The organism is Streptomyces corchorusii (assembly GCF_001514055.1).
GTDB classification, from domain to species: domain Bacteria; phylum Actinomycetota; class Actinomycetes; order Streptomycetales; family Streptomycetaceae; genus Streptomyces; species Streptomyces olivaceoviridis.
Genome location: NZ_KQ948375.1, coordinates 1 through 57,310, shown reverse-complemented (window position 1 = coordinate 57,310; position 57,310 = coordinate 1). Strand labels below are relative to the sequence as shown.

Here is a 57,310-nt window from a genome sequence, read left to right as displayed (position 1 = left end):
CGACGAACCGGCGAAGTTCGCGGCCATCGAACTGCTGCCCGACACCGGCTCCCACGTCCCCGAGACCCTGGGCGGCGTCCTGGTCGACGGCGAGGTGCGCTACGGCATCAAGATCCCCGACATGGCGTCCCTGCTGGCCGGCTTCAAGCCCTCGACCACCATCAAGGGACTGGAGGCCGTCCCGGCCGGCGTCCGGCCGACCGACGCGCAGGCGAACATCGTCCACTGGGCGTTCGACATCATGGTCGGCACCTCCTTCCTCATGCTCGCCGTCGCCCTGTGGTTCGCCTGGCTGTGGTGGCGCCGCCGGCACACGCTGGCGACCGACCGCTGGTTCCTGCGGTCCGCCGCCGTGTGCGGGATCGTGGCGATCCTCTGCCTGGAGAGCGGCTGGGTGGTCACCGAGGTCGGCCGCCAGCCCTGGATCGTCGTCGGCCACCTGCTGACCCGGGACGCGGTGGCCACCCGGGGCGACCTGTGGCCCTTCTTCGGCGCCGTCCTCCTGCTCTACCTGGCCGTCGGCGCCGCCGCCCTGTGGGTGCTGCGGTCCATGACCCGGCGCTGGCGACAGCAGGGCGACGAGGCCGTGTCCGTGCCCTACGGTCCCGAACGCCCCGCCGGGACCACCACGGGAAAGGCGTCCTGACATGGCGGACCTGGTCGCGGTGTTCCTCTTCATCGGGGTGATCGCCTACTGCGTCCTGGGCGGCGCCGACTTCGGCGCGGGGTTCTGGGACCTGATCGCGGGCGGGGCCGGGCGCGGCCGGGAACCCCGCCATCTGATCGACGACTCCCTCGCCCCCGTCTGGGAGGCGAACCACACCTGGCTGATCTACTGCCTGGTCATGCTGTGGAGCGGCTTCCCCCCGGCGTTCGCCGCGCTGACCTCGACGCTGTACCTCCCGCTGGGGATCGCCGCGCTCGGCATCGTGCTGCGCGGAGCGGGCTTCGCCTTCCGCAAGGCCTCGATCCGCACACCCGAACAACGCGTGTACGGCGCCGCGTTCGCGTTCTCCTCGGTGCTGACGCCCTACTGCTTCGGCTCCATCGCGGGCGCCCTGGCGTCCGGGCGGGTGCCCGCCCGAGGCGACGGGGACCCCGTCACCAGCTGGCTGAACCCGACCAGCGCCCTCGGCGGTGTGCTCGCCGTGCTGGCCTGCGCCTACCTGGCGGCCACCTACCTGACGGTGGCGGCCGGCCGGCACGGGGACCCGCACCTGTTCCGGTACTTCCGCGACCGCGCCCTCGCGGCGGGCGTCGCCACCGGTGCCGTCAGCATCGCGGGGATCTTCGTCCTGCGGGCGGACGCCCCCCGCCTGTTCCACCAGCTCAGCCACCGCGCGCTGCCGCTCGCCCTGCTCGCGGCGCTCTGCGGCCTACTCGGCCTGGCCCTGCTGCGCGCCGAGCGGACCCGCGGCCTGCGCACGACCGCGGCGGCGGCCGTCGCCCTCATCGTCAGCGGCTGGGGCGTCTCCCAGTACCCCTACCTCCTCGGCACCCACCTGCCGGTCCAGGACGCGGCGGCACCGCACGCCACCCTCGCCGTCCTCGTCGGCGTCGCCTGCGCCGCGGGCATCCTCATCCTGCCGTCCCTGGTCCTGCTGTTCCGGGTCATGGGCCGGGCCGACGTCGCCGCCCCGGCCCCGCATGACTAGGACCGCCGCGTCCGGGAGGTCACGTGTGTCACTCGGTGGGCAGCAGCGCGAGCAGCTCGCGCGCGTACGCCAGGGACTCCGCCACCGTGTCCACCTCGTACATGGTGTCCACCATGACGTGCTCGATGCCCGTCCGGTCGTGCACGGTGCGGATCGCCTCCGCCACCGCCCGCACGCCCGTGCCCGTGGAGACGTTGACCCGCAGTACGGTGTCGATGTCCTCCGGCTCCCGCCCGGCGGCACGCGCCCACGTGTCGAGCTGCGCCCGCTGGGCGGTCAGGCCGTCGGTGTCCACGTATTCCGGCACCACGCACAGCGGCAGCCACCCGTCCGCGCGCCGCGCGACCCGGAGCAGCGCCCGCTCGGAGAGCGCGCCCAGATACACCGGGGGACGCGGCAGCCGCGCGGGCTTGAGCGGGGCGTGGTGCCGGGGCACCGACAACAGGGCCCCGGAGTACTCGGCGGGGTCCTCGGTCCACACGGCTTGGAGCGCGTCGAGGAGTTCGTCCAGCAGGGCGCCGCGCCGGCCGAAGTCCCGCCCCGCGGCCTCGTACTCCTCCGGCGACCAGCCGATGCCGAATCCGGCCAGCAGCCGGCCGCCGCTGATCAGGTCGATGGTGGTCAGCGCCCGCGCCAGCTGCACGGGCGGATACAGGGGTGCGATGAGCACATGCGAACCGAGCAGCACGTGTTCGGTCGCGGCGGCGGCCACCCCGAGGAGCACGAAGGGGTCGGCGGCCGGGTTGAGCTCCGGCGGAATGGTGGTGCCCCGCCCGCCGTAGCCGACGCTGGGCCGCACCGCCGCCAGGTTGCGGTCGCCGACCCAGAGGCTCGCGGCACCGGCCCGCTCCACCTCCCGCGCGAATTCCGCGACCCGGGCGACCTCGAACGCCTGACGGTGGAACTGGGGGAGTGCGAATCCGATGCGCATGGCTGCCTTCGCGGAGGTGGGGTGACGGGGGCGCCCAGCCTACACATGCCCGTTGCGTCATGTGCCGGAACACACGTATGTCACCGGCCGCACGAGGTGTCCGCCCATGTCAGTGCCATCTGTCGCGCGCGGGCCACGGCTTCGCCCTAGAGTGTGGCTGGTCCACGCATTCGTCCACCGCCGACTCGGCTGGGAAGGGTATGACACGCATGACCCAAGACGTCCCCGAACCGGTGCCCCAACTGGTCCTGTCCCCGCTGACCAGCGCGGCGATCTTCCTGGTGGTCACCATCGACAGCGGCGGCGAGACCACGGTCCGTGACCTGCTGTCCGACGTCGGCTCACTGGAACGCGCCGTGGGGTTCCGCGCCCAGCCCGAGGGCCGGCTCAGCTGTGTCACCAGTATCGGCTCGCACGCCTGGGACCGCCTGTTCACCGGGCCCCGCCCGGCCGGGCTGCACCCCTTCCGGGAACTGCGGGGACCCGTGCACCGGGCCGTGGCCACCCCCGGCGACCTGCTCTTCCACATCCGGGCCGCGCGGCTCGACCTGTGCTTCGCGCTCGCCACGGAGATCATGAGCCGGCTGCGCGGCGCGGTCACGGTCCAGGACGAGGTGCAGGGCTTCAAGTACTTCGACGAACGCGACCTGCTCGGCTTCGTGGACGGCACGGAGAACCCGACGGGCGCCGCGGCGCGCGCGGCCGTCCTCGTCGGCGACGAGGACCCGCCGTTCGCGGGCGGCAGTTACGTCGTCGTGCAGAAGTACCTGCACGACATGGAGGCCTGGGAGGCCCTGCCGGTCGAGGCGCAGGAACACGTGATCGGCCGGCGCAAGCTGTCCGACGTGGAACTCGCCGACGACGTCAAACCGGCCGACTCGCACGTCGCCCTCACCACCGTCATCGACCCCGACGGCACCGAACGCGAGATCCTGCGCGACAACATGCCCTTCGGCGCGGCGGGCCGCGGGGAGTTCGGCACCTACTTCATCGGCTACGCCCGCACCCCCGAGGTGACGGAGACGATGCTGGAGCGGATGTTCCTGGGCACGGAGTCGGCACCGCACGACCGGATCCTGGACTTCTCCACCGCGGTCACCGGCACCCTGTTCTTCACACCCACCGCGGACTTCCTCGAAGACCTCCCCGAGCCGCCGGCCGCCGGGGCCGTCGCCGCCGTCACACCGACCGACAGCCAGGTCCGATCCTCCGGGTCCTCCCTCGGGATCGGCAGCATGAAGCGGAGCATGTCCCGATGAACAATCTGCACCGTGAACTCGCGCCCGTCTCCGATGCCGCGTGGGCCGACCTGGAGGAGGAGGCCCGCCGCACCTTCAAGCGCCATGTCGCGGCCCGCCGTATCGTCGACGTGCCCGAACCGGGCGGCGTCGCGCTCGCCGGCGTGGGCACCGGCCACCTGGACGCCGTCGACACCCCCGCGGACGGGGTCATCGCGCACACCCGCCGCTTCCAGCCGCTGGTCGAACTGCGCGTGCCGTTCACCGTGGACCGCCGGCAGGTGGACGACGTCGCCCGGGGTGCCAAGGACGCCGACTGGCAGCCGGTGAAGGACGCGGCCCGGCGGCTGGCGTTCGCCGAGGACCGGGCCGTGTTCGAGGGCTACCCGGCGGCCGGGATCACCGGACTGCGGGCGAGTTCCTCCAATCCGGAGCTGACGCTCCCCGCCGACGTGCGCGACTACCCGGACGTCATCAGCCAGGCGGTGACGGCCCTGCGCCTGGCCGGTGTGGACGGCGCCTACACGCTGGCGCTGAGCGCCGAGGCGTACACGGCCGTCAGCGAGACGTCCGATCACGGCTACCCGGTCATCAAGCACCTCGCCCGGCTGCTCGACGGCGACATCGTCTGGGCGCCCGCGATCGACGGCGCCTTCCTGCTCTCCACCCGCGGCGGCGACTTCGAACTGCGCCTCGGCCAGGACGTGTCGATCGGCTACCTGTCGCACGACGCGACGAGCGTCACCCTGTACTTCCAGGAGACCCTGACCTTCCTGGCGTACACCAGCGAGGCCGTGGTGGCCCTGTCACCGGCCCCGGCCGGCGCCTGACGCGCGAAGCGGCACCGGGTGGACGTGGCCACCCGGTGCCGTGCTGTCTCCGGCGGGAGCGGGGAGCCCGCTCGGGAGCGGGAGCTCAGGTGCCGTGCGGCCTTTGGGGCCGGTCCAGGTCGACCCGGTGCAGCAGGGCGAGCAGCACGAGGGTGACCGCCGCACTGGCCCCCGCGGCCAGCACGTGCCCGCCCGCGTACGCCAGGCGCGGCACCGCCGGGTCGCCGGGCGGCAGGCGGAACATCGAGTCCACCAGCAGCACCGTGCCGCAGCCGAGCCCGGCCAGCGCCACACCGCACAGCGGGGCGATCACGAACAGCGCGCGCAACGGACGAGCGTGGTCCGCGACGGGACGCACCCGCCCGCTGCGCGCCAGGAGCGCGGTGAGCGCGCAGGCGACGGCCAGCACGAGCAGGTCGGCCCCGATGGTGTCACTGGGCCGGTGCCAGCCCGCCGCCACCGTGTAGGCGCCGATGAAGGTCGCCCACAGTGCGCAGACGCCGACGGCGACGCCCCGCCACCGGTAGGGAACCACCAGGGTGAGCCCGAACAGCACGCTCATCGCGATGGTGGTGTGCCCGCTGGGGAAGCTGTTGCCCAGCAGCCGTTCCGGGGCGTTCACGAGATCCGGACGGGGCAGCGCGTACCGCTTGAGCATCTCGGCGAGCAGCAGGGAGACGCCCACCGTGCCGACGGCGACCACCGTCAGGGCGAAGCGGCGCCGCGCCAGCCCGATCAGGAGCAGCACCGCCACCGCCGCGCCGAGCGAGGACAGGGTGATGTGGTCCAGCAGGCGGTTCGCGGCCCGGGCGGCGGCCAGGGTCTCGTCCTCGCGCCGCCCCGCCAGCACCGCGTTCTCCCAGCGCTGCCCGGTCGCCGTCCGCACGAACGCGCCGTAGACACCGGCCAGCAGCAGCGCCGCGCCCGCGGCGGCGGCCTCCAGCCGCCCGCGCACACGCGTACCGAAGGGTCTGTCGTCTTTCCCATGAGGACACACACACCGATGCTAGGTCGGCGTCCTCGTGTCTTCCTCACCTGAACATGTGAGGTGCCGCGACATCTTCGTGCCGTCCACCGGCCGGGCATCATGCGTCCCACGCATGAGGAATGTGCACGGCGTGCTAGGTTCGGCCTTATGAGTATGGGCCTTGCCGAGCGAGTACGGTCCGCGGTGGCCGCGTTGCTGCACGCGACCGGCGAGTCGCAGACCGCTCTCGCCGCCGCGCTCGGGGTGAGCCAGGCCCAGGTGAGCCGCCGTCAGTCCGGCAGCGCGGCCTGGAGCCTCGCCGACTGCGACGCGGTCGCCGCACACTACGGCGTGGACGTCCTCGACCTCCTCGCCGGACCCACCCGCGCCGTCGAGGCGCTGCCCGCGGCACGCCGGCGCCTCCCCGGCGGCCACACCACCACCACCGCCCGCCCCGCGGCCGTACCGGACGGGGGAACCCGATGACGGACTTCGACGCGATCGACGCCCTGCTGGCCGGCGCCAGGCAGGAGGTCCCGCTGCCGCCCGCCGGGGAACGGCGTGCCCTGCGCGAGGGACTGAACCTCTCCCGCACCCAGCTCGCGCGGGCCCTGGAGGTCAGCCCGTCCACGGTCGCGGGGTGGGAGTCCGGACGCGACCCGAGCGGCGAAGTCCGGGAGAAGTACGCGTACTTCCTCAAGGGAGCGCGGACGAAACTGGCCGCGGCGGCCCCGGCCGAGCAGCCGGAGCAGACCGAACCGGAGCAGACCGAACCGGCGGAGGCCGGGACCGACCAGCCCCCCGCCCACGGCAGCGGCGACGACGGCGACGAAGACGTGGTGGCCCTGTCCGCTCCCCAGCCCTGCGTCCTGTGCGGACAGCCCGCCCGCCACCAGGTGGCCGGATTCCCCCAGCACCTGGACCCCGCGCACTGCGGCACACCCGAGCACACGCGTACGGCCCACCAGGCGCCGCCGACCGCGCCCCCGCCTGCCCCCGCCCGCCGCAGCCCGCGGACGGGCGGCGGTGTCAAGGTCGTCCCCGCCGGCCGCAGGCTCAAGACCGCCGACGACCCCGACCTGATCGCCGCCGCCGTGTCGGCCGCCCTCGACCAGCACGGCGGTGACGTCGAGGCGGCGACCGCCGCGCTGGTCAGGCGGGCCATCCCGGACGCGATGGCGTTGCTCGACCAGACCCGCAAGGGCGGCCGGTACGACATCGTCGCGCACCCCTGGCTGCCCGACGTCCTGCGCAAGCAGACCTCCCGCGGCCCGGACCAGATCTGGGAGGCCCGCCCCAAGTGGACGCGCGCCGAACTGCCGCCCGGCGAGTACGAGGTCACGGCGCTCGACGTCAACGGCGCCTACCTGTCCGCGCTCAAGACGCACCTGCCGCTCGGCCAGCTCGAACACTCCACCGGCGACCGGCACGACCGCCGCCGCGCGGGCGTCCACCTGATCACCCCGCCCGCCTGGGAGCACGACGCCTACCTGCCCAACCCCATCGGCAGCCGCGACGAGCCGGGCCCGCTCTGGGTGACCGAGCCGACGCTGCGCCTGCTGCTGCGCCTGTCGGGACCGAAGTACGGCCTGTGCGACCCCCCGGAGATCCACGAGTCCTGGACCTCCGGCGCCACCGAGGGCCTGCTGGAGAAGTTCCGCGTGACCCTGAAGGACGCCCGGGACCGCGCGATCGCCGAGAACGACGACGTGACGCTGGAGTACGTCAAGGCCATGTACTCCAAGTTCGTCTCCACGATGGGGGAGTCGAACTACAACCGGGAGCTGTACCGCACCGACTGGATGCACCTGATCCGCTCCCAGGCCTTCGCGAACCTGTGGTGGAAGGCGCACCGCGCCTACGACGAGGGGCTGATGGTCGTCCGCGCGATGGGCACCGACGAACTCCACGTGATCGGCGAGTGGCGCGCGGTGTTCCCCGAGGGGCGCGGGGTCAGCGAGGTGAAGGTGAAGGACGTGTACACCGTCGGCACCCCGGTGGCGGCCGGCCAGGACGTGTAGCGTGACGCGTAGGTGAAGTCGTATCGGGTCGAGGGGCGGCAGGAGACAGGGAGATGCCGGAGAGGACGCTCAACTTCGGCGCGTACGGGGCGCGTGGCATCAAGGGGTACGAGGCCGTCGCCCGGCAGCTGGACGCGCTGGCCGGGTTCGTCGCCACCCCGGTCACGGCCAGGCGCGGCCTCCTCGCCCGCCTGCGGTACCTCACCCGCAGCGACCAGTCCCGCCAGGCGGCCCGCGCGGCCGGCCTGACCGTCACCGACCGCACGCTCCGGGCCTGGCTGCGGGGCGAACGGAACCCGTCGAAGAGGAACCTGGAGCGGATCGAGACGGCGTACCGCGCGGTCCGCCGCCAGAACGTCTCCCGCTACCTGCTGGCGCGCCTCAACCGCGAGGGCCGTGGCACCCGCGTGGAGTTCCACCCGCTCAACCAGTCCCAGGTCCTCCGCCCCCGTCAGCGGGTGGTCGCCTACCGCACGCTCAACGTCCGCCGCTGGGACCGCATCGTCGAGGCATGGGCGGCGGGCGACGCGCAGGCGCTGGACGACGCCTGGATCTACGACGCGGTGGTGGACCTCGGCTCCGAGTGGGGCCAGTACGAGTACGTCACCAACATCGGCTTCGCGGCCTGAGCCCTCCGGCGAGGTCTTCGGCTCGGAGAGGTCATCACCACGCCAACGCCAGGTCAACAGGCGTTCCCGTGCGGCAAAGATCGCGTATGTGCCAGAACCGTTCCCCTCGGGTGCACCTCATACCTCGCAGAGATACCCAAATGGGGCATCCGGAAGGGGTTTGACCATGCTCTTCGGCAAGCGCACCCGCCGCACCCGCCTCCTCGTCGCACCCGCCGCGCTCTCGGCGCTCTCCGCCGTGGCCCTGATAGGCGTCGCCGCCGGCCCCTCGCAGGCCGCGACCCGGCCTGGCTGGGCGGACACCTCCGCGCTGTCCGTCCGCGTCCACGCGCTGGACTCGGGCGCCGGGCAGCGCTACGCGACGGTGATCCTCACCAACAGGACCCACAAGACCGTCCGGACCCAGGGCTATGTGGGCCTGCAACTGCTCGACGCCCACGGCAAGGACGTCCCCACGCACGTCGTGCGCGACCGCGGCCGGGCCGAGCCGATCACCCTCAAGCCGGGCCAGAGCGCCTACACCCGGCTGCACTGGGGGGTCGTGGCGGGCGTCGGCGAGCCGACGAAGGCGGAGAAGGACCCGACGCGGCTGGAGGTCACCCCGCCCGACTCCCGCAGCCACCTGAACACCGCCTGGAAGCTGGGCGAGGTCCTCCAGAAGGGCCGCATCGACATCACCCCGCTCGCCAAGGGCACCGGCCCGAGGTTCTGACCGGCACACCGCCATCCGACCGGGGCCCTGCGGCGGCGGGGCCCCGGCCGGATTTCCCGGCACCTGCCACCGTCCCCGGCGGGGCGACTGCCACACACGTGTGTCGCTGACTCCCGTACCGCCTTCGACGTCTGCACCGAGCTGGGCCGGGGCTGCGGATCCCGCGGCCGGCCCGCCCTGGTTCGTGGGGTGCGGACGCCGGGGCGGGGGGATGGGGGAGGGCTCGTGGTGTCCGGTGTCGGGCGTCCACCGCGGTGAGTGGGGGGTGGCGGCGGTGGCTGATGTGGACGGGGGCCCTCGGCTGCCCTACGCTAGGTAGACCGATCTACCTAATCTGGAGTGTGATGAGCGGCACCGATGTGAGCACGACGGACGGCGCGCGACGGCGCCCGGCCCGCGAACGCCTCCTCGCGGCGGCGGCCCGCCGCTTCTACGCCGACGGCGTGGCGGCGACCGGCATCGACACGATCACCGCCGAGGCCGGCGTGGCGAAGATGAGCCTCTACAACAACTTCTCCTCCAAGGCCGACCTGGTCAGGGCCTACCTGGACGCCCGGCACGAGGAGTGGCTCGGCCTGTACCGGGCCCGGCTGGAGCACGCCCGGGGCCCGCGGGACGGCGTACTGGCGGTGTTCGACGCCTACGCCGACCACGCGGCCTTCGCCTACGAGCATGGCTTCCGCGGCTGCGGACTGCTCAACGCCGCCGCCGAGCTGCCGGCCGGCGACGCGGGCCGCGCCGTGGTGCGCGCCCACAAGGAGGAGGTCGAGCGGCTGATCGCCGGACACGTGGAGGAACTGCTGCCCGAGCGGCCCGACGAGGCCCGGGCGACGGCCGAGCACCTCGCCTTCCTCCTGGAGGGCGCGATGGCCCGCGCCGGTCTCGAAGGCGACGGCGACCGCTTGCGCCACGCCCGCGCGATGGCGGCCACCCTGCTGGACCGGCTGTGAGCCGGCCCACCGGACCCGGCCGGTCCGCCGGGACGGGAGCGCTGTGCGTGCTGGCGGCCTCCGTCCTGTGGGGTACGACGGGTACGGCCGCCACGTTCGCGCCGGAGGTCGGCCCGCTCGCCATCGGCGCCGTCGCCATGGGCCTGGGCGGACTCCTCCAGGCCCTCGTCGCCGCCCGGCCGATCGCCCGCCACGCGCCCCGCCTGCGCGAGCAGCGCGGCACGGTGCTGCTCGGCGCCGTCTCCGTCGCGGTGTACCCCCTGGCGTTCTACACCTCCATGCACCTGGCCGGAGTCGCCGTGGGCACCGTGGTGTCCCTGGGCACCGCCCCGCTCGCCTCGGCCCTGACCGAACGCGTGATGGACGGCCACCGGCTCACCCGCCGCTGGACGGCCGCCGCCGCCCTGGGCCTGCTCGGCACCGCCTTGCTGTGCGTCGCCGAGGCCGCGCACGCGGGCGACGGCACGGGCCGGGCGTCCATGGCCGCGACGCTGCTCGGCGTGGGCCTCGGCCTGGTCGCCGCCGCCACCTACGCCCTCTACTCCTGGGCCGCGCACCGGCTCATCACCCGCCGGATCCCCTCCCGCGCGGCGATGGGCGCCGTCTTCGGACTCGGCGGACTGCTCCTGCTACCCGTCCTCCTGGCCACCGGCGCCCCGCTCACCGGCTCCTGGTCCAACGCGGCGGTCGGTGCGTACATGGCCCTCATCCCCATGTTCACCGGCTACGTCCTGTTCGGCTGGGGCCTCGCGCACGTGCCCGCCAGCACCGCCACCACGCTCTCCCTGCTGGAGCCGGCCGTCGCGGCGGTACTCGCGGTCCTGGTCGTCGGCGAGCGCCTCCCCGCCGCGGGCTGGGCGGGCATAGCGCTGGTCATCGCCTGCCTCACGGTCCTCACCGCCGCTCCCCGCCGGCGGAAGCACTCCCGGAACCCGGCCGGAGCGGCCCCCGAGGAAGCGCCGCCGGTCACGGCCGGCCTCACGGAGGCCTCGCCGTCGTAGGCGCGGACGGCCACCGTCCACCTCGCCGGCGGCGGGCCGTCCCGGCACCCGCCGCCGGGGCACCCCACCCCCGCCGGGGTCACCCCGCGCCCGCGGGGACCCCGCCCTCGCGGGCGCGCGGCGGCGGCCCGGCGGGGCAGCGGCGGCGGCCGGGTGCGCGGCGGCGGTCCCGCGCGGCTACGGCGCCGGGTCCTCCTGCGTGCTGCGGACCGCCTGCTTCACGGACTGCTCCAGCTCGTACCGCGACCCGCCCTCGCGCGCCGCGTACGCGGACAGAGCGGTCTGGAACGCCTCGGCCGCCCCTCGCCACGCCCGCCACTGGGCGTCGTACTCCTCACCGCACAGGCCGGCCAGCTTCGCGCGCTCCGCTTCGCAGGAACGTTCCAGTCTGACCAATTCGTCGGGAATGTCAGTCACACAAGGATGCTATGCAGAGCATCACCGGGACGCCTGTCAGGACCCGCGGCGCGGAGGGGCCGGCAACCCTGCCTGCCCTGCGGCAACCCGAAGCATGGAATGTTTACTGACCCGGTCAGTATAGTTGACTAAGTGAGCGTCGAAATCCCGTGGACGGTTTGTGCAGACGTCCGGGATGATCGTAGGAGCACGGGACGGTGGCCGCACAGTCGGCTACAAGTGAAAAAATAGTGACGGTACGATTGCTGCGTCTGTCGGTCCGAGAAGAGCTCGCTTCGTGCATGACTCCTTCAAGACCTGACAAGTGAGGGGTCACAGGTGACGGCGAACGAGAGTTTGGGTTCACGTATTCGGCGACTGCGCAGAGCCGCCGGGCTCTCTCAGGAGGCGCTGGCGAAACCTACTCTCTCTCCCAGTTACGTCTCACTCCTGGAAGCGGGCAAGCGTTTTCCCTCCGAGGAGGTGCTCGCGCAGCTCGCCGAGCGGCTCGGCTGCGACCCCGGATACCTCACCGGCCTGATCACCGCGCCGGGCACCGACGACGTCGAGATCCAGCTGCACAGCGCGCAGCTCACCCTGCGCAACGGCGACGCGCGGGCGGCGCTGGACGGGTTCACCGCGCTGCGGTCCCAGGTCGCGGACAGCGACCGGGCCGATCTGCGCTTCGCGGTCGAACTGGGCATCGCCCAGTGCCTGGAGGAACAGGGCGATCTGGAGGAGGCCGCCCGCGCGTTCGAGTCGCTGCTGCACCGGTCGGCGGCGGAGGGCCGCGGCGTCCTGAGCCGGCTCAGTGCGGCCACGCCGCTGTGCCGGTGCTACCGCGAACTCGGCGACCTCTCGCGCGCCGTCGACGTGGCCGAGGAGATCCTCGCGGAGGCGGACACGCTCGACCTTCCGCCCACGGTGGGCCAACTGGAGCTGCTGTCCACGCTGATCGGCGTGTACAGCGAGCGCGGCGACCTGCACCGGGCGAACTTCCTCGCGGACGAGGCGATGAGCCGCGCCCAGCTCATGGCGGACCGCAAGGCCCTCGGCAGCGCCTACTGGAAGGCCAGTGTCGACCTCAACCGGCGCGGCCGGTCCGGTGACGCGCTGGTCCTGGTGAAGAAGGCCGTCGCCCTCTACACCGAGGGCGACGACGAGCGTGCCCTGGCACGGCTGCGCAACGCTCAGGCCACGGTGCTGCTCCAGTCCGAGGAGTGCGACCCCGAGGTCGCCAAGGGACTGCTCCAGCAGAGCGCCGCCGCGCTGCGGGCGCTGGGCAGCAAGCTCGACCTGGCGGACGTCGAAACCGCGCTCGCCCGTGCCGAGGTGCTGCTCGGCCGGCCCGAGAAGGCCATGGAACACGCGGAGACCGCCCTCGGCCTGCTGGGACCCGAACACCGGCTGGAGAACGCCCGCGTCCATCTCGTGGTCGCCGCGGTCTGCCTGGTCCAGGGCGATCAAGAGGGCGTCCGGGCCGCGTACGAGCGCACCGCCGCGCTGCTCGAAGGGGTCGAAGCCGGGCGGCAGGCCGCCTTCGCGTGGTCGGAGCTGGGGGAGATCCTGGAGAAGAGCGGGGAGAACGAGCGCGCCGCGTGGGCCTTCCGCCAGGGCATGCGGCTGATGGGGCACCGTGGGTCCCTCGTCGCCGATGTGCCCCGCCGGGTCCGGGCCGACTGACGCCGTCGGGGCCACCGGCTGCGCCGGGTGGTCCGCGCGGGCGTGCGCCAGGCCGCTGACGGGCGCCCGGGGGCGTGCCCGCGGACGCCTGGTGACGTCCAGGCCGGCGTGCCGCGCGGCGATCGGCCGGGCGCGTGTCCCGTGCCTCAGTCGACGGAGGCGCTGTGCTGCGGTTCCTCGTCGAGCAGTCCCTGGCGAGCGGCCAGCACCCCGGCCTGGAACCGGCTCTCGGCACCCAGCGTTTCCATGATGTCGGCGATGTGTCTCCGCGCCGTGCGCAGTGACATGCCGATGCGGCGAGCGATCGTGGCGTCCTTCATGCCCGCCGCCAGCAGCCGCAGGATCGTGCGGTCGATGTCCTTGGCGACGAGGTCCAGACCGTCGGCGGCGGCGTTGGAGAAGGGGGTGGCCTGCGACCACTCCTGTTCGAACATGTCGCACAGGTAGCTGACGGTGGAGGGCTCCCTTATGACCACGGCGCCCCAGGTGTCTCCGGCCTGGGGGATGAAGGCCAGTGCGCGGTCGAAGACGATGAGCCGGCCGAACAGCTGGTGCCTGGTGCGGTACTCGGCACCGCGGGCGGACAGCGTGGCCACGTATTCCTGGCTGGGGCCGTTGAAGCGAGCCGTGTGGTGGTAGAGGGTCCGGATGCGTACGCCGCGGGCGAGCATGGCGGTGTCGCGGGGCAGGGCCTCCTGGAGGACTTCGGGGGACCGGCTGCCCCCCGGCTGGCAGGCGAGCACCTCGTGCGCGCATTGCTGGGAAGCCATGGTCAAGGCCGCGCGCACCTCCTGGGGGCCGGGGAGGATCTCGATCCCGAGGACGGGAAGCCGGCTCACGCTCTTGCGGTAGTGGTCGCGCAGGTTCGCGAAGTGCTCCCGGATGGTGTGCAGTTCCGCCTGCTGGGTGCGGATCGCGGACTCGATGGACGTCGTGACGACGGCTGCCACCAGGTCCGGGTTGACCGGGCGGAGCATGGCGGGGTCGTCGGATTCCGGCCGCAGGAGCCCGAGGTCCGTCAGCGAGGTCACGGCCGACTCCAGCTCGGCCATGGTCAAGCCCAGTTCCCGGGCGGCCAGGGCGGCGTCCATCCTGCCGTTCTCCGCCACCCAGCGGTACAGGGCGACCTCCGTCTCGCAGGGCCGCCCGGGCGTCTCGGGCGACCGGCTCTTGTTCACTGTGAACACTACGTCCCCTGTTCCTCTGACCCGCGGGACACCTCGCTGGATACCCCGGCCCGGCCTGGTCGTCGGTGTGCGCGACGGGGGTGCGGCGCGGTGATCCGCGTACCGCTCCCACGGCCGGGCGGAGTGAACGCGCGGTGCCGGCATCGGCGTCGAAATCCGTGGAATACGGTTCGGAGACCATTTCCTGGACCACCGACCCGATTCCCTTCCGTCCGCGTTCGATTCTCGGCGCCACCTTACTCGGGCAGAGCCTATGCAGGCTGTCAAAGTCTGTCAATATCGAGTCAATAAAGTTGGCGGGTGGTCACCGTGCCCGCTTCGTCCCCCAGGCATGTTGGTGCCGTGCAGCTAGATGAGCGGGCCGGCAGCGGGCCGCCGGCCGTGCGCCGCACCAGAATCGATGGCACCGCCACCGCGCGGGCGGCCGTACTCGCGGCCCGTCCGGGATGACGGCCACGGACGTGGAGGCGGCCGGGACGCCCGCACCGGGATGCCCGGCCGGACGCTGTACGGCTGAACGGGAGGAGAACGGACGGAATGGCACTGCCCGACGGTCAGCTCGATCTGTTCCTGTCGGACGTGGAGCTGTCCCTGTCGGCGTACGGCCGCGACCAGGTGGTCGTGGTGTGGCCGCGTGGCGCGGACCTGCTCGTCTCAAGTCTGGCGCACGCCGCCGCCGGAACCCCGGTCGCCGGCAGCGGTCGCAGGCCCCCCGAACCGGCCCTGGCCACCCGGCTGGCGGAGCGGTTCGCCGTGCGGCTCGGCGCACCGGTCACGGCAGCGTGGCGCGCGCTCGCCGGGCAGCCCGGCGGCGGCCGGACTCCGGAGGTCGTGTACCGCACGGAGTGGGACACCCTGCTGCTGACCGTGCGGGGCGCCCTGCAACTGGGGGTCGGCCCGTTCGACGTCGACGTGCACATCCGCCTGCCCGCGGGCCGTGAGCGCACGGGACCGCTGAGCCTGCGTCTCCGTACCGGCGAGGCCGTCTACGCGCCCCGCGGTTTCATGTGCGAGATGTCGGCCGCCGCGGCGCCGACACTGCTCCTCGAACTGACGTTGACCGGCACGGGCTGAACCGTGGGCGACCGGTCGGTGCGCGGCCCCCACGGCGGCACATCGTGAACGGCAGTTCGTTCTCCCCTGGTCTCCGGGACGCCTGCTCGACCCGCCCGGCGGTTTGACTGCGATAATGAGTGATGTGCTGCACGGCCGGTCAGTAGCTCCAGTGCCGAGGGCGGCCCGTCCGTCATCACCGGTTCAACTGCCTTCGGGCTTGGCGAGTGAGGAGTCACAGTGACGGAGAACGAGTCCTTGGGCTCGCGGATCAGGCGTCTCCGTCGAGCAGCGGGACTCTCACAGGAGGCCCTGGCCCGCCCCGACTTGTCCCCCAGCTACATCTCACTCGTCGAGGCGGGCAAGCGCATCCCCTCGCAGGAGGTCATCGCGCAACTCGCCGAGCGGCTGGGCTGCGACGCCTCCTATCTCTTCGAACCGCTCGCCGAGCCCGACATCGCCGACCTCGGCGTGGAGGTGCGGTACGCGCAGCTGGCCCTGCGCAACGGCGACGCCGAGGCCGCCTTCACCACCCTGACGAACCTGCGCCTCAAGGTGCCGGCCACGGCCACCGATCACCGGGACGTCCTCTTCTCCATCGACCTCGGCATAGCCCAGTGCCTGGAGCACAAGGGGAATCTGGAGGAGGCCGCGGTGCGTTTCGAGGCACTGCGCCAGCGCTGTGCCGAACACGAGCGCGGGCGGGTGGAGGAGCTCAGCGTGGTCATGTCCCTGTGCCGCTGCTACCGCGAGCTGGGGAACCTGTCCCACGCGATCCAGGTGGCCGAGGAGACCCTGGCCGGTGTCGCCGAGCTGCCGCCCACCATCGAGTACCTGGAACTGTTCTCCACGTTAATCGGCATCTACTGCGAACGCGGTGACCTGCACCGTGCGGGCTTCCTCGCGTCCCAGGCGATCAGCCACGCCGAGATCATCACCGACCGCAGGGCGCTGGGCGGTGCGTACTGGAACGCCAGCGCGGTCCTGCACCGCCAGGGGCGGTCGCACGAGGCACTGGCACTCATCAAGAAGGCCGTCGCCATCTACGCCGAGGGGGATGACGAGCGAGCCCTCGCCCGGGTGCGCAACGCGCACGCCACCCTGCTGCTGCAATCGGAGGAGGCCAACCCGGAAGCGGCCAAGACGCTGCTCGAACAGAGCGCCGCCACCCTGCGGGCCCTGGGCAGCAGCATCGACGTCGCGTACGTCGAGACCGCCATGGCGCGGGCCGATGTGATGCTCGGCCGGCCGGACAGCGCGATCGAGCACGCCGAGCGGGCCCTGGACCTGCTGGGCTCGGAGCACAGGCTCGAAAGCGCGCGCGTCCACCTCGTCATCGCGACCGCGCACCTGTTGCGAGACGACCACGAGGCGGTGCAGGCCGCCTACGAGCGCGGCGCCCTGCTGCTCGAAGCCTCGGAGGCCGGGCGCCAGGCTGCCTTCGCCTGGTCCGAGTTGGCCGAGATCCTGGAGAGGAGCGGGGAGAACGAGCGCGCGGTGTGGGCGTACCGGCAGGGGATGCAGCTCCTGGGCCACCGCAGCACTCTCCTGTCCACCAGGCACCGGGACGTCAAGGGGACATGAGACGTGTCCCCGCGATGAGACGGACGGCCGGGGAACGAGAAGGCGCAGCGTCCCGGTGCACTCCGTGGGGCGCTGCGCCCGGTCTCGACGACGCCGGTGCCGTCAGGCCGACTCCCGTGACTCCGCGAGAGCGTGGATCTTGGCCTCGGTGAACTCCGTGATCAGCTCGATCGTGCCGAAGTTGCCCGGGTGCAGTTCCTGGTCCCGTACCGTGATGCCGAACGCCTTCTCCAGGTGCACCACCAAGGTGTAAACAGCGAGCGAATCGAGGAGTCCCGAACTCAGCAGCGGGTAATCGTCGGTGATTTCCTCCGCCGGTACGGTACTTGCGGCGGACGTGCTGAGCAGGAATTCGCGCACGCTTGTCTTGACGTCCATGAGCCCTTCTCGGTCGTGTGGTCGTGTGCTGTGAGCGGTGGCTCAGGAGTGGGTGACGACCGACATCCGCTCGCTGGAGTCGATGGGCAGGTGCGGTACGCCGAACGACAGGATCTCGAAGGCCTCGTCGACCTCCGGGTTCGTCTTGACGCCGTGCGCGAACTGCGCGGGGACGTAGACGGTGTCGCCCTCGGTCATCTCGTAGTCGACGCCGTCGACATGGATGAAGCCGGCGGCCCGCATGACGTAGAGGATGTGCGCGCCGGGATGGGTGTGCAGCTCGAACGCGGATCCGGGCTGCATGATGATCCGGTCGGCTCCGATCTCGATGCCGGAGTCGATTATCTCGCTGACGCCGGGCACTCCCTCGATGCCGTTCAGGGGCGTGCCGTCCGGCTCCAGCATCTTCAGCGTCGAGTTCGTGAGGATGTTCTGGATGTGACGGGTCGCGTCGAACTCGTGGTGGTGGCTCACTTGTTCTCCAGGAGAGACGGTAGGGGGGTGAGGTGAGACGCGCTCAGCTCACCTTGCGGTCGGAACACTGCATGAGCTGCTCGGCGAGTTCGCCGAGCTGCTTCCAGCTCTCGGCGTAGCTGTTCGCGAGCGTGATCACCGCGGGCAGGCAATGCGGGAGGACCGCGGAGATCAGGCTGGCCCAGGGCTGGTCGGTCACCATGGACTGCTGGTGCAGACCACGAAGGAGGGTGCGTCCGGCCTCGGTGTAACGCAAAGAGGGGTCACGCATCAGCCCGGCCAGGATCTGCTGCGGCTGCTGGTGCGCCGGAAACGCGAGCAACGTCGACGATCCCGTGGACTCGCCGGTCCGGGACGGTGCTCGACGCGGTTCGGCCGGTGCGGCCGGCCCGGCGCCGGCGTCCGGCGGGTCCGTCGCCGGCCGGGAGTCCGGTACGGCGTCGCGCGGGGCGCTGATGGCCCGCACCCTGCCGTCACGTCCCACCCGGGCGCCGAGCTGGGGCAGATCGTCGATGGACCGGCGCAGCGCGCCGACCGTCTTCCCGGACAGACCGGCCAACTCGGCGATCGCGCGGTCGGACTTGTCCGGGCACATCCGCAGCAGTCGGGCCGCCGCCTGCTTCCGGTCCCGCAGGGTCAGTGGCAGACCGTGCCGGCTGTTGGCGGTCACCGAGCGGATGAACGCCTCGTCCTCGCTGTCGTCCACCACGATGGCGTCGATGTCGTTCCGGCCCCGCAACTGCGCCGCGCGGACCCGGTGCGCCCCGTCGATGACGTGCATCGACCGTCGCACCAGTATCGGCGGCAGTTCGCCGTCGCATTCCGCCAGCAACCGGGCGTGTTCCTCGTTCAGGCCGGCCACACGGGGATACCAGGGAGCGGTCCGGAGCGCCGCGATCGGCACACGTGTCACGCGTGGGGACGGCGGGTCCGGCTGCGGGACCGAGCCCCCCGCCGGCCGGGTCGAAGACGCGCCGGACACGTCAATTCCTCGGAGAGGTGTCCGCAGCCAGGGAGGTCAGCCGGCGAGGGCGAACCGACGACCGACGCTCCGTGCGGACGCCGGAGTCGGCGGCAGGCAGGGGGAAACCTCGTTCGCGCATCACAAATCCATTTCTCCGTGCAAGGGATCGCGGATGTCGCAAGAACTAAATCAGCGGCCGGGGCGCCGGTCACCACCGGCGAGGGGCGGAAAAGCTGCCATGGCAGGTCGTTACCCCGGCGCCCTTCCGCCACGGACGCTGGTGTGAGCCCGCCGCCACGGCGAGACTTCACATGTGTCTCACACCCATGGAAGGTCCCGCGTCCCCTTCTCGGCCGGTCCGTTCGTCGTCGGGTTCGACCTCGACCAGACGCTGCTCGACACCCGACCGGCGGTGGCCGCGGCACTGGGCCGGGCCGCCGCGGAACTACGTGTGCGGGTCGACGTCGATGCCGCGGTCGCCCGTCTCGGGCCTCCTCTGCACGAGCTGCTCGCCGAGCAGTTGCCGGCGGACGAGGCGCGACGCTGTGCCGAGCGGTACCGGCGTGTCTATCCGGCGTACGGGCTCCCGCACGCCCGCTTGCTCCCCGGCGCACGGCAGGCCGTGCGGGCGGTGCACGACAGCGGCGGCCAGGCCGTCGTCATCACCGGGCAGAGCGAATCGACGGCACGGCACCACCTCCGGCACGAGGGCCTCGGCATCGGCGTCGTGGCGGGCGGGGTGTGGGGGGTGAGCAAGGCCGAGGTGCTCCGGGCCCGTTCGGCGGACGCCTACGTCGGCGACCATCCCGCAGACATCCAGGCCGCCCACAGCGCCGGCGCGCTCGGCGTCGCCGTCACCACCGGCGGGCACCGGGCCGGCGACCTCGCCGAGGCGGACGTGGTGCTGTCCACGCTGGAGATGTTCCCCGCCTGGCTGACGGACGCGATCGAGACCGCACGACGCGTCGGACGCTGAGGCCGATGGACAGCGGAACAAGCATTTGCTCTGCTGACGCCCATGCAGATCTACGGCGACAACGTGCGATTCGGTATCCACTCTGGGCAGCTGCACGGCAGTTACGACGTCTGCGTACGCCTGTGGCGGACGGCGGAACGGCTCGGCTACGACTGGGTCTCGCTCATCGACCACCTGCGACCCCACCTCTACGCACCCGACCAGCCCTGTTTCGAGGGGACGACACTGCTCGCCGCGCTGGCGGGGGTCACCAGCCGGATCCGGTGCGCCATCCTCGTCACCAGCGCCACCTGGCGTCACCCGGCCGTCACGGCCTCCATCGCCGCCACCATCGACCACATCTCGGGAGGCCGTCTCGAACTGGGAATGGGCGCCGGCGGACCCGACCGCGCCCACGCCCAGTACGGCCTTCCCTTTCCGGCGCCCCGGGAGCGGCTCGAACGGCTCGACGAGGCGTGCCGGATCCTGCGGATGCTGTGGACACAGGACACCAGCACCTTCGACGGACGGCACTTCCGGCTTTCGGACGCCTGCCTGGCCCCCAAACCGCTCCAGGCACACCTGCCCCTCGTCATCGGCGGGGACGGGCTGAAGACCCGCCGGATCGCGGCGGAACACGGCGACATCTGGAACGCGCTCGCGGACACACCGGAGGGCTACCGGGCCAAGGCCGAAGCCTTCGACGAGCAGTGCGCCGCGGTGGGCCGGGACCCCGCGGACGTGCGCCGGTCGGTCACCTTCCGTGCCGTGCTGGTGGAGCGCGAGGAGCAGTTGCCCGGCCGTGCGGCCGAGCTGCTCGACGGGGTCCACGACGAGGTCCGGGCCGAATACCTGAGCTTCGGCACCGCCGAGCAGTGCGTCGAGGACCTCAAGCCCTATGTCGACCTCGGTGTGCGCGACTTCCTGCTCGCGGTGAAGTCACCGATCGACTGGCTCACCGTCGAACTCGTGGCCACGCGCGTCGCCCCGGCCCTGAAGGAGTACGCGGCGCTCAGTCGACGGTGAAGTGGTGTGTGGTCCGACTCGTGTAGACGCCGTCCGGGTCCAGCCGGGCGGAGGGGAACTCCGGCCGGTTCGCCGCGTCCGGCCAGGCCCCGGTCTCCAGACACAGGCCGGCCCGGCTCCGCGCGTACCGGTCCGCCGAGTACAACCCGATGCCGGGCTGGTCGGTCACCACACGCATGCGGCGCCCGCTCGCCGGATCGCTCATCTCGGCCGCCCAGGCCGGATCGGAGAGGGTGAAGAAGTTGTCGATCCGCGTCCGGCCGAGCCTGCGGGCGGTGGTGAAGTCGTACGCGGTGCCGTGGACGGGGACGGGCCCCGCGACCGGCAGGAACTCGTCGTCGAACGGCAGCATGTGCGTGGCGTTCAGCCGCAGTCGGTGGTCGTCGATGACACCGCCGTCCCCGGATCCCGCGAGGTTCCAGTACGCGTGGTTGGTGAACCCGACGATCGTGCTGGCGCTCGTCGTCGCCCGGTGCTCGAAGGTCAGTCGTCCGCCGGCTTCGACGCGGTAGCTCGTCTCCGCCGCCAGGGCGCCGGGATAACCCTGGTCCCCGTCCGGGCTCAGGTAGCGCAGCCGCAGGGTGAGCGCGTCCGCGGACCGCGTCAGTTCGGCGTCCCAGACGACACGGTCGAAGCCGTACGAGCCACCGTGGATGTGGTGGCGGCGGTCGTTGAGGTCCAACTGGTAGGACCGGCCGTCCAGGGTGAACTTCCCGTAGGCGATGTTCCGGCAGAACCGGCCCACGGTCGCGCCCAGGTACGGGTTGCCGCGGCGGTTCTCGTAGTCCCGCAGACGGGCGTGGCGCAGGACGACGTTCTCCTGCCGGCCGTGGCGGTCGGGCACGCGCACCTCGACCAGCGTCGCCCCGTACGTCCAGACCACGATCGCCAGACCGTCCCCGGTGTCCAGCTCGTAGGCGTCCACCGGCCGCGGCCCCTGACCGGGGTGGCCGGCCGTGACACCGACCGATTCCTTGCGTGCGTGCACCCGATCCTCCGAGTCTCGGCTGTTCGTTCCGCCGAGCCATGCTGGTCCAGGCGCCACGGCCCGGCAAATGCGCCGGCGCGGACGTGGGAACCGCGGAATTTCCGCAGTTGCGCGCGGAGTCGACCGCGCACGCGACGGGTGGCCGGCCGTGCTGCTCGCGTCACCGGACGCCAGGTCGGCGCGTGTTCCGTGGGCCGCCGATACGGGTGGACCCGGCGGCGCGGCCGTGGCCCCGGGGCGGGGCAGCCCCGCACACGCGGCTGGACGTCATGTCACACCTCGCTCGGCTCGGCCCGGCGTCACCGGGCGCTGCCGAGGGGCGGGTAGGGCCGCGAACTGCGCGCCAGGCCCCGCACGTCACCGTGTCACGAACCCGGTCCCGCGGCCGGATCGCGGTGCGCCTGGCCTCCCGGCCAGCGACAACACGCCCGCGACGCTCCACGCGGTGGTCGGCCAGCGCGGCCGTGGCCCCGGGCTCGCCGGCATGGACCCGGGGCGGGGCAGCCGCGCACACGCGGCTGGACGTCATGTCACACCTCGCTCGGCTCGGTCCGGCGTGGCCGGGCGCTGCCGGGGGGAGCCGCGAACTGCGCGGCAGGTCCCGCACGTCACCGTGTCACGAACCAGGTCCCGCGGCCGGATCGCGGTACGCCTGACCTCCTGACCAGCGACAATGCGCCCGTGACGCGACGACCGTGACGTTCCACGCGGTGGTCGGCCCGCTCGGTCGTCTCTCGATCGCAGCGGGGGTGATGGCTACTGTTCCGGCCATGCCTCCCCACACTGAACTGACCGACCCGCGCACCGGACTGGTCCGGTCCGTCCAGCCGGTCTCCGAAGAGAACGACGTGCTCCACGCCGTGCGACGCGCCCGCGAGGCCGCCCCCCGGTGGGCGGCACTTCCGGTGTCACAGCGCAGCCGGCGTCTGTTCGCCCTGGCCCAGCTCGTCGAGGATTCCCTCGACGCGTACGCGCTGGCCGAGCAGGCGGGCACCGGCAAACCGCTGGAGCAGGCCCACGGCGAGATCGCCGCCGCCGTCGACGTCCTGCGGTTCTACGCCGGTGCCGTCCGCGCGGACACCGGGCCGTCCGCGGGCCAGTACCTGCCGGGCCGGGAGAGCTGGGTGCGCTGGGAGCCGTTGGGCGTGCTCGCCGCGATCGTGCCGTGGAACTACCCGCTCCTGATGGCCGCGTGGCGGCTCGGTCCCGCGCTGGCGGCCGGGAACACGGTCGTGCTCAAACCGGCGGAGACGACCCCGGACACCGCGCTGCTGATCGCCTCCCACGCCGAGCAGGCCCTCGGTCCGGGTGTTCTCGTCACGCTCCCCGGCGACCGGCACACCGGGCGTCTGCTGGTGGAGAGCGCGGTCGACGCCGTGGCGTTCACCGGCAGCAACGCGGGCGGAACCGATGTCGCGCAGCGCGCCGGAATCCGACGCCTGAGCCTTGAACTGGGCGGCAACTGCCCGGTCGTCGTCCTGCCGGACGCGCCGGACTACAGCTACGACGAGATCGTGGCGGCCTGCGTCTACAACGCCGGACAGAGCTGCGCCGCCCCGGCCCGGGTCATCACCCTCCAGGAGAACCACGACGAGGTGGTCGAGCGCCTGGCCGAGGCGATGGCACGGCGGCCCGCTGGCACACACTTCGGCCCGCTCAACAATCCCGACCAGGCGGCCCGGTTCGACCGCCTCGTGGAAGCCAGCGCCGCCAAGGTCCGCCATGTGGCACCGCTGGAGGTCACCGCCGCGGAACAGGGCGGCTACTGGCGTCCGGGCCAGATCCTCGCGGGCGTGGCCGAGGACGATCCGGCCGTCGTGCAGGAGGTGTTCGGACCACTGCTCACCGTGCAGGCCGCCGTCGGCGTGGACGACGCGGTCCGGCTGGCCAACGGCGTCGACCACGCGCTGTCCGCCAGCGTCTGGAGCACCGCCGGCGGTCCCGCCCTCGCCCTCGCCCAGCGGCTGGACTGCGGTGAGGTCTGGGTCAACTGCCACCTGGAACAGACACCGGAGCTGCCGCACGGCGGCCGTGGGAGTTCGGGGCAGGGCACCGACCTGAGCGTCCTGGCGCTCGCCGAGTACCAGCGGTCGAAGACCGTCACGGTACGGCTCGACTGACCGGAACCGGCGCCGTCCCGACTGCGGAATTTCCTCAGTTGACGAAGCCGGCGGGCCGGCCCGGAGGCCGGGCCGGCCGGCTCCACCGCAGAGACCTCAGGAGGACGACAAGCTGTGACAGAAGGTCATGGTCACACCTGGCAATGGGGTGTCGCCGAACCCGGTGACGCCCCGGAGGTCCACGCGTTGCTCGGCGCGTGCGACACGTATCAGGCGGAACAGTCCGGTACGCCGGTGCCCCTGCGCCGGCCCGAGCGCACCCGGGAACTCGTCGCGTCCGCCGCCGTCCATGTGCTGCGGTCCGCCGACGGCATCGCCGCGATGTTCACACTCGCCTGGGACGACTCGACACCCGACGGATACCCGCCCGCCGCCCGGCCAGCCCGGCTGAGCCGGCTGGCGGTGCGGCCCGAACTGCTCAGCACCGGCTCCATGGCCGGTGTGCAGTGCGTCCGCAGGGCGATCGAGCTGGCCACCGCACGGGGCGCCGACGTCCTGCGTGCCGAGGCGAACCCGGATCTGGCCCAGACCCGGGCCCTCCTCGGACACCTGGGGTTCCAGCAGCACGGCCCCGTCGAGTCGGACGGTGACCGGCGCTGGGTGCGGCTGCAACGGCAGCTCTAGGTCCTGTCGTCAGACGTGTGACGACAGGGCCTAGTCCGTCGTGTCACCGGTCGCCGGCGCGGGCCGCAGGCCGGCGACCGCTCGGCTGATGCTGCGCACGCTTCGGAACGTGTCCCACTGGATGAGCTCTGCCGGGAAGGTGACCGACAGCTCTTGCTCCAGATCGACCAGGAGCGCCACCACCAGCAGGGACTCCAGTCCGGCGGCGGTCAGTTCGGCGTCCGGGTCGGACAGCGCGGTCGAGGACTCGGGGGGCAGGTGCCGCCGGGCGATGTCGGCGACGCGGGTCATCAGCTCATCCATGCGGCGGAGTGTAGGGAGGGGGCCCGGCGGCGGACAGCCGCGCCGGGACCCGGTCCGGGGACGCTGGCCCGGTCTTCCGGCCCGTGCGAGACTGCGGCCATTCCTGGTGCGGGACGGGCCGACGGCACACGGCGGACCACGTCGTACCGCGCCACCCCCGCCATACCGCGTTCCAGCCGGCCGTTCCGGCCGCGGATGGCCGCTGCCCGCACGCCATCGGTGCGTACATGACGCATCGTCAGACAGGAGACGACCACCTTGATGCACGGTGAGATCGCCGAACAGCCGGACGCGCCTCATATGCGGCGGCGGCAGGAGCTTCTGTGCGGCAGTCACCGGTTTCCCGAGCCGGGGCCGGTGACCACCGCGTCCGCGGCCGGCTTCCTGCCGGCCGGCGTCCCGGGCCTGCTGGCCGACCTGGCCGAGCGGGGCTTCGCGATGCGGCAACTGGACCGTCCGCTGGACACGTGTGAGTTCCGCGCGCTCGGCGACGTCCTCGGTTCCCCGATCCCGGAGACCGACGAGCAGGTGCGGCCGTTCGTCGAGGACGGCGTCGTACTGAACCTGATCAGTCGGCACACCGAGACCGCCGACGTCGGTCTCCAGCCCTTCGCGACGAACTACCTGTCGTTGCACACCGAGGGCAGCGGACGCCCGGTGGCGCAGCAGCCGCGATACCTCGTGCTGATGTGCCGCGAACCCGGCGACGGCGACGGAACCGCCCAGACGGTGCTGACGCCGATGGCCGGTGTCGCCGCGCGGCTGGCACCGGAGCACACGCGGACGTTGGCCCGCACCTGCTACCGGCACACCGGGGGCGACCCGTGGATCGCCCGGGACCAGGACGGCCGCACGGTCTTCTCGTTCCGGGACTTCATGGGCCAGACTCTGCGCTGGACGCACGACGGTCACGCGACGGACGCACGGACCGTCGACGACGCCCTGCGCGCACTGCTCGACGCCATGTACCACCCCGACGGCATGGTGGCGGTGCGCTGGCAGCCCGGCCTGCTCGTCGTCTTCGACAACACCTTCTTCTTCCACGGCCGCACCGCACGTGTCGGTCCCCTGAAGGAACCTCGCCACCTCATGCGGCTCCGTGTGGCGACGGCGCGGCCCGCCGGAACCGAAGAGCCGATCGACCAAAGGAGAGCGGAACATGTCTGACAAGGATCTCGGACTCGACGACCTGGTGCAGCTCGTCGCCGAGGTGATCGGCGGCGCGTCGGTCACCGCCGATGACAACTTCTTCGACCTGGGCGGCGACTCGCTCCACGCGGCGCAGCTCGCGCTGCTGCTCGACGAGAGGTGGGACCAGTCGGTCGACGTCATGGTCATCATCACGGCGGACACGCTCCGTGACATGTACACGGAAATCGTGGAGGGCCGGGCGGACAGCTTCACGCCCGCCCTGACCTGACGCGCCGACACAGCACCCGTTCCGCGAACCGCCGTACCGGTCAGTCCCGTACCCACAACCATCGGAGTCGCAGTGCAACTCTTCTCGCGCATCCCCGATCCGCGGCCCGCACCGGTGCCGGCGGAGGCCGCGGCGGCCGCCCGCCGGGCGGAGGACTCACACGCGGTCCTGCTGCCCGGCGTGGACGAGCGCATGCTCGATGTGTACCGCCATGCGAAGGACCCGGGGGACCCCCTGGAACTGCGCAACCTCTGGCTCGGCCGGGTGGAGCACGAGCTGGGCCGGCACAGCGGCCGGCCGTGGCTGGCCGACCAGTGGCGCTCTGCCTCCCGTCGCCGCGATGTGACGGCCGACGAGGTGCTGCGCTCCCGGGCGACCGTGCGGTTCGTCAAGGAGCTGTTCAACTGGTACTTCCGCGACGACCTCTACGGCGAGCTGGCCTCGCCGGACCTGCTCGTCATGTCCAGCGGCGCGGTCCAGGAGGAGCTGTGGGGACTGCCCGAGACGCTCAAGGAGTGCATTCGGTACGCACTGGAGCGTGACTGGTACGGCTACTCGGACTCGCGCGGCCGTACCTCGGCCCGGGAGGCGGTCGCGGCCTACGAGAACGCCCGCATCGAAGGCGCCTCCTACACGGCCGACCGGATCGCCCTCACCATGGGCGGCACGTTCGCGGTGAGCAGTCTCGCCGACTTCATCCTGGAGAACTCCGCCGGCCGGGCCCTGTGCGGCATCCCCAACTACCCGCCGCTCGTGGAGACGATCGCCCGCCGCCGGCCGGTCCAGCTGGTACCGCTGCCGTCCGTGGACGGTGTCACGGACCTGAACCCGCTCATCGAGGCGCTGACCCCGTCCACCCCCCTCGTCATGCTGCAAACGGTCGGCAATCCCACCGGGGCGGCGGTCCGGGAAGCCGACCTGGCCCGGCTGATCGCGACCGCCAGTCCGACCACGATGATCGTCCTCGACGAGTGCCACGAGTGGCTGGGACCGGTTCACCGCGCATCGGCCCGGCGGGCCGCGCCCAACGTCGTCCGGGTGTCGAGCCTGTCCAAGGCGTGGTCCGCGCCGGGGCTGAAGGTCGGCTGGATCACCGCGGACGAGCGGTTCATCGGTGAGTACTACGAGTACGCGTCGACGTCCTTCGGCGGACCGCCGTCCTTCTTCTACACCGTGGTCGAGTTCCTGGCCTCGATGGAGCGCTGGCTCGTCGAAGGACTGGACGAGCCCGGACCGGCGGAGCTGGCCGGGTTCGAGCCGGGCTACGGACTGGACCTGGACCGGCTGGGCCGCGCCTACCGGTCGTACCGGCAGGACCGGCGCGGCCGCGAGGGGGCACTGACCGTGCTGCGCGACGCCGCGGTGGCCCGCCTGGCCGACACCAGCGCCGTGGTGCACCGGCCGCACTACTCCATCAACGCGGCGGTCGAGTTCCCCGGTTGGGACGACTCCTACCGCTGCTTCCGCGACCTGCTCCGCGAGACAGGTGTCTCGGTCTACCCCGGGATACTCAACTTCTGCCTCTCCGGAAACGTCAGCCGGATCACCACCTCGCGTGGCTGGGCAGACCTGTCCACGGCGCTGGACCGCCTGAAGGACCACCTGGAGGCGACACCGTGCCTGGTCCGCTGACGTCCGCCGCCACGGACACCCGGGACGACCACGCCAGGGCGCACACCTACCGGGGTACGCCGTTCGGCCCGCCCTGGCCGCTCCACGACGACATCATCAGCCGCCTGACGCGGCACGCGGCATCGCGTGCCGGAGCGCCCTGTCTCACCACCGTCGCGGCCGACGGGACCGAGACGACGCTGTCCTACCGCGAGGTGGACACGGCCGGCCGGCTCATGGCCGACTGGCTGCGCCGCACGGCCGGCCCGCCGCCCGGCACGGTGGTCGGCCTGATGCCCCGCAACGACGCCGCGTCGGTCGTGGCGATCCTGGGGCTGCTGCGGGCCGGGCACCCGATGCTGATGCTCAGCCCCGACGACCCGCCCGGACGGACCCGGCAGCTCCTCGACGCCATGGACGTCACACTCCTGCTGCGGTCCCCCGCGGTCCCGGCGGCGCCGGGACTCGCCTCGCTCGCCCTCCCCGGCGTGCCCGAGCTGACCGGCACACCGTCCGAGGTGACCGGGAGCGCACCGGACCCGGCCTCGGACGCCTTCTTCTTCGGCACGTCCGGCTCGACGGCCGCCGCCAAGCTGGTCGCACAGTCCCGGTACAACGCGACGGTCAACGCGACCGCGGTGACCGGGCACCACCGGCTGAAGCCCGGGGACCGCATCCTCGGCTGCCTGCCCCTGCACCACGTCAACGGCCTGCACTTCACGGTGCTCGGCACGGTGGCCGCGGGTGCCCACCTGGTCCTGGCCCACGAGTTCGACCCGTTCCGCTACCCCGGACTGCTCGCCAGGTTCCGGCCCCGTCTGGCCAGCGTCGTCCCCAGCGTGCTGGAAGGGCTCGTCCACACCTTCCGCGGCCAGGCGCTGCCCGGCGAATTCGAGTACTTCGTCTCCGCAGCCGCGCCGCTGACCACACGGACCGCCCGGGAGGTGCGGCGGAGGCTGGGCGTGCCCGTCATCCAGGGGTACGGGCTGACCGAGACCACGAACTTCTCCGCGACGATGCCGCCCGACCTGTCCGCCGAGTCCTGCCGGCGGCTGCTGTACGACGCGGAGATCCCGTCCATCGGCACGGCCGTCCACGGCAACGAGATGGCGGTGCTGCGCAGCGACGGCAGCCGCGCCGACCCCGGCGAGATCGGCGAGATCTGCATGCGCGGTCACAACGTGATGAGCCGGTACGCGGGCAACGAGGAGGCGACCGCCGCCGCCTTCCTGGGCGGCTGGTTCCACTCCCAGGACCTGGGCTACGCGGTCCGGGACGAGGACGACGGCAGGGAGTTCTACTTCATCACCGGACGCAGCAAGAACATCGCCAAGATCGGGGGCGAAAGCGTCTCGCTGGAGGAGATGGAACGGCTGCTGCGGGCCGTGCCCGGCGTACGGGACGCCGCGTGCGCCCGTCTCCCGCACCGGCTGACCGGCGAGCAGATCGCGGCGGCGGTCGTCTTCGAGGGCGAGGAGCGTCCCGATCTGCGGGCGCACCTGGCCGCCTCGTTCGCCGCCGCCGTGCTGCCGCGGCGCTTCGTCGAACTCGACGCCGTACCCCGCACGGCCACCGGGAAGATCCTCAGGCCCCAGCTGGCCGAACTGCTGTCCTGACGACGGGCACCGCACACCGCGCCACCCCGTCCTCGACACCCCACCTCACCATCCGGATCCGGAGGGATCAGTGCCATGAGTTTTCCGCTGAGTGCAGAGCAGCGTGCCCGGTTCGACGAAGACGGCTTCCTCGCCCTGCCCGGGCTGCTGACGAAGGAGGAGGTCGCGACGATCATCGACGTCGCCGACAGCGCCCACGCCCAAGGGCTCCGAGAAGGCCACGGGGGTGCCGAACGCACCGTGCACGACTACGACATCGCCGCCGTGAACCCCACGCTGTGGGAGTTCGGCGCCCACGAGCGGATCCTGGACGCGGTGGAGTCACTGATCGGCCCGGACATCCAGATCCACCACTCGAAGATGGCGTGGACGCCGGACGCGGTGGGCAAGGGCGGCGTCCGGTGGCACCAGGACTTCGCCTTCCTGCCGCACTCCAACACCTCGCTCGTGTCCGCCTTCATCTACCTTGACGACACCACCGTGGAGAACGGCGCCATGAGGGTCGTACGGGGGAGCCACAAGGAGGGCCTGCTCGACCACACCGACGGCAACGGCATCTTCCTCGCCCACTGCCAGGAGAGCCGGATGTGGGCGGACGAGAGCCGCATCGCCGCCATCGAGGTGCCGGCCGGCAGCGTCAGCATCCACCACTGCCTCGCGCTCCACTCCTCCGGGCCCAACCACGCCGGCCGGCCCAGGCGCGGCCTGATCTTCCAGTACCGCGCGGCCGACGCGGTGCAGCTCGGCGGTGTCGTCTTCCAGGACACCGGCCGGACCGTGCGCGGCTCGTTCCCCGGGCGTGCGCGCTGCGAGGCGGTCTCCTTCAACCTGCCGTTCAACGTCTGGCCCGGCGAGACCGACCGGAACTTCGGTACGTACGACCGCCTCCTCGGTGACGAGGTCAGGCGCCGCGGCCTGAACCCCGTCCCCGCCGCCGTGGCCGGCTGACCGGCCGGCCCATCGAGGAAGGACGATCCGGTGGACTTCTCATGGTCACCTGAGCAGCAGGCGCGGATCGACGACGTCGTCCGCTTCGGGTCCGAGCAACTCGCCGACGACGTCGAGCGGCGCGACGCGGAGGGCATCTTCTGGCACGAGGGCTGGCGGCGGTGCGGACGGTTCGGCCTGCTCGGGCTGCCCAGCCCGGCCGAGTACGGCGGTGCCGGCGCCGACCGGCTCACCGTCATGGCCACCCTGGAGGCGCTCGGTTACGCCTGCCGGGACAACGGGCTCCTGTTCGGGATCAACGCCCATCTGTGGGGCTGCGTGCTGCCCGTACGCGAGTTCGGCAGCGACCGACAGCGGGCGCGCTGGTTGCCGGGGCTCTCGGACGGCTCGCTCATCGGCGCACTGGCCATGACGGAGCCCGGATCCGGGTCCGACGCGTACCGGCTGTCCACCACGGCGGTCGCCAAGGAGGGCGGTTACCTGCTCAACGGCGTCAAGACCCTGGTGACGAACGCCCCGATCGCCGACCTGATCGTGGTCATCGCACAGACCGATCCGGCCGGCGGCATCGGCGGACTGTCCGCGTTCCTGGTCGACCGGCACACGGCCGGCCTCCAGGTGAGCGAACCGGTGGCGAAGATGGGCCTGCGCACCGTGCCGATGGGAGAGCTCACCCTCACCGACTGCTGGGTGCCGGCCGACGCCCTGCTCGGACACCTCGGTGCCGGCATGGCCGTGTTCAACCTGGCCATGGACTGGGAGCGGGCCTGCATCATGGCCAGTGCCGTCGGTGTCATGCGCCACCTGCTGGAGCGCAGCACCGCGTACGCCAGGGAACACGAGCGGTTCGGGCAGCCGATCGGTGGGTTCCAGGCGGTGGCGCACCGCCTGGTCGACATGAAGCTGCGGCTGGAGACCTCCCGCCTGCTGCTGTACCAGCTGGGCTGGCAGCGGGACGGCGGCCGGCAGTCGCCCGGCGAGCCCGCCCTGGTCAAACTGCACCTGAGCGAATCCCTGGTGCAGTCGAGCCTGGACGCCTTGCAGATCCACGGCGGCAACGGCTACCTGGCCGCCTCGGGCCTGGAGCGACAGGTGCGGGACGCGCTGGCCGGCCGGTTCTACTCCGGGACGTCGGACGTCCTGCGGAACATCGTGGCAAGGAGCCTCGGCCTGTGAGCGGTCTGCTGCACGAACTGCTGGCGGACGCCGCCGCACACGACCCCGACGCCGTCGCGGTGGTGGACGGCGACCGCGCCGTCAGCTACGGCGAACTCGACGCCGGCGCGAACCGGGTGGCCCGCAGCCTGGCCCGCGAGGGCATCGGCCCCGGCCACCGGGTCGGCCTGTACCTGGAGAAGTCCATCGAGGCGCTCACCGGCCTCTACGGGATCCTCAAGGCGGGCGCGGCCTACGTGCCCGTGGACCCCGACGCACCGCTCGCCAGGGTGGGCGCCATCCTCGCCGACTGCGGCGTGCGCACCCTCGTCACGTCGGGGCGGCTGCGCGACCAGTGGTCCGCCCTCCCGGCGGTCGGCGTCTCACCGGCGCTGGTGCTGGTCCTGGACGAGGAACGCCCCGACAGCCCGCCCGGAGTCAGGGCGGTCGGCGCCGAGGCGATACGGGAGCTTCCGGCACGAGCGCCGCAGGCTCCCGTGACCGAGAGCGACCTCGCCTACGTCCTCTACACCTCCGGCTCGACCGGTACGCCCAAGGGAGTCATGCTCTCGCACGGCAACGGCCGCGCCTTCGTGGACTGGGCGGCCCGGACCTTCCGGCTGGACATGACCGACCGGCTCTCCAGCCTGGCCCCCCTGCACTTCGACCTGTCCGTCCTGGACGTGTTCGCCGCGGCCAGGGCCGGCGCCGCCGTCGTCCTGGTACCGCGCCGGCTGGCCGCGTTCCCCCCGCTGCTGACGCGGCTGGTGGCCGAACAGGGCATCACCGTGTGGTACTCGGTCCCGTCCCTGCTGGTCATGCTGGCCGCGCGGGGCGGTCTGTCACCGGGTGACCTGCCGCAGCTGCGGACCGTGCTGTTCGCCGGCGAGGTGTTCCCGGCCCGGCACCTGCGCCGTCTGATGGGGCTGCTGCCGCACGCCCGCTTCGCCAACCTGTACGGCCCGACCGAGACCAACGTGTGCACCTGGCAGGAGGTGACGGACCCGCCCCGCGACGACGAGGACATCCCCATCGGCCGGCCGGTCGACGGCACCGAAGTCCTCGTGCTCGGCGACGACGGCCGGCCCGCCGGCCCCGGAGAGGTCGGCGAGCTGCTGGTGCTCGGCCCCACCGTGATGCAGGGCTACTGGGGTGACCCCGAACGCACCGCCCACGCCCTGGTCACGCCGCCGCCCGGGACGAGACACCCGGGCCCGGCCTACCGGACCGGCGACCTGGTCGTCCGGGGCGCCGACGGGGTCCTCGCGTTCCTGGGGCGGCGTGACAGCCAGGTCAAGAGCCGTGGCTACCGCATCGAGCTGCGCGAGGTCGAACGCAACCTTGAGGAGCATCCCGGGGTCGACGAGTGCGCGGTGGTGGCGGTGCCGGACGAGGTGGCCGGCTGCCTGCTCGTCGCGTTCGTGGTCAGCCGGACCGCCGCCACCCGGCAGCAGCTCGGCGCCTTCTGCGCGTCGCGGCTGCCCGCCTACATGCTGCCCGCCCACATCGAGCTCGTCCCGGCGCTGCCCCGCACCTCGACGGACAAGGTCGACCGGCAGGCCCTGACCGAGCGCTGGACGCGCCGGGACCAGAGGCCATCACGACAGGAGGTGAGCCATGAAACAGCCGGAAGGTGAACTGGCCCGGGCGCTCTTCGAAGCGATCGGTCCGCAGCGCCATCTCGGTGTCCAGCTCTACGTCTCGGTCCGCGGACGGCCGGTCTTCGACCTGGCGGCGGGCCGGCGCGACGACGGGACCGCGCTGGACCCCGACGACCTGCTCGTCTGGTTCAGCGCGGGCAAGCCCCTGGTCGCGGCGGCCGTCTGCCGGCTGTGGCAGGACGGACTGATCGACCTGGACGAGCCGGTGGCGACCTATCTGCCCGCCTTCGCGGCGGGCGGCAAGGCGGCGATCACCACCCGCCACCTGCTCACCCACTCCGGCGGGCGGATGTCGGCCCCCGGACCGCCGGGCAGCGGCATCGCCGATCCGTTCGCGGTGGACTACGAGCCGGCGATCGGCCTGGCCCTGGCCGCCGAACTGCATCCGGAGGACCGGCCGGGCGAACAGCCGTCGTACTCCGCCTCCGTCCTCACCTGGCTGGTGCTCTCCCAACTCGTCCGCCACCACACCGGCGCCCGGTTCGACGACGTCGTCGCCGAAACCATCGGCCGACCGCTCGGGATGGAGACGCACTACGGCTTCACCAAGTCCGAACTGCGCGAGCTCGGCAACCGCGTCTGCACGTTCGTCGCCCCGCGCACCGGCCTGTATCTGAACGACGCCGACGCGCGGGAGGGCGCAGCGATCCGCGAGGTGCTGGCCGGCGGCACCTTCCACCGCACCATCGACCCGGGCGCCGGACTGTGGGCCAGCGCGCGTTCGCTGGGCCGCTTCTACGAGCTGCTCTGCGCCCGCGCGGTCGGCGGCTCGTGGGCACCGGCCGACGGGATCCTCGACGAGCGGACGGTCGCGGAGATGATCAAGCCGCAGCGCCCCAGCTTCTTCGAGGAGGCGCCGCTGATCGACTTCGGTCTCGGCCTCACCCTGGAGACCCGGCGCCTCGGCCCGCAGTACGCGTATTTCGGCAGTTCCTGCTCGTTCGCCACCTTCGGGCACCAGGGGCACGGGGCGCCGATGGCGTTCGCCGACCCGCGGCACGACCTGGTCGTCTCCTTCAACGGCAACGGCCTGCCGGGCCGGGTGCTCGGCAAACGCATCTGGCAGCGGATCTCCGACGCCGTCTACGAGGAGCTGGGCCTGACCCTGCCGGACGAGCCCGCCCACGACGGCGGTCCCCGGCCGGTCCCCCGGCGCCGGCTGGACCTGCGTCCCCCGTCCGCGCGGGCGGACCACGGCGATGCGCCGACCGGCGCGGCCACCCCCAGGAGGTTCGAGTGACGACGACGGTGACCGACGCTCTGCAAGCCCGGGTGCGGGACCGGCTGGCCGCCGCGGTGAACCCGCGCGGCCGACTCGGGGTGCAGTTCTACGTGTCCCGGCACGGTGAGCCGCTGTGCGACGTGGCGGTCGGCGAGTTCCGGCCCGGTGAGACGCTCACCACCGCGCACCGGATGCGCTGGATGTGCGTGAGCAAACCGGTGCTCGTGTTCGTGCTCGCCCGGCTCCACGACCGCGGCGAACTGAGCACCGGCACACGTGTCGCCGACGTCATCCCCGAGTTCGCCGCCGGCGGCAAGCAGGAGGTGACGGTCGAGCACCTGCTCACCCACACCGCGGTCTTCGCGCAACGCGACTTCAAGGCATGGCGGATGAGCAGGGACGCCGCCGTGGAGTTCGTCTGCGGCTGGACGCTGGAGGACCCGGCAGGCACCCGGGCCTGGTACAGCGGCGTGGCCGCCTGGCTGATCCTGTCGGAGGTCGTCCGCCGGGTCAGCGGCCGGGACTACTTCGACCTGGCCCGGGAGTGGGCGCTGGATCCGCTGGGCATGACCGCCACCACGGATTTCGGCGGCGCCGACGAGGCAAGGCCCTCCGGAGCGCTCTTCCAGCGCCCCGAGAACGGCCCGCTGATGCGCATCCCCGAGCCGCCCCGGGCCACCCCGTGGCCCGGCACCGAGATCTGGGGACCCGCGCGTGAGCTGGCGCGCCTCTTCGAATGCGCGGTCTCGGGCGGCGTGGCGGACGGCCGGCGGCTGTTCTCACCGGCCGCCTTCGAGCACTTCTTCACCCCGTGCCGGACCGGACTGCGCGACGGCTACTTCAACGACCTGGAGCTGGACTGGAGCCGGGGGCTGTGCGCCGATCCCGTCCTGTTCGGCGCGCCCGCCGGCGCCCGGGTCGTCGGGCACACCGGATACGTCACCGCGCTGGCCCTCGGCGACCTGGACACCGGCCTGGTGATCTCCTACCTGTCGAACACGGCGGTCCGCGAACCGCTGCTGCACACGCTGGAGAACGAACTGGTACGCGACGTCTACCAGGCGGTGGGGCGATGAGCGCGACGCCCGTCCCGGCCGCGGCGGACACCGCCGTCCCGGTTCCGGGCAGCGAGTGGACCCTGTGGCCCCACGTCATGGTGCGCAGCGCCGGCTTCCCCCTCGACGCGGTGGACCTGCTGGCCGACACCACCGTGGCGACGGCCGCCGACCGCGTCGCTGCCGGCCTGCACGGCGATCCGGAGTCCGACCCGGCGTTCCGGCGGGCCTGGGAGGACCACCTGCGGCGGCGCCGGACCGCCCTGGCCGACGTGCTCGACGACCCGTGGTTCCAGCTCGCGGTGTCCTGGCAGAACCGGCACGTGTTCGACCTGGCACTCGCCCCGCTGCGTCACAAGATCGATCAGGAGGGGGCCCGCAACAGCAAGTGGCGGCAGCGGGAGCGGACGCTCACGCGCTACTGGCAGCGCTACTGCACGAAGAACGAGTCGATCGGCTTCTTCGGCCCCACCGGCTGGGCGCGGCTCCGGCCCGGCGGCCCCGCCCTCGACGTCACCCCCGGCCCCGGCCTGGTCGACCGCGCCGAGGTCTTCTTCGAGAGCTGGGTCGTCGACCTGCTCGGCCGGGAGCTGGAGCAGGAGGCCGACCTGCGCCCGTGGCTGGCACCCCGGCGCGCTCCGCACATCGCGCTGGCCGCGGAGCACGTGGTGCTGCCCGGCGGACGGGGACGCCACCGGGTGGACCCGCTCGCCATGGCCGCGCTGGCCGACGCGGACGGGCGTACTCCGGCGGCGGAACTGATCGCCCGCCTGGCCGCGCGCTTCGGCGTCGGCACCGACACGGTCGACGCCGCGCTGCGGGAACTCCAGCGGCGCCGCTGGCTGATCTGGAGGCTCGACCTGTCCGCGTCCGTCCGGCCCGAGGCGGAACTGGCGGCCCTGCTGGAGCGCGCCGACCCGGACAAGCGGTGGAAGACCACCGTGGTCCTCGACGGGTTGCGGACCGCCCAGCAGGAGCTGCGCGACGCCTGGGCCGACGGCGCCCGCGTGCGCGCCGCCATGGCCGCGCTGGACGAGACGTTCACCGTCGCCACCGGCCACCTGGCCGTCCGCAACGAAGGTCAGGCGTACGGCGGGCGCACCCCCACCTACCTGGAGTGCGGCCGGGACGTGGCGGTGGACCTGGGCGGGGAGCTGGTGGCCGCGCTGGCCCCGCTCGGCCCGGTCCTGCGCAGTGTCCGGTGGCTGCTCGCCCACATCCGCCGGGGCCTGCTCGGCCCGGTCCGCGAGGCCCACCGGAAGCTGGCCGCCACCTGCGGCACACCGAGCGCGACGGAGCTCTGGACGGCCTGCATGCCGTGGCTCACGGGCCGCCTCGACGCGCTGGTCGCGGACGCGGTCGCCGAACTCCAGCGGCGCTGGGCCGGCCTGCTCGACGTACCGCCGGACGCGACCCGCGTGACGTACCGCCTCGCGGACATCGAGGCCGGCGCCCGCGAGCGTTTCCCCGCCGACGAGGCGGGGTGGACCGAGGCGCGCTGGTGCAGCCCCGATGTCATGATCGCCGCCGCCGACCAGTCCGCCGTCCGCCGCGGCGACTTCCGGCTCGTGCTCGGCGAGGTGCATCCCGCGGTCAACAGCCTGGACTTCGCGTGGGCCCATGCCACCCGGTCCCGGCGCGACGAGCTCATCGCCTGCCTGGACGCGGACCACCCGGCCGGCCGGCTGCTGGTCGCGCTGCCCCGCGAGGCACGGCCGAGACTGACCGCGCGCTCCCACCCGGTCCTCGTCCGGGAGACCGACGACGTGCTGGTCCTCATGCCCAACATCCCGCTGCCCCGGCGCGGGCGCGTCCATCTGGGCGCCGACGTGCCGGTGGTCGCCGACGGCGACGGGCTGCACCTGTCGGTCGCGGGCAGGCGGTTCGACGCGCTCGACCTGTTCACCGGCCCGCTGCGCGCCGCGGTGATGCAGGCCTTCGACATGTTCCCGTCGGACCGGCCGACACCCCGGGTGACCATCGACCGGATGGTCGTCGCGCGGCGGCGCTGGACGTTCGCCCCGGACACGCTGTCGTTCGCGGACGTACCGGGCGAGGCCGGCCGGTACGTCTCGGTCCGCGCATGGCGACGCGACAACGGGCTGCCCCGGCACGTCTTCGTCAAGTCGCCGCTCGAAGTGAAGCCGTTCTACGTCGACTTCGACAGTCCGCCCTATGTGGAGCTGCTCGTGCAGACCGTGTCCGCGGCACGCCGGGACGGGACCGGCGGACACCTCGTCCTCTCCGAGATGCTTCCCGGGCCGGACGAGACCTGGCTCCGGGACGCGGCCGGCCACCGCTACGCGGCGGAGCTGCGCCTCGTCGCCCACGACACGCTCGCCACCATCCCCGCCGACGGGAGCCCCGAGACATGACCGGCAACGTCGTCGTCATCGTCGACCCCTACTCGTCCGGAGTCGCCCTGGCCGCACCCCTGCGCCGGGCCGGGGCCGTCACCCTCGCGGTGACCTCGGTGCCCGAACCGGCGCCGTACTTCCACGCGGCCTTCCGGCCGGACGACTTCGCCGCGACCTACTCCGAGCGCGTCGGAGTGCCGGCCCTCGTGGACGCGCTGTCCGCATGGCGGCCGACGGCCGTCGTGGCCGGATCGGAGAGCGGGGTCGAACTGGCCGACACCCTCGCACGCGCACTCACCCCGGACCGGGCCAACGCGGCCGGCCTCGACGGGGCACGGCGGCACAAGGGCGCGATGATGCGGGCCTTCGCCGCGGCCGGGCTCCCCGCCATCAGGTCGGTCACCGCCGGCGACGCCGGCGCGATCCGCCGCTGGATCGCCGATCAGGGCCTTGAGGGACAGGACCTGGTGATGAAGCCGGTGCTGGCCGCCGGCAGCGAGGGACTGACCCTGCTGCCCGGGGGCGCCGGTCTGGACGAGGCGCTGGCCACGTCGCTGGCGTTCACCAGCGCGCTCGGCGTCCCGACGCGAGAGGTGATCGTCCAGGAACGCCTTCACGGTCCCGAGTACGCGGTGGACACCTTCACCGCCGACGGGCGGCACACGGTCACCAACGTCTGCCGCTACCGCAAGGTGCCGAACGGCGCCCATTTCGCGGTCTACGAGAGCATGGACTTCCTGCCGTTCGACGCGCCGGACAACGCGGAGCTCATCGCCCACGTCCGCGCCGGACTGGACGCCCTCGGGGTGCGGTTCGGCTTCGCGCACACCGAGATCATGGCCACCGCGGACGGCCCGCGCATCATCGAGACCGGCGTCCGGCTGCCCGGCGGCGGGCTGCCGCGCGCCTGCGCGCTGGCCAACGGCGAGAGCGGCATCGACCGGCTGGTCGCGTACCTGTCCGGCGGCGCGCCGATCCGGGCCGACTACGAACTGCGCCGGGCCGTACGGGCCGTGTACTTCATCGCGTCCCGTGCGGGCACGGTGACCAACACCGACGCCTACCGGCGGATCGGCGCCCTGCCCAGCTGCCGCTACCTCAAGGTCGGCGTGTCCGACGGTGATCACGTCGAGCAGACGTCGCACCTGCTGTCGACGCTGACCCTCGGCTGGGCCCTGCTGGCCCACCGCGACGCCGGCCAGATCGAACGGGACCACCGGACGCTGCGCCGGTACGAGAGCGAGGTGCTGGTGGACTCCACCGCGAACCGGGGTGAATGGACATGACTCAAGCCGCCATCGAAGTGGAGGGTGTGGGCCGTACGTTCGGCGAGGGCTGGCACCTGCTCACCGCCCTGTCCGACGCCTCCTTCCGCTGTGACTTCGGCGAGACGGTGGCGCTGCTCGGCAGCAACGGCGCGGGGAAGACCACACTGATCAAGATCCTCGCCACCCTCCTGCTGCCGTCCTGCGGACACGCCCGCGTGGCCGGCCACGACGTCGCCCGGGAACCGGAGCGGGCCCGCGCCGCCGCCAGCGTGGTGTTCGGCGGGGACCGGGGGCTGTACGCACGGCTGACCGGACGTGACAACCTCCGCTTCTTCGGCATGCTCGCCGGGCTGCGCCGCCGCGACATCCGGGGCCGGGCGGACAGCGTGCTGGAGCAGGTGAACCTGACCGCCGCCGCGGACCGGAGGGTGGAGACGTACTCCAAGGGCATGCGGCAACGGCTGCACCTGGCGATCGGCCTCATGGTCCGGCCCCGGGTCCTGCTGCTCGACGAGCCCACCGTCGGGCTGGACCCGCTGGAGGCCCAGCGCCTGCGCGAGGGCATCACGTCGCTTCGCGACGAGGGCGTGGGCATCCTGCTGACCAGCCACTACCTGCTGGACGTGGAGCGGCTGGCGGACCGGGTGCTGCTGTTGTCGGGCGGCCGGATCGTGGAGGACCTCACCCCGGCCGAGCTGGTGACGAAGTCGGGGCACGCCGCGACCGTCACGGTCCGCGGGCACGGCCGCCTGCCGGCGGTCGACGACCTGCGGCTGCCCGCCTCCGTGGTCGGCACCGAGTTGCGGGGCGACGGGACCTCCTGGGAACTCGACCTGCGCCTGCGCGCCTGGAGCGCCGAGCTCTTCGGCCAACTCGGCGTCGTCTTCTCGGAATCACGCGTGGACGACGTGCTGGTCCGCGAGACCCGACTGGAAGAGGCGTTCACCGCCCTGGCCGCGCGGCTGCAAGCATGAACGGGCCGCTCGGTTCGCTCGACGTGGTCGTCGCCAGCGCTCGCCACCAGATGGCCGTGTTCGTGGCCTCGTGGCGGTGGTCCGTCCTGCTCGGCATCATCCAGCCCGCGGTGCTGCTGTCGGTCACCGTGGGGCGCACCCACCGGACCGGCGAGGCCGAGGCGACCAGCGCGGTCGTCGGCATACTCCTGGTCGGGTTCTGGTCGTTCACCGTGTGGGCCAGCGCGGGCATCCTCCAGCGCGACCGCGCCGACGGCACGCTGGCGGCGTGCCTGACCGGAGCCCGTGACTTCCGCCTGGTGCTGATCGGCCGCTCGCTCGGTGCCAGCCTCGTCTCCGGGCTGCTGATCATCGTGACCCTCGCCTGCGGGCTGGTCGTCCTGCGGCAGCCGATAGCCGTGGCCAGCCCGCTGTGGACGCTGGCCGGGCTGGCCGCGCTGTTCGTCTCCGGGCTCGTGATGGGGGCCGCGCTGGCCTGCGTGTACCTGCTGAGCCGGTCCGGCCCCCAGATCTCCAGCGCCCTGATGTATCCGGTCTTCCTGCTCAGCGGGCTGCTCACCCCCCTGACGTGGCTGCCCGTCCCGCTGCGCCCGCTGTCGGGGCTGATCAGCCTGCACTGGGCGAGGGAGTTCCTGGTCGGCGCGAGCTCCGGGACGCCCCGCCCCGGGGCGCTCGCCATGGTCCTCGTCCTGACCGCCGGATACGCGATCGCCGGCGGCTACGCCTACCGGCGCGTCGGGGACCGGGTACGAGCGAAGGGAACCCTCGACCTTGTCTAGCGAACGGGTTTGGGCGTACGCCGAGACGGCCCGAGTCGGCCTGCGGGACCACCTGGCGGCCAATCCATGGCGCCTGAGCGTCCTCACCAGCTGGCCGCGGGGAGTGCTGCAATGCCTGATGTACACGCTCCTCGGTGCCGTGGGCACCCAGGGCGGCGAGTCGTTCGCGTTCGTGGGTGCCGTGGCGCTGGCGGTCGCCCCGCCGGCCTCGGTGGGCGTGGCCACCGTCCTGCTGACGGACAGGACGATGGGGACGTACACCCGGCTGCGGCTCGGGCGGCTGCCGACCGTCGCCGTCCTGGGACTGCGTTCCCTGCCGTGGCTGGCCGAGGCGATGATCACCATGGTGCTCAGCGCCGTGTGCGTGGGCGCGGTCATCGGGCAGTTGCCGCTGGGCGTACGACTGCTGGCGCTGTGGCCGGTGTTCCTGCTGATGGTGACGACCAGCATGGCCGCCGCCCTCGCCCTCACCGTCCTGGGCGTCGGCCACGACCTGGAGATCATGCTGGGGAACTCCCTCGTCTACCTGATCATCGCCGCCGGCGGCATCGTGGGGCCGGCCGCCCGCGTGCCGTGGCTCGACGACCTCGGCGTGGTACTGCCCGTCCGCAACGGCCTGCTGGCCCTGCGCGCCCTCCTCGCCGGCCGGCCCTGGCAGGGACACCTGCTGGCCGAGGTCGCGGTCGGGGCCGCCTGGGCGGTGGCGGCGTGGCTGGCCCACCGCTGGCACGAGAAGCGCGCCCGGCACGACGGCCGCAACGCTTTCGACTGATGAGGAGAACACCGATGCCGCAGCCCTGCCCCATCGTGAGCCGCGTGGCGGCCGTCGCCGCCGCGTACCCGACCCGGTGCGCCGTCGTGGACGAGAACGGCGACCGCCTGTCCTACGACGGGTTGTGGGAACGGGTCCGGTGGTGGACCGGGCGCCTGGCGGCCCTCGGGCTGCCCCCGCACACCACGATCGCCGTGCTCACCGACGGTGCGGGGGAGACCCCGGCCGTGTTTCTCGCGGCGCGCTCCGCCGGCCTGGTCCCGGTGCTGGTCGACAGCCTGCTGCCGCAGGGCCGGGTCGCGGACGTCCTCGCCGCCGCACGCCCCGGCGCGCTCGTCGACGTGGCGCGCCGGGACATCGCACCAGGGGTGCCGGCGCCGCGGGTGCTGGCGGCGGAGGCGGGATACGTCGTGTTCTCGTCGGGCAGCCAGGGCACGCCGAAGGGCATCGTCGGCCAGGCGGCCGGTCTGGTGCACTTCGTCGACTGGGAGAGCCGGGAACTGGGCGTCGCCCCGGGCACCCGCGTCGCCATGCTGACCTCCCCCGCGTTCGACGTCGTCTTCCGCGACATGCTGCTGCCGCTGTGCACCGGCGGTGAACTGCACGCGTCGGGCCCCGCGCCCCGCTCCGCCCCCCAACGGGTGCTGCCGTTCCTGGCCGAGCGCGGTGTGGACGTCGTGCACGCCGTACCGAGCCTGGCCGCCCGCTGGGCCGAGGCCGCCGACGGGGTGGCGAGCACCGCCCTGCGCTGGACGCTGTTCGCCGGCGAGCCGCTCCACGACGTGCACGTGCACCGCTGGCGCCGGGTGGCGCCGCGCACCGCGGTGATGAACCTCTACGGGCCCTCGGAGATGACGCTGGCGAAGTTCGCGTACCGGGTCCCCGATCCCCCCACGCCGGGATTGCAGCCGGTGGGCACCGCCCTGCCCGGAACGGTCGTGCGGTTGCGCCCCGAGGGCACCGACGCCTCGGACGGCGGGCACGTGACCGGTGTGGACATCGAGTCGCCGTTCGGTTCCCTGGGCTATCTGCCGGACGCGTCCAGCGCGCAGGACCGGGCCCGGCTCCGGCGCGAGGGCGGGCGCACCGTCTTCCGGACCCAGGACCGCGGCCACCTCGATGCCGCCGGGAACCTGGTGATCGCGGGACGGCTCGACTCGCTGGTCAAGCGGCGCGGGGTGTTCGTCGACACCGCGCGCGTGGAGGCAGCCGCCGTCGAACACGGAGGGCTGCGGGCGGCGTGCTGCACCCAGGCCGGTCCGGCCGACGATCCACGCGTCGTCGTCGCGGTGGAGAGCGAGGAGGGCCGGGAGACCGGCGGACTGCTGCGGGTGCTGCGCAAGGTCCTGGGCGCGGAGGCCCCCGATGCCGCGTTCGCCGTGACCAGGCTTCCGCTGCTGCCCAGCGGGAAGGTCGACCGTCGCGCGGTGCGCGAGTTGTACGAGAGCCGGCTCGTGCGGGGATAAGCGGCGGGGCGAGGTGACCGAAAGACGGCCATGGTGATCGTACCGAACCCGTCAGTGCGATTATGGTGCGGTATTGCATCGCGCTGAGTCGCGGATCGCGGGACGATCGCACGGGGGATCAATTGAAGAACCGTAAAGGTGCTCTGATTTTATCGGCCGGTCCGGGGAGGCTTTCCAGTGAGGTGTCGCGGTGACACCGAACGAAGGTCTGGGAGCGCATATCCGGCGACTGCGCAGAGCGGCCGGTCTCTCTCAGGAGGCGCTGGCACGGCCCAATCTCTCTCCGAGCTACATCTCCCTCCTGGAAGCCGGCAAGCGCCTCCCCTCGCAAGAGGTTCTCGCCCAGCTCGCCGAGCGGCTCGGCTGTACTCCCCGTGACCTCACCGGCGTGATCCCCGAGCCGGATTCGGTGAACCTGGAGATCGAGCTCTCCTACGCACAGCTCGCCCTGCGCGACGGTGACTCCAGGACGGCGCTGGACGCCTTCACCGCCCTGCGGGCCAAGATCCCGGCCGGCGAGGAGCGGAAGGGCCTGGGGTTCGCGACCGAACTCGGCATCGCCCAGTGCCTGGAGCAGCTCGGGCAACTGGAGCAGGCCGTCCGGGGCTTCGAGTCGCTGCTGGAGCGGTGCGGGGAGCAGGGGCGCGGGGTGCTGGACCGGCTCGGTGTGGCCATGCTGCTGTGCCGGTGCTACCGCGCGCTGGGGGAGGTCTCCCGCGCCGTCGACGTCGCCGAGCGGGCCCTGGCCGACGCGGACGCGGCCGGCCTGCCGCCCACGGTCGCCCAGCTGGAGCTTCTCTCCGCGCTGATCGGCGTGTACTGCGAGCGCGGTGACCTGCACCGGGCGAACTTCCTCGCCGGCGAGGCGATGAGCCGCGCCAAGCTCATGGACGACCGCAGGGAGCTCGGCGGCGCCTACTGGACCGCGGGCACCGCCCTGCACCGGCGCGGACGGTCGGGTGAGGCCCTGGAACTGGTCAGGAAGGCCGTCGCCCTCTTCGCCGAGGTCGATGACGCGCGGGCCCTGGCGCGGGTGCGCAACGCACAGGCCATGGTGCTGCTGCACGCGGACGACCCCAGCCCCGAGACGGCCAGGGCGCTGCTTGAGCAGAGCGCGGCCACCCTGCGGGCGCTGGGCGGCGGCCTCGACGTGGTGGACGCCGAGACCGCCCTCGGGCGTGCCGAGGTGATGCTCGGCCGGCCCGAGCAGGCGATCCGGCACGCCGAGACCGCTCTCGGACTGCTGGGACCCGACCACCCGCTGGAGAGAGCCCGGGTCCATCTCGTCCTCGCCGCCGCCCACCTCCTCCAGGACGATCACGAAGCCGCGCAAGCCGCCTACGGGCGCGGCGCACTGCTGCTGGAGGCCGCCGAGGCCGGGCGGCAGGCCGCTTTCGCCTGGGCGGAGCTGGGCGAGATCCTGGAGAAGAGCGGAGAGAGCGAACGGGCCGTATGGGCCTACCGCAGGGCATACTGACCCCGCCGGAACGCGGAACAGATCCTTCCTCTCCCAAGCGCCCCATCTGCTCGGTATGGGGCGCTTTCCGCTGTCTGCCCGCACATGCGAGACCGCGCACGCGGAACCGCTTTATTGACTGACTATATTGACAGAACTTAACTGCCCTTCTACGGTGATGCTCGGTAATGTGCCGATGCCCGTATGCGCAGAGCATCGCCGCCGGTTCCGTGAAGCCCCCGCAAGAGGCGATGACATGGAGCCGGAGACGTGTCGTGCGGTGGCGGAGTGCCTGGACCGCGCCGAGCGGGCCCGGACGGTCGAGCACCCGCTCGGTTTCCGTCAGACATGTGCGAACCGGGACGCCGGCGGCACCCGGTGTGCTCCACCGGGTCGACGAGGGACTTCGGAACAACCCGACCGGAGTGGTCATGAACGACATGCGAACGCAGCGGGACCTCGGAGTCCTGCTGAGGAATCACCGACGGCGAGCGGGACTGACCCAGCGGCACTTGGCCGATCTCACCACCGTGAGCGTGCGCGCCATACGCAATCTGGAACAGGGCAAGGTGCTCTCCCCCCGGCTGGACACCGTCCGGCTGCTGGCGGACGGGCTCCGGCTCGGTGCCACACAGCGCGACGCGCTCCTGGACGCGGCACGGCGGCGTCCAGGAGCGGAGGGCCCCGACCTCGCGGACACCGCCGACGCCTCGACGCCGTGGGTCGTCCGGGGCCCGTTGATCGGCCGCGACTCCGAAGTGAGCACGCTCACGGAACTGCTGAGACAACCGGAGCGCCGGCTGGTCAGCGTGGTCGGCATCGGCGGCGTCGGCAAGACCCATCTGGCGGCCGAGGCCGTGCGCCGCGTCGCCGCGGACGGCAAGCCGGTCGTCTGGCGCACCCGCGGCCAGGGGCTGCCCGCCCAGGACTTCCCCCACCGGCCCGCCGGGGACGAGTGGGTCCTGGTGCTGGACGACGCCGAACTGTCAGGCGCCGACGTCCCCCGGCTGATCGCCATGATGCGCGCACACCCCCGCCTGCGGGTGCTCCTCACGGTGCCCGGCCCGTGCGGCATCCCCGGCGAGCAGATGCTGCGGCTGGCGCCCCTGCCGGTACCCGGCCCCGGCGCCGAGAACGACGTGGCACTGCTGTCCGAGGTGCCGTCGGTGCAACTGCTGTGCGCGCACATCCGGGCCGGTCATCCGCGGTTCCGGCTGGACGCCACCGACGCGGCGGTGGTCGCGGAGCTGTGCCGGCGGCTCGACGGTCTGCCGGGGGCCCTGGAGTTCGCGGGCCGCTGGACGCTCGTACGGTCCCTGGCGCACCTGCTGGCCGTGGTGGAACACGATCCGTTCGCCCTCACCGCCCCGCCGATGTCGCCGGCCACGACACGGGACCTCATGGTCCGGCTGCGGCGGACCCTGGGCGGACTGAGCCCCGTGTGCGCCTCGTTCCTCGCCACCATGGCGAGGAGCCACCGGAGCTGGTCGATCACGGAAGCGGCGGCGGCGGTCGCGACGACCCCGGCCGAGGCCGAGGCGTTCGTCTTCACCCTGGTGACGTACGGCCTGGTGCGGGCGGAGACCTCCGGCACGGACGAGCCCCGCTTCTCGGTCCTCCACCACGTCCGGCATCTGTACGCCGAGGCGCGCCGCGACCGTCCCCGGTGGGGCGCGACCGTGGTGCGCCGCACCGGATCGGAGGCCCGGAACCGGACGGTGGCCGTCGGCGACGGCTGACCGGCCTTCCCCGCCCGCGGCGGCGGGGTCAGCGCGACGCGCCCACCGGTGCCGTCAGAGTGAGCACGGCACCGTAGTCGGAGCCGTGCCACTCGACGTCGCGGACCGACCAGCCGGTCCCCGCCGTCATCTCTTCGAGCTCCGGCACCGACATGAACAGGTAGTCGAACCAGTCCGTCACCAGGGTCCGGTGACGCAGCCGCAGCCGCATCTGGCCGCTCATCCGGCCCTGCCGGCGGTTCGCGGCCAGGTACTCGCCGTGCAGCGCCCCGTCCAGCCGATAGGGGTCCACCCCGGTCCCGACGATCCGGGCGCCCGGACGGGCCAGGCCCGCCAGGGCACGCAGCAGTTCCGGGCCGCGCGTACGGTTCTCCAGCAGACCGAGGTTCTTTCCCAGCAGGAGGAACGTGTCGAAACGTTCGTCGGCGGGCACGTCGTCGACCGTGCCGAGGATCGTCGCCGTCACCCCGCGACGGGCGCACACGTCGAGCGCCTCGCCGGAGACGTCGAGCCCGACGACCTCGCCGCCGTCGCGCTGGAACGGAACGGCGAACCTGCCGGCTCCGACGCCCACGTCCAGGACCCGCCCGCGGATGCGGCCGTAGGCCCAGCGGTCCAGCGCGGACCAGGTCTCCGGTCCCTCGAAGAACCCGACGGCGTCGAAGGCGCTGATGTACCCGTCGTCGCGTTCGCAGATCTCGTGGAACCTGCCCTTCGGGAGCCCCGCCGTGTGGCAGTCGAGCAGGAGTCGACCCCACGCGTCTGCTGTGCGGGGCGAGAGCAGCGGTGCTGTTGTCATCAGATCAGTCCTTTCCGGGGCGGCTGGCGCGGTGGCGGGGGGCGCCGGAGGACCGTCGGGTCCTCCGGCGCCCTGCTCCGTTCGGGGACGCGCTACGCGACCGCGTTGCGCAGGCTCAGCGGACGCATGTCGGTCCAGGTCCGCTCGATGTAGTCCAGGCACTCCTCCTTCGGGCCGCTGACGCCGACCGCGCGCCAGCCCTCCGGAACGCTGCGGTCCGCCCACCAGACCGAGTACTGCTCCTCGTCGTTGACGACCACGAGCCACTGCTGAGAGGTGTGCTGCTGCATGACGTTTCTCCGATCGTGTTCTTCAGGGATGGGACGGGATGGACGGGACGGGAGGGAAAGAAGGTGGAACGTCTTCAGGGGCGGCTGGAGAGGACGGCGGCGGGCGCGAGGATGTCCCGGAAGACCGACAGCGCGCGGTCGACGCCGGCTTCGCTCACCCCGGCGTGGGTGGCCGCCCGGATGCGGCCCCGGCCCAGCTCGGCGAGGCGTACGCCCTCGTTCCAGGACCGCTCGATGAACTCCGCCTGCGTCAGGTGGGGGGTGTCGACACGGAAGAAGACCATGTTCGTCTCGACGGGCTCCACCACGACACCCGGCAGTGCGGCGAGCCCTTCGGCCAGGCGCCGCGCCGTGCGGTGGTCGTCGCCGAGCCGGGCCGTCATCTCGCGCAGGGCCACCAGACCGGCGGCGGCCAGCACCCCGGCCTGCCGCATGCCGCCGCCCAGCATCTTGCGGATGCGGCGGACGGACCGGATGAAGTCGGCGCTGCCGACGACCATGGAGCCGACCGGCGCGGACAACCCCTTCGACAGGCAGAACTGCACGGAGTCCGCGTACCCGGCGATGACGCGCACGGGCACGTCCAGGGCGAGGGCGGCGTTGAAGATCCGGGCGCCGTCCAGGTGGACCGCCACCTTGCGGGCGCGCGCCAGCGCCTGGACACCGGCCAGGTACTCCAGCGGCAGCACCCGGCCTCCGCAACGGTTCTGCGGGTTCTCCACGCACAGCAGTGCGGGCAGCGCGAACTGCGGGTCTTCGGGGTCCTCCGGGAAGGCCGCCTCGATGTCGGCCAGCGCCATCGTCCCGTCGGCCGCGTTGGCCACCGGCTCGACGATCACGCCGCCGCAGTAGGAAGCTCCGCCGGCTTCGTAGACGTAGATGTCCGACTCGGCTCCGGCGAGCGCCTTCGTCCCCCGGGGGCAGTGGGCGAGGATGGCCGCCAGATTGCCCATCGTCCCGCTCGGCATGAAGCAGGCGTCCTCCTTGCCGAGGAGCGACGCGGCCAGTTCCTCCAGCTCCCGGGCCGTGGGGTCCTCGCCGTAGACGTCGTCCCCCAGCGGTGCCCTCGTCATCTCCTCCAGCATCCGTGCCGTCGGCAGGGTGAAGGTGTCGCTGCGCAGTTCGACCACGGCCGCCGCGGAGGAGGCGCGTTCAGTGCTGGTCATGAAGGTCGTCCTTCGGGTCGGTTCCGGTGGGCAGGGTGGTGTCGTTCGTCCGGCCCCGCACACGGGCCACGGCGTGTGCGAGCCGCTCGTCCGCGTCCTCCCAGCCGCTGATCTCCCGCGCGAGCCGGGCGTGGTGGTCCTCCCAGCGCAGCGCCAGCGGCTCGAAGCACCGCTCGAACGAGGTGAGACCGGGGCCGCCGCCGAACTCGGCCGCCCGCCACACCGCCTGCGGCCGCAGGTCGGCGGATCCGGCCGGCAGGTGACCGTGCGCCTCAAGCGCCGTCCACAGCGAGTCGGCCCCGTTCTCCACGACGGCGAGCGCGGCCTCGCCGACCTGGTGGTGAGCGCGCCGGAACGGCACGCCCTGGCGCACGAGCCACTCCGCGGTCGCGGTCGCGTGCGTCAGTCCGGCCGTCGCCCTGGCCTCCATCGCCTCCGGCACCGGGCGGGCGCCCTCGTAGGCCATGCGCAGGATCTTCACCGCGTCGACGGTGGCGTCGAGGGCCGGCCTCACATGCGTCATCGCCTCCGTGCCCACCGCGATGGAGTTCGTGAACGGTGTGCCGCGCATGGCGCTCGCGGCGGCCGTCAACCCGCCCAGAGCGGCGGCGGACTTGCCCTGCACATGCTCCAGGACGAAGGCGTTGCGCTTCTGCGGCATCATCGAACTGGACCCGACCAGTCCGTCGGGAATGGTCAGGAGCCCGAACTCGGCGCTCGACCACATCAGCAGGTCGAGCGCCGCCCGGTCGAGCGTGACCCCCAGCACCACGCAGGCCGAGAGCATCCGCAGGGCGGTGTCCCTGGTCGCGATGGCGTCGACCGAGTTGCGTACCGGCTCGCCGAACCCGAGCAGTTCGGCCGTGCGGGCGGGCTCGATCGGGACGGTCGTCCCGCCGATCGATCCGGCGCCCAGCGGACAGCGTGCCAGGCCCTCGCCCGCCTGCGCCAGCGCCCGGGCGTCCCGTTCGAAGGTCTGCGCCAGCCCCAGCAGGTAGTGCCCGTAGGTGACGGGCACGGCGGCCTGGAAGTGCGTGTAGGCGGGCATGAGCACCTCGCGGTACTCGTGCGCCCGGTCCAGCAGCACCCTTCCCAGCTCGCCCAGTTCCGCCGACAGCCGGCGGTACGGTTCGCGCAGGGCCAGCTGGAGACAGGTCACCCCCAGGTCGTTGCGGGAGCGGCCGGTTTGCAGGACGCCGCCGGTCTCCTCGCCGAGCGTCTCGATCAGGTGGGCCTCATAGGCGAGGTAGAGCCCGCGGGGCGCGGGCCGCTTCTCCAGCGGTTCGAAGTCCCGCTCGCGCAGCTCCGTGATCGCCGACAGCAGGGCGGAGGCCGTCTCCGCACCGATGATCCGGCGCTCGGCCAGCATGACGACGTGCGCCAGGTCGACATGGGTGATGCGGTCGAGGTCGCTCTTCCAGGCGGGCCTCGGCGGTTCGCGCCGCTCCAGCAGCATGCGGCGGATCTCGGGGTGCGCGGCGGTGCGCAGACGGCCGGAGTCCGTCATGCCAGGGCCTCCTCACGAGCGGTCAGCACCGGGCGGACGCGGCGTACCCCCGCCTCGGCGGCCTGGGCCGCCTCGGCGGCGGACGCGCCGCGGGCCAGCACATGTCCGATGCGGTCCCGGAAGTCACCGGCGACGGTGATCTCGGCTCCGGGCTCCCGGTAGGTCTCGACGTCGATCACCCCCGCCACGGCGGACGCCTCCGCCACGCCGTCGATGCCGCGCAGCACCCCGTCGCCCTCGGCCATGACGAAGCGGATGGCGGCCCCGCGGCTGTGGGTGGCGTCCACGGTGGACGACCGGCCGCTGAACGCCTCGACCGTCTTCAGGATCAGGTCCACCCCCGTCGCCTCCTGCACCAGCCGGGGAATCCAGCCGCCCGCCAGCCGCGGGTTCGCCTCGATCAGGACGGGGCCGTCCCGGCCGACCCGCAGCTCCACGTGGACCGGGCCCAGACCGAGGCCGAGCACCCGCACGGCGTCCGTGGCGGCCGTCGCGACGGCCGTGCGCTCGGCCGGTGGCAGACCGGCCGGGAAGTCGTGCCCCGTCTCCACGAACAGGGGAGGCGCTCCGAGGTGTTTGGCCGTGATGCCGACCACGACGCCGTTGAGGATCTCCGCCGAGTACTCCGGGCCGGCGACGAACTCCTCGACGGTGACCCGGCGCGGCACCGGCCGGCCGCGTTCGTTGTGCCCGCGGGCCAGGACCGCCTCCGCGTGCCGCGCGGCCCGCGCCGGGTCCGCGCACAGCTGTACGCCCAGACTGCCGCTCCCCGTGACCGGCTTGACCACGACCGGGTAACCGATCTCCTCGGCCGCGGCCAGGACCTGCTCGACGGTGTCGGCCACGACGAACCGGGGCACCCGCACACCGCCCTCGGCGAGCCTACGGCGCTGCACGCCCTTGTCCCGCACCGCGGCGAGGTCGGCCGGCGCGTTCGCCGGCAGTCCCAGGGCGGTGGCGGCGGCGGCCGCGGTTTCGACGTAGTAGTCCGAACTGGTGGCGACGCCGGCGACGCGCCGCTCGGCACCGATACGGCGGCACGCGGCCACCACCGCCTCGACGCTGTCGGTGTCGGCCGGCACGACCTCGGCACCGCCCACCGAGGCGTACCGCGACGGATCCGCCGCCAGCAGCACCGGATGGAGGCCGAGGCCCCGGGCCGCGACGGGGAAGAGCCGGCCGGTCCCCGTGGTGTTGCTCTCCACGAGGACGAAGGCGTCCCGGGTCATGCGCTGACTCCTTCCTTGAGGGCGACGACGTCCTCACGCGTGCGTCTGTTCCAGGCGAAACGTGACCAGTCGCCGGCGACCTCGGCCGGATGGTCCAGGGTGCGCGGCCCGTCGGGCCACGGCGCCGTGAGGTGTCCGTTGCGCCGCAGCCACACGTCGTTGTGGACGGTGTTCGTGTAGCGGTGCCCCTCGTCGGGGAACAGCGCCACCACCCGCAGGTCGGGGTTGCGCCTGGCGTACCACTCCGCCACATGGTGCGCGGCACCGCTGGTGGGCCCCATGTAGAGGCAGTGCTCGGCGTGCAGCCGCCGTGTCGCCCTGAACGCCACCGACGCGTCGAGCCAGTGCACCTCGTCGAAGAGCGTGTGCTCCAGGACGGGCGGGACCAGGCCGTTGCCCAGTCCGCGCAGCTGCCGGGACCCGGCCGGGGCGCCGAACAGGACACTGCCCGGCGTGTCCACGCCGATCAGCTTCATCCGGGGGTTGAGCGCCCGCAGGTACGAGCCGATACCGGACGACGAACCGCCCGACCCGACCGGGCAGACCAGGGCGTCGAACGTCCCCATGCTCTCCAGCAGCAGCTCGGCGACCGCACCGTAGGACACGGGGTTCAGCGGGTTGTCGTACTGGCCCGGCGTGAAGTACGAGCCCAGCCGCGCCTGGATGCGTGCCACCCGGTCCAGACGCGCCTGCTGTACGCCACGGGCGTGCAGGGCCGGACCGGAGACGATGCTCACGCGGGCGCCGAGCGCCTCCAGCCGTCGGCGCAACGGGGGTTCGATCGCCGGGTCGCCGACGAGGACGAGCGGGATCCCCTTCAGCCGGCAGACCATCGCGAGACCGAGCCCGAACGTACCCGAGGTCGTCTCCACGACCGTGGTCCCCGGGGTGAGTTCGCCCGTCTCGATGGCGCTCGTGAGGATGAACTGCGCGGGCAGCAGCTTCATCAGGTGGAAGGCGGCCCCGTACACATTGGGCCCGACCTGGATGACTTTGGGCAGGACGTGGCCGTCGACCACGCTGGTGAACGCCCTACGACTGGTGTGCAAAGGGGACATGGCTGTCGCTCCCGGCGGTGTAGCGCCAATGGTCGGTGATGCGCAGTTCGGCGAGCCGGCGGGCGGCCAGCGCCGTCCGCTCCTCCACCCGCGGCCCGTGCGGCGCGAAGAGCAGGGCCGCCACCGTTCCGCTGTGGGCGACTTGCACGCCCAGGGCCCCGGACTCCTCGGCGATCTCCAGCAGGCGGTCGAAACGCGGTACGGGGAGGAACCGCTGGTTGATGCGCGCGCTCGCCGTGGAGATGCGCCCCAGCTCGGCGTGGTCCGCGTGGGCGACCGCCCGGCGCAGCAGACCGCGCAGCGCGCGGAAGCACTCGATCTCCCAGGCGTTGTAGCGTGCCGGTGGCAGCGCCAGGGTGTCGATCTCCTCGTCCGTGACGGAGAAGCCGAGCACCCCCAGCGGTGGCACGGGCCGGTGGAAGTCCTCGATCACCGCGCCCTCGCGGTGGGCGAACAGCAGCATGCGGTCGGCGTAGATCAGGGGGTCGGTGGCGGCCTCGGCGGCGACCGCGATCCGTGCGATCCGCTCCGGCGGGAGGCGCCGGCCGACCGCGTCGAGCACGGCGAGGATCGCCGCCGTCACATCGCTGGTCGAGGAGCCGAGCCCGCGGCCGACGGCGACGTCGCCACGCAGCTCCAGCTCTCCGCCGTAGGCACCCATGCCCAGTTCCTCAAGGGTGGTGCGAGCGGCCTTGAGCGCCTTGGTCTTCCACGAGGGGGTGACGGTGAGTTCGGTCTCCCACCGGTCCAGCCGCACGGTGGCGTTGCTCGCGAAGAGCGGGCAGGGCAGGGTGACGAGGCCGCGGCGGAGTCTGCCGCCGTCCTCGAACACCCCCTGGAGCAGTTCACCGTGGTGGCTGGGCGCGGTGCCGGTGCCCAGCAGCGGGCCCTGTTCCAGTGCCGAGGGCACCGACTCCGCCTGTACCGTGCCATGACTGCCCTGCGGTGACAGGACGTCCTGGCTGTGCACGCCGATCTTCACCTACGCCTCCTCGAACATACGGGTCTGGGGACTGAGGTACTGCCATGTCACGTGTCCGCGGATGAGGGCGCGGTGTCCGCCGGGCCGAGGCACGTACGGACGATGTCGGTGATCCGCTGCGCCAGCTCACGGGCGTGCGGCGGGTGCACCATGTCGTGGTGGTTGCCCGGCACCGGCACGGTGCTGACCCGGCCGCGGGTCAGCGTCCGCCAGGCGTCCGGATCGACGCGGGGGGTCTTGAGCGTCGGATGGTCCTCGGAGACGGTCAGCAGATGGATGTCCGCGGCGATCACCGCCTCGGGGCGGTAGCGCTCGGCCGCCACCCCGTTCGCACGGGCCACCTCGACCATGCGGCGCACGGCCGTGGACTCGATCCGGTCCGGCAGCCTGCCGTCCTGGTGGGAGTGGCGCACCAGCGCCGCGATGATCTCGTTGTCGTCGAGCGCGTCCAGCTCGTGCGAGGGCAGTCCGGCGTCGGCACCGAACCGGGACAGTACGTCCTCGTCACCGACGAGGTCGGCGGACCCGGGAACCGGCGAGTCGAGCAGCACGAGCGCGCCGACCCGCCCGCCCGCCCGCTCCACGCGCCGCGCCATCTCGTACGCCACCACACCGCCGAACGACCAGCCCCCGAGCAGCAAGGGCCCCTCGTGACCGGTCCCGGCGATCTCGCTCAGGTACCGGTCCGCGATCTCCTCCACCGTGCGCAGCGGCGCCGCGTCCGTGTTGTAGCCGACCGCCTCGATGCCGTAGAGCGTCACCTTGCCCTCCAGCTCCCGTGCCAGGCCCATGTAGGAGCTGACGCCGCCACCGTGCGGGTGGACCAGGAACAGCGGGGGACGGGATTCGTGCGAGGCGGCGGCGAGGGGCACCAGCAGCCGCTCGGACACGGCGGACAGGTCCGGCAGCGCCGCGCAGAGCCCCTCGATCGTCGGCGTCCGGAAGAACGTGCTGAGCGGCACGCTCACGCCGAGCTGTCGCCGCACCGCCTCCACCAGCTCGAACGCGGTCAGCGAGTTGCCTCCGGAGGCGAAGAAGTCGTCGCGCACGCCCACGGGGGACCGGCCGAGTACGCGCTCGCAGATCGAGGTGACCTGGAGTTCCAGGGAATCCCTGGGGGCGACGGGCTCCGCGCTCGCCTCCGGCTCCGGTTCGGGCAGCTGCTTGCGGTCCACCTTCCCGTTCGGGGTCAGCGGCATCTGCTCCAGACCGACCAGGGCGGCCGGCACCATGTACTGCGGGAGGCGGTCCCGAAGGAAGGCCCGCAACCCGGCCTCGTCCGGCTGGTCACGCCACGACACGTAGCCGACGATCCGGCGGTCCATGCCGTCCCCGGCCGTGATCACGGCGGCTCGGGCCACCGCGGGGTGACGCTGGAGCACCGCTTCGATCTCGCCGAGTTCGATCCGGTGACCGCGGATCTTGACCTGGGTGTCCTCCCGCCCGATGTATTCGAGCGTTCCGTCGGGGCGCCGGCGGGCAAGGTCACCGGTGCGGTACAGCCGCTCCCCGCTGCCGAACGGATCGGGTACGAACCGCTCGGCGGTGAGCCCGGGCCGGCCCGCGTAGCCGCGGACGACCCCCACGCCACCGATGAGGAGTTCACCGACGGCACCGACCGGCACCAGCTGCATCCGGTCGTCCACCACGTGGACCCGGGTGTTGGCGATCGGCCGGCCGATGGACACCGGCTCGCCGGAACCGCCCCCGGTGACCTCGTGCAGCGTCGAGTACACGGTGGTCTCGGTCGGGCCGTACACGTTCCACAGGCGGGAGACCTTCGGCGCCAGTTCCTGGGCCAGCCGCGGGGACATCGCCTCGCCGCCGGAGACGGCTTGCAGGTCCCCGCCCGACCAGCCGCTCAGCAGCAGCAAGTGCCAGGTGGCCGGGGTCGCCGCCAGCATCGTCGCCCCGGAGGAGGACAGAGTGCGCGCCAGCGCGTCCCCGTCCGAGGCGGTCTGCCGGTCCACGACGACCACGCGCGCACCGCGGCACAGGGGTACGAACAGCTCCAGGACCGAGATGTCGAAGGCCATGGTGGTGACGGCGCACACGACGTCGTCGCCGGACAGCTCCAGGGTGCGGGCCAGGTCCTGGACGAAGTTCACCAGCCCGCGGTGGGGGACCATGACGCCCTTCGGACGCCCGGTCGAACCGGACGTGTAGATGACGTAGGCCAGGTCATCCGGCCGCAGCGGTGACCGCGGCGGTACCGCAACGGTGGTCGCCGGCTCGCCGACGTCGATGACGCGGACGTCCGCGTCGAGCCCCAGCTCCGCCACCAGCCGGGGCCGCCCCAGCACCAGCCGGGCTCCGCTGTCCTCCAGCATGAACGCCAACCGGTCCGCTGGATACGTGGGTTCGAGGGGGAGGTAGGGGGCACCGGCCTTCAGGACCGCCAGCAGGGCCACCACCATGTCCGGGGACCGTTCGACCAGCACCCCCACCGGGGCGTGCCGGTCCGCCCCCGCCGCCCGCAGCACGGAGGCCAGCGCGGCGGACCGCCGGACGAGTTCGGCGTAGCTCATCTCCTGCCCGTCGGGGCCCTGCACGGCGACGGCGTCGGGCGTGCGCGCGGCCTGCTCGTCGATGAGCTCGGGGAGCAGACGGGCCGACTGCGGGCGCTCGGTGTCGTTCCACCGCGAGAGCAGCAGCCGCTTCTCCCCGGGGGTGAGCAGGTCGAGATCGGCGACCGGGGTGTCGGGCCGGCGCACGGCCTGGGCGAGGATCTGCCGGTAGTGCTCGGCGAACCGCGCGACGGTCTCCGGCTCGAACAACTCGGTCGCGTAGGAGACCAGCATCTCCATCCGCTCGCCCTGCGTCACCACGGTGACATCGACGTCGAAGCGAGCGGTGTCCGCCTCGGCCGGCAGGGGCCGGACCGACACCCTGGGCAGCCGCAGCAGTGACGTCTGCTCCTGGACCAGGTTGAACATCAGCTGGAACAGCGGGTTGCGACTCAGGTCGCGCTCCGGCTGGAGTTCCTCGACCAGCAGGTCGAACGGCACTCCCTGGTGCTCGTACGCGTCCAGGGTGGTCCCCCGCACGCGGGACAGCAGGTCGGCGAACGTCGGGTTCCCGCCCAGGTCGGTGCGGAGCAGCACCGTGTTGACGAAGAACCCGATCAGTCCCTCCGTCTCCTGGAGCGTCCGGCCGGACATCGGGACGCCGACCGTCACGTCCCGGCTTCCGGAGTGCCGGGACACGAGAGCGGCGAAGGCCGCGAACAACACCATGAACGGCGTCACGCGGTACCTCTGCGACAGCTCCCGCACGCCGGCGGTGACCTCGGGGTCGATCACGTGGGACAACCGCGCGCCCGCACCGCCGCGCACCGCGGGCCGCGGGTGATCGGTGCGCAACTCCGTCGCACTCGCACCGTCCAGCGTCCGCTTCCAGTGGTCCACCTCGACGGCCATCTCCGGGGAGTCGAGCTGCCGCGCGGCCCGGCTCGCGTAGTCGGCGAACTGGATCGGCAGCGCCGGCAGCTCGGGACGGTTCCCGGCGAGGAACGCGGCGTACGCCTGCGACAGTTCCGACCAGAGGATCTGCATCGAGGCGGCGTCCACGGCGATGTGGTGCACCACCACGGTGAACAGGTGACGCTGCTCGGGCAGTTCGGTCAGACGCGCGCGCATCCAGGGCCCGGTGGCCAGATCGAACGGCCGCCTGATGTCCGCGTCGCTCAGCCGGTGCGCTTCCTCGTGGGCCGGGCCGACGGCCAGGTACCGCAGGTCGGTGCGCTGGAGACGGATCACGGACGCCGGCTGGACACGCAGCCTCGGACCCCCGGCGGCGTCCTGCACCACGCGGGACCGCAGAATGCTGTGCCGCTCCACGACCAGCCCGAGCGCCGCGTCGAGCGCCTCGACGTCGAGCGGGCCGGAGAGCTCGAAGACCTGCGCCATGTTGTACTCGACCAGCTCGGGGCGGAGGTGTTCGAGCAGCCAGACCCGTCGCTGGGCCGCCGACAGCGGCGCGTCCGCGCCGCTGTCGGCGCCGGCCTCCTGCCGCACCGCGGCCGGGCCCCTCTCCACGATCGGACTCGTCGTCATCGGGGCGTCCTCTCGTCGGTCGCGTCGGGCGCGGGCACGAGATGTGCGATCGCTGC

51 protein-coding genes (1 of these 51 cut by a window edge) are annotated in these 57,310 nt (G+C 72.6%); 34 read left to right on the top strand and 17 right to left on the bottom strand.

The annotated features are described in order from the left end of the window. On the top strand, positions 1–646 hold the end of the coding sequence (locus AQJ11_RS40765; RefSeq protein ID WP_059266784.1) for a cytochrome ubiquinol oxidase subunit I. 779 nt of this gene lie to the left of the window's left edge; only the last 646 of its 1,425 coding nucleotides appear in the window; its start codon lies beyond the left edge, outside the window; it ends in the stop codon at positions 644–646. 1 nt (position 647) lies between these two features. Continuing rightward, a complete protein-coding gene (locus AQJ11_RS40760; protein ID WP_059266783.1) occupies positions 648–1,655 on the top strand; it encodes a cytochrome d ubiquinol oxidase subunit II in 1,008 nt (335 codons plus the stop codon). Positions 1,656–1,683: 28 nt separating this feature from the next. On the opposite strand, the gene AQJ11_RS40755 is transcribed toward AQJ11_RS40760, so the two are convergent. After that, positions 1,684–2,586: a TIGR03619 family F420-dependent LLM class oxidoreductase gene (locus AQJ11_RS40755; protein ID WP_059266782.1), complete on the bottom strand. Its 903-nt coding sequence runs from the start codon at positions 2,584–2,586 to the stop codon at positions 1,684–1,686. Between the two features lie 209 nt (positions 2,587–2,795). Between AQJ11_RS40755 and AQJ11_RS40750 the strand changes: the two genes are divergently transcribed. Together AQJ11_RS40750 and AQJ11_RS40745 are read left to right on the top strand one after the other, a co-directional pair. Then, entirely contained in the window at positions 2,796–3,845 is a 1,050-nt protein-coding gene (locus AQJ11_RS40750; protein ID WP_014669185.1) for a Dyp-type peroxidase, read from the top strand. Continuing rightward, positions 3,842–4,654, top strand: coding sequence for a family 1 encapsulin nanocompartment shell protein (locus tag AQJ11_RS40745; protein ID WP_014669186.1), 813 nt, complete (start codon positions 3,842–3,844; stop codon positions 4,652–4,654). The genes AQJ11_RS40750 and AQJ11_RS40745 overlap by 4 nt, the downstream gene beginning before the upstream one ends. 85 nt (positions 4,655–4,739) lie before the next feature. Here AQJ11_RS40745 and AQJ11_RS40740 read toward each other — a convergent pair whose 3' ends face one another. Continuing rightward, positions 4,740–5,609 carry a phosphatase PAP2 family protein gene (locus AQJ11_RS40740; protein ID WP_059266781.1) on the bottom strand — a complete coding sequence of 290 codons (870 nt, stop codon included), beginning with the start codon at positions 5,607–5,609 and terminating at the stop codon, positions 4,740–4,742. A 180-nt stretch (positions 5,610–5,789) separates the two neighbouring features. On the opposite strand from AQJ11_RS40740, the gene AQJ11_RS40735 reads away from it, so the two are divergent. The 6 genes from AQJ11_RS40735 (at position 5,790) to AQJ11_RS40710 (ending at position 10,934) form a co-directional block, all read left to right on the top strand. Continuing rightward, positions 5,790–6,107 carry a helix-turn-helix domain-containing protein gene (locus tag AQJ11_RS40735; protein WP_167360905.1) on the top strand — a complete coding sequence of 106 codons (318 nt, stop codon included), beginning with the start codon at positions 5,790–5,792 and terminating at the stop codon, positions 6,105–6,107. Next, positions 6,104–7,642, top strand: coding sequence for a helix-turn-helix domain-containing protein (locus AQJ11_RS40730; protein ID WP_059266780.1), 1,539 nt, complete (start codon positions 6,104–6,106; stop codon positions 7,640–7,642). Before AQJ11_RS40735 ends, AQJ11_RS40730 begins: the two co-directional genes overlap by 4 nt. 53 nt (positions 7,643–7,695) lie before the next feature. Continuing rightward, positions 7,696–8,271, top strand: a complete 576-nt coding sequence (locus AQJ11_RS40725; protein WP_014669190.1) for a helix-turn-helix domain-containing protein — start codon at positions 7,696–7,698, stop codon at positions 8,269–8,271. Between the two features lie 166 nt (positions 8,272–8,437). Then, positions 8,438–8,983, top strand: a complete 546-nt coding sequence (locus tag AQJ11_RS40720) for a DUF4232 domain-containing protein (RefSeq protein WP_059266779.1) — start codon at positions 8,438–8,440, stop codon at positions 8,981–8,983. Between the two features lie 344 nt (positions 8,984–9,327). After that, on the top strand, positions 9,328–9,933 hold the full coding sequence (locus tag AQJ11_RS40715) for a TetR/AcrR family transcriptional regulator (protein WP_059266778.1): 606 nt from the start codon (positions 9,328–9,330) through the stop codon (positions 9,931–9,933). Next, the gene (locus AQJ11_RS40710; protein ID WP_279616979.1) at positions 9,930–10,934 is read left to right on the top strand and encodes a DMT family transporter; all 1,005 of its coding nucleotides are present in this window, start codon (positions 9,930–9,932) and stop codon (positions 10,932–10,934) included. Before AQJ11_RS40715 ends, AQJ11_RS40710 begins: the two co-directional genes overlap by 4 nt. Before the next feature lie 177 nt (positions 10,935–11,111). Here AQJ11_RS40710 and AQJ11_RS40705 read toward each other — a convergent pair whose 3' ends face one another. Next, on the bottom strand, positions 11,112–11,351 hold the full coding sequence (locus AQJ11_RS40705; protein WP_237281256.1) for a hypothetical protein: 240 nt from the start codon (positions 11,349–11,351) through the stop codon (positions 11,112–11,114). A 318-nt stretch (positions 11,352–11,669) separates the two neighbouring features. Here AQJ11_RS40705 and AQJ11_RS40700 point away from each other — a divergent pair, with 318 nt between their 5' ends. Then, positions 11,670–13,013, top strand: coding sequence for a helix-turn-helix domain-containing protein (locus AQJ11_RS40700; RefSeq protein WP_059266776.1), 1,344 nt, complete (start codon positions 11,670–11,672; stop codon positions 13,011–13,013). A 146-nt stretch (positions 13,014–13,159) separates the two neighbouring features. Here AQJ11_RS40700 and AQJ11_RS40695 read toward each other — a convergent pair whose 3' ends face one another. After that, on the bottom strand, positions 13,160–14,200 hold the full coding sequence (locus AQJ11_RS40695) for a helix-turn-helix transcriptional regulator (protein ID WP_014669196.1): 1,041 nt from the start codon (positions 14,198–14,200) through the stop codon (positions 13,160–13,162). Positions 14,201–14,737: 537 nt separating this feature from the next. Between AQJ11_RS40695 and AQJ11_RS40690 the strand changes: the two genes are divergently transcribed. Continuing rightward, the gene (locus AQJ11_RS40690) at positions 14,738–15,274 is read left to right on the top strand and encodes a hypothetical protein (RefSeq protein ID WP_059266775.1); all 537 of its coding nucleotides are present in this window, start codon (positions 14,738–14,740) and stop codon (positions 15,272–15,274) included. Positions 15,275–15,493: 219 nt separating this feature from the next. Beyond that, on the top strand, positions 15,494–16,837 hold the full coding sequence (locus AQJ11_RS40685; protein WP_059266774.1) for a helix-turn-helix domain-containing protein: 1,344 nt from the start codon (positions 15,494–15,496) through the stop codon (positions 16,835–16,837). Positions 16,838–16,939: 102 nt separating this feature from the next. Here AQJ11_RS40685 and AQJ11_RS40680 read toward each other — a convergent pair whose 3' ends face one another. The 3 genes from AQJ11_RS40680 to AQJ11_RS40670 are packed head-to-tail and all read right to left on the bottom strand — an operon-like array spanning position 16,940 to position 18,593. Further along, positions 16,940–17,215: a phosphopantetheine-binding protein gene (locus tag AQJ11_RS40680; RefSeq protein ID WP_041664787.1), complete on the bottom strand. Its 276-nt coding sequence runs from the start codon at positions 17,213–17,215 to the stop codon at positions 16,940–16,942. Between the two features lie 42 nt (positions 17,216–17,257). After that, positions 17,258–17,689 carry a cupin domain-containing protein gene (locus AQJ11_RS40675; protein WP_014669200.1) on the bottom strand — a complete coding sequence of 144 codons (432 nt, stop codon included), beginning with the start codon at positions 17,687–17,689 and terminating at the stop codon, positions 17,258–17,260. Between the two features lie 43 nt (positions 17,690–17,732). Continuing rightward, the gene (locus AQJ11_RS40670; protein ID WP_279616980.1) at positions 17,733–18,593 is read right to left on the bottom strand and encodes a ParB/RepB/Spo0J family partition protein; all 861 of its coding nucleotides are present in this window, start codon (positions 18,591–18,593) and stop codon (positions 17,733–17,735) included. Between the two features lie 373 nt (positions 18,594–18,966). Between AQJ11_RS40670 and AQJ11_RS40665 the strand changes: the two genes are divergently transcribed. Together AQJ11_RS40665 and AQJ11_RS40660 are read left to right on the top strand one after the other, a co-directional pair. Beyond that, complete coding sequence (locus AQJ11_RS40665) at positions 18,967–19,629, top strand: HAD family hydrolase (protein ID WP_059266773.1); 663 nt, start codon at positions 18,967–18,969, stop codon at positions 19,627–19,629. A gap of 42 nt (positions 19,630–19,671) precedes the next feature. Next, a complete protein-coding gene (locus tag AQJ11_RS40660; RefSeq protein WP_059266772.1) occupies positions 19,672–20,634 on the top strand; it encodes an LLM class flavin-dependent oxidoreductase in 963 nt (320 codons plus the stop codon). On the opposite strand, the gene AQJ11_RS40655 is transcribed toward AQJ11_RS40660, so the two are convergent. Further along, entirely contained in the window at positions 20,621–21,622 is a 1,002-nt protein-coding gene (locus tag AQJ11_RS40655; protein WP_058084793.1) for an aldose epimerase family protein, read from the bottom strand. The genes AQJ11_RS40660 and AQJ11_RS40655 overlap by 14 nt on opposite strands. A gap of 770 nt (positions 21,623–22,392) precedes the next feature. Between AQJ11_RS40655 and AQJ11_RS40650 the strand changes: the two genes are divergently transcribed. Continuing rightward, positions 22,393–23,742, top strand: coding sequence for an aldehyde dehydrogenase family protein (locus AQJ11_RS40650; RefSeq protein ID WP_059266771.1), 1,350 nt, complete (start codon positions 22,393–22,395; stop codon positions 23,740–23,742). A gap of 114 nt (positions 23,743–23,856) precedes the next feature. Next, a complete protein-coding gene (locus AQJ11_RS40645) occupies positions 23,857–24,366 on the top strand; it encodes an N-acetyltransferase (RefSeq protein ID WP_244218614.1) in 510 nt (169 codons plus the stop codon). Between the two features lie 30 nt (positions 24,367–24,396). On the opposite strand, the gene AQJ11_RS40640 is transcribed toward AQJ11_RS40645, so the two are convergent. Next, positions 24,397–24,669, bottom strand: coding sequence for a phosphopantetheine-binding protein (locus AQJ11_RS40640; protein ID WP_059266770.1), 273 nt, complete (start codon positions 24,667–24,669; stop codon positions 24,397–24,399). Between the two features lie 261 nt (positions 24,670–24,930). Between AQJ11_RS40640 and AQJ11_RS40635 the strand changes: the two genes are divergently transcribed. From AQJ11_RS40635 to AQJ11_RS40555, 17 genes are all read left to right on the top strand, one after another. After that, a complete protein-coding gene (locus AQJ11_RS40635; protein ID WP_059266769.1) occupies positions 24,931–25,836 on the top strand; it encodes a TauD/TfdA family dioxygenase in 906 nt (301 codons plus the stop codon). Beyond that, complete coding sequence (locus AQJ11_RS40630; protein WP_014669209.1) at positions 25,829–26,089, top strand: acyl carrier protein; 261 nt, start codon at positions 25,829–25,831, stop codon at positions 26,087–26,089. The genes AQJ11_RS40635 and AQJ11_RS40630 overlap by 8 nt, the downstream gene beginning before the upstream one ends. Positions 26,090–26,161: 72 nt before the next feature. Further along, positions 26,162–27,721 (top strand): aminotransferase class I/II-fold pyridoxal phosphate-dependent enzyme, encoded by a 1,560-nt coding sequence (locus AQJ11_RS40625; protein ID WP_014669210.1) that lies wholly within the window; start codon positions 26,162–26,164, stop codon positions 27,719–27,721. Continuing rightward, entirely contained in the window at positions 27,706–29,316 is a 1,611-nt protein-coding gene (locus tag AQJ11_RS40620) for a class I adenylate-forming enzyme family protein (RefSeq protein ID WP_059266768.1), read from the top strand. The genes AQJ11_RS40625 and AQJ11_RS40620 overlap by 16 nt, the downstream gene beginning before the upstream one ends. 75 nt (positions 29,317–29,391) lie before the next feature. Further along, on the top strand, positions 29,392–30,264 hold the full coding sequence (locus AQJ11_RS40615) for a phytanoyl-CoA dioxygenase family protein (RefSeq protein WP_014669212.1): 873 nt from the start codon (positions 29,392–29,394) through the stop codon (positions 30,262–30,264). Between the two features lie 30 nt (positions 30,265–30,294). Further along, entirely contained in the window at positions 30,295–31,440 is a 1,146-nt protein-coding gene (locus AQJ11_RS40610) for an acyl-CoA dehydrogenase family protein (protein ID WP_059266767.1), read from the top strand. After that, positions 31,437–33,056 carry an amino acid adenylation domain-containing protein gene (locus AQJ11_RS40605; RefSeq protein WP_059266766.1) on the top strand — a complete coding sequence of 540 codons (1,620 nt, stop codon included), beginning with the start codon at positions 31,437–31,439 and terminating at the stop codon, positions 33,054–33,056. The genes AQJ11_RS40610 and AQJ11_RS40605 overlap by 4 nt, the downstream gene beginning before the upstream one ends. Next, the gene (locus AQJ11_RS40600) at positions 33,037–34,320 is read left to right on the top strand and encodes a serine hydrolase domain-containing protein (protein WP_059266765.1); all 1,284 of its coding nucleotides are present in this window, start codon (positions 33,037–33,039) and stop codon (positions 34,318–34,320) included. The genes AQJ11_RS40605 and AQJ11_RS40600 overlap by 20 nt, the downstream gene beginning before the upstream one ends. Next, on the top strand, positions 34,317–35,378 hold the full coding sequence (locus AQJ11_RS40595) for a serine hydrolase domain-containing protein (protein WP_059266764.1): 1,062 nt from the start codon (positions 34,317–34,319) through the stop codon (positions 35,376–35,378). The genes AQJ11_RS40600 and AQJ11_RS40595 overlap by 4 nt, the downstream gene beginning before the upstream one ends. Beyond that, positions 35,375–37,732: a lantibiotic dehydratase gene (locus tag AQJ11_RS40590; RefSeq protein WP_059266763.1), complete on the top strand. Its 2,358-nt coding sequence runs from the start codon at positions 35,375–35,377 to the stop codon at positions 37,730–37,732. Before AQJ11_RS40595 ends, AQJ11_RS40590 begins: the two co-directional genes overlap by 4 nt. Beyond that, positions 37,729–39,000 carry an ATP-grasp domain-containing protein gene (locus AQJ11_RS40585; RefSeq protein ID WP_059266762.1) on the top strand — a complete coding sequence of 424 codons (1,272 nt, stop codon included), beginning with the start codon at positions 37,729–37,731 and terminating at the stop codon, positions 38,998–39,000. Before AQJ11_RS40590 ends, AQJ11_RS40585 begins: the two co-directional genes overlap by 4 nt. Next, on the top strand, positions 38,997–39,956 hold the full coding sequence (locus AQJ11_RS40580; RefSeq protein WP_244218613.1) for an ABC transporter ATP-binding protein: 960 nt from the start codon (positions 38,997–38,999) through the stop codon (positions 39,954–39,956). Before AQJ11_RS40585 ends, AQJ11_RS40580 begins: the two co-directional genes overlap by 4 nt. Further along, complete coding sequence (locus AQJ11_RS40575; protein WP_014669220.1) at positions 39,953–40,735, top strand: ABC transporter permease; 783 nt, start codon at positions 39,953–39,955, stop codon at positions 40,733–40,735. Before AQJ11_RS40580 ends, AQJ11_RS40575 begins: the two co-directional genes overlap by 4 nt. Continuing rightward, entirely contained in the window at positions 40,728–41,507 is a 780-nt protein-coding gene (locus AQJ11_RS40570) for an ABC transporter permease (RefSeq protein ID WP_237281260.1), read from the top strand. Before AQJ11_RS40575 ends, AQJ11_RS40570 begins: the two co-directional genes overlap by 8 nt. Before the next feature lie 14 nt (positions 41,508–41,521). Continuing rightward, on the top strand, positions 41,522–42,973 hold the full coding sequence (locus AQJ11_RS40565) for an AMP-binding protein (RefSeq protein ID WP_059266760.1): 1,452 nt from the start codon (positions 41,522–41,524) through the stop codon (positions 42,971–42,973). Between the two features lie 190 nt (positions 42,974–43,163). Continuing rightward, the gene (locus AQJ11_RS40560) at positions 43,164–44,450 is read left to right on the top strand and encodes a helix-turn-helix domain-containing protein (RefSeq protein ID WP_059266759.1); all 1,287 of its coding nucleotides are present in this window, start codon (positions 43,164–43,166) and stop codon (positions 44,448–44,450) included. A gap of 410 nt (positions 44,451–44,860) precedes the next feature. Next, positions 44,861–46,168 carry a helix-turn-helix domain-containing protein gene (locus tag AQJ11_RS40555; protein WP_059266758.1) on the top strand — a complete coding sequence of 436 codons (1,308 nt, stop codon included), beginning with the start codon at positions 44,861–44,863 and terminating at the stop codon, positions 46,166–46,168. Positions 46,169–46,196: 28 nt separating this feature from the next. Here the strand turns inward: AQJ11_RS40555 and AQJ11_RS40550 are convergent, their stop codons facing one another. From AQJ11_RS40550 to AQJ11_RS40515, 8 genes are all read right to left on the bottom strand, one after another. After that, on the bottom strand, positions 46,197–46,967 hold the full coding sequence (locus AQJ11_RS40550) for a class I SAM-dependent methyltransferase (protein ID WP_059266757.1): 771 nt from the start codon (positions 46,965–46,967) through the stop codon (positions 46,197–46,199). A gap of 92 nt (positions 46,968–47,059) precedes the next feature. After that, complete coding sequence (locus tag AQJ11_RS40545) at positions 47,060–47,257, bottom strand: MbtH family protein (RefSeq protein WP_030644613.1); 198 nt, start codon at positions 47,255–47,257, stop codon at positions 47,060–47,062. Between the two features lie 74 nt (positions 47,258–47,331). Next, complete coding sequence (gene ltaE / locus AQJ11_RS40540) at positions 47,332–48,423, bottom strand: low-specificity L-threonine aldolase (RefSeq protein WP_014669227.1); 1,092 nt, start codon at positions 48,421–48,423, stop codon at positions 47,332–47,334. Continuing rightward, positions 48,410–49,930, bottom strand: coding sequence for an argininosuccinate lyase (gene argH / locus AQJ11_RS40535; protein WP_014669228.1), 1,521 nt, complete (start codon positions 49,928–49,930; stop codon positions 48,410–48,412). Before argH ends, ltaE begins: the two co-directional genes overlap by 14 nt. Continuing rightward, positions 49,927–51,159: an ATP-grasp domain-containing protein gene (locus AQJ11_RS40530; RefSeq protein ID WP_059266756.1), complete on the bottom strand. Its 1,233-nt coding sequence runs from the start codon at positions 51,157–51,159 to the stop codon at positions 49,927–49,929. The genes argH and AQJ11_RS40530 overlap by 4 nt, the downstream gene beginning before the upstream one ends. Further along, positions 51,156–52,217, bottom strand: a complete 1,062-nt coding sequence (locus AQJ11_RS40525) for a pyridoxal-phosphate dependent enzyme (protein ID WP_244218612.1) — start codon at positions 52,215–52,217, stop codon at positions 51,156–51,158. Before AQJ11_RS40525 ends, AQJ11_RS40530 begins: the two co-directional genes overlap by 4 nt. Next, a complete protein-coding gene (locus tag AQJ11_RS40520; RefSeq protein ID WP_059266755.1) occupies positions 52,192–53,199 on the bottom strand; it encodes a GHMP family kinase ATP-binding protein in 1,008 nt (335 codons plus the stop codon). The genes AQJ11_RS40525 and AQJ11_RS40520 overlap by 26 nt, the downstream gene beginning before the upstream one ends. A 47-nt stretch (positions 53,200–53,246) precedes the next feature. After that, positions 53,247–57,254 carry a non-ribosomal peptide synthetase gene (locus AQJ11_RS40515; protein WP_059266754.1) on the bottom strand — a complete coding sequence of 1,336 codons (4,008 nt, stop codon included), beginning with the start codon at positions 57,252–57,254 and terminating at the stop codon, positions 53,247–53,249. Positions 57,255–57,310: the final 56 nt, after the last annotated feature.

What these genes read in the sequence shown, in the direction of transcription:
- AQJ11_RS40545 (WP_030644613.1), bottom strand. Translation starts at nt 47,257, where the DNA reads ATGCAGCAGCACACCTCTCAGCAGTGGCTCGTGGTCGTCAACGACGAG.
- AQJ11_RS40630 (WP_014669209.1), top strand. Translation starts at nt 25,829, where the DNA reads ATGTCTGACAAGGATCTCGGACTCGACGACCTGGTGCAGCTCGTCGCC.
- ltaE (WP_014669227.1), bottom strand. Translation starts at nt 48,423, where the DNA reads ATGACCAGCACTGAACGCGCCTCCTCCGCGGCGGCCGTGGTCGAACTG.
- AQJ11_RS40600 (WP_059266765.1), top strand. Translation starts at nt 33,037, where the DNA reads ATGAAACAGCCGGAAGGTGAACTGGCCCGGGCGCTCTTCGAAGCGATC.
- AQJ11_RS40690 (WP_059266775.1), top strand. Translation starts at nt 14,738, where the DNA reads ATGGCACTGCCCGACGGTCAGCTCGATCTGTTCCTGTCGGACGTGGAG.
- AQJ11_RS40515 (WP_059266754.1), bottom strand. Translation starts at nt 57,254, where the DNA reads ATGACGACGAGTCCGATCGTGGAGAGGGGCCCGGCCGCGGTGCGGCAG.
- AQJ11_RS40575 (WP_014669220.1), top strand. Translation starts at nt 39,953, where the DNA reads ATGAACGGGCCGCTCGGTTCGCTCGACGTGGTCGTCGCCAGCGCTCGC.
- AQJ11_RS40585 (WP_059266762.1), top strand. Translation starts at nt 37,729, where the DNA reads ATGACCGGCAACGTCGTCGTCATCGTCGACCCCTACTCGTCCGGAGTC.
- AQJ11_RS40530 (WP_059266756.1), bottom strand. Translation starts at nt 51,159, where the DNA reads ATGACCCGGGACGCCTTCGTCCTCGTGGAGAGCAACACCACGGGGACC.
- AQJ11_RS40590 (WP_059266763.1), top strand. Translation starts at nt 35,375, where the DNA reads ATGAGCGCGACGCCCGTCCCGGCCGCGGCGGACACCGCCGTCCCGGTT.
- AQJ11_RS40635 (WP_059266769.1), top strand. Translation starts at nt 24,931, where the DNA reads ATGCACGGTGAGATCGCCGAACAGCCGGACGCGCCTCATATGCGGCGG.
- AQJ11_RS40550 (WP_059266757.1), bottom strand. Translation starts at nt 46,967, where the DNA reads ATGACAACAGCACCGCTGCTCTCGCCCCGCACAGCAGACGCGTGGGGT.
- AQJ11_RS40525 (WP_244218612.1), bottom strand. Translation starts at nt 52,217, where the DNA reads ATGTCCCCTTTGCACACCAGTCGTAGGGCGTTCACCAGCGTGGTCGAC.
- AQJ11_RS40565 (WP_059266760.1), top strand. Translation starts at nt 41,522, where the DNA reads ATGCCGCAGCCCTGCCCCATCGTGAGCCGCGTGGCGGCCGTCGCCGCC.
- AQJ11_RS40715 (WP_059266778.1), top strand. Translation starts at nt 9,328, where the DNA reads ATGAGCGGCACCGATGTGAGCACGACGGACGGCGCGCGACGGCGCCCG.
- AQJ11_RS40650 (WP_059266771.1), top strand. Translation starts at nt 22,393, where the DNA reads ATGCCTCCCCACACTGAACTGACCGACCCGCGCACCGGACTGGTCCGG.
- AQJ11_RS40580 (WP_244218613.1), top strand. Translation starts at nt 38,997, where the DNA reads ATGACTCAAGCCGCCATCGAAGTGGAGGGTGTGGGCCGTACGTTCGGC.
- AQJ11_RS40730 (WP_059266780.1), top strand. Translation starts at nt 6,104, where the DNA reads ATGACGGACTTCGACGCGATCGACGCCCTGCTGGCCGGCGCCAGGCAG.
- AQJ11_RS40760 (WP_059266783.1), top strand. Translation starts at nt 648, where the DNA reads ATGGCGGACCTGGTCGCGGTGTTCCTCTTCATCGGGGTGATCGCCTAC.
- AQJ11_RS40660 (WP_059266772.1), top strand. Translation starts at nt 19,672, where the DNA reads ATGCAGATCTACGGCGACAACGTGCGATTCGGTATCCACTCTGGGCAG.
- argH (WP_014669228.1), bottom strand. Translation starts at nt 49,930, where the DNA reads ATGACGGACTCCGGCCGTCTGCGCACCGCCGCGCACCCCGAGATCCGC.
- AQJ11_RS40745 (WP_014669186.1), top strand. Translation starts at nt 3,842, where the DNA reads ATGAACAATCTGCACCGTGAACTCGCGCCCGTCTCCGATGCCGCGTGG.
- AQJ11_RS40735 (WP_167360905.1), top strand. Translation starts at nt 5,790, where the DNA reads ATGAGTATGGGCCTTGCCGAGCGAGTACGGTCCGCGGTGGCCGCGTTG.
- AQJ11_RS40640 (WP_059266770.1), bottom strand. Translation starts at nt 24,669, where the DNA reads ATGGATGAGCTGATGACCCGCGTCGCCGACATCGCCCGGCGGCACCTG.
- AQJ11_RS40725 (WP_014669190.1), top strand. Translation starts at nt 7,696, where the DNA reads ATGCCGGAGAGGACGCTCAACTTCGGCGCGTACGGGGCGCGTGGCATC.
- AQJ11_RS40755 (WP_059266782.1), bottom strand. Translation starts at nt 2,586, where the DNA reads ATGCGCATCGGATTCGCACTCCCCCAGTTCCACCGTCAGGCGTTCGAG.
- AQJ11_RS40720 (WP_059266779.1), top strand. Translation starts at nt 8,438, where the DNA reads ATGCTCTTCGGCAAGCGCACCCGCCGCACCCGCCTCCTCGTCGCACCC.
- AQJ11_RS40555 (WP_059266758.1), top strand. Translation starts at nt 44,861, where the DNA reads ATGAACGACATGCGAACGCAGCGGGACCTCGGAGTCCTGCTGAGGAAT.
- AQJ11_RS40750 (WP_014669185.1), top strand. Translation starts at nt 2,796, where the DNA reads ATGACCCAAGACGTCCCCGAACCGGTGCCCCAACTGGTCCTGTCCCCG.
- AQJ11_RS40615 (WP_014669212.1), top strand. Translation starts at nt 29,392, where the DNA reads ATGAGTTTTCCGCTGAGTGCAGAGCAGCGTGCCCGGTTCGACGAAGAC.
- AQJ11_RS40680 (WP_041664787.1), bottom strand. Translation starts at nt 17,215, where the DNA reads ATGGACGTCAAGACAAGCGTGCGCGAATTCCTGCTCAGCACGTCCGCC.